The sequence below is a fragment of the Rhodococcus sp. NPDC003382 genome, from assembly GCF_053589135.1.
Genome location: NZ_JBSFRH010000001.1, coordinates 56,334 through 113,849 on the forward strand (window position 1 = coordinate 56,334; position 57,516 = coordinate 113,849).

The following is a 57,516-nucleotide window of genomic DNA, read 5'->3' on the forward strand; positions in this document are numbered from 1 at the left end:
AAGTCCCGGTAGGCGGCGTGTCCGGGGTAGCCGGACTTCGGCGACCACACCCGGTAGGAGACCTGCAGGTCGCGGCCGAACGCCACGACGTCGGAGTCCCACACGGTGCGGCCCAGGGAGGTGTCGCCGCGCAGGGCGGGTCCGTCGACCATGAAGTGCTCGACGCCGGCGGCGGCGTAGCCGGTCTCCATCCCGGGGGTGAAGGCGCACTCGGGTCCCCAGATCCCGCGGGGGGTGTGCTGCCAGCGGGCCTGCGCGTCGTACAGACCTTCCGACAGCGAGAACGCGCGCAGTCGTGGGTCGAGCAGCGGCTGGAAGGGGTGGGCCAGCGGACCGCCGAGCAGTTCGATCGCGTCGGCGTCGATCAGTCCGCGGATGACCGCGGAACCGCCGTGGCGCCAACGGGTTTCGAACTGGTCGAGCGCCTCGCCGGCGAGGCGGTGCTCGCGGGCGCCGAGGTCGCGGTACGACTGCTCGGCCATTCCGGCCGCTTCGTGGGCGCGCAACTGCCAGTTGCCGATCCAGTGGTGCATGCCGGTCAGGCAGTGCGGATCGTCCAGCTGGGCGGCGAGCACGGGCGTCACCCCGAGGGTGAGCAGCCGGGTGCGGCCTTCGGCGGCGAGCCGATGCAGGACGTCGGTGACCGGCAGATACGTTGCGGCCCAGGACTGGTAGAGCCATTCCTCGCCGACGGGCCAGCGCCCGTGGTTGGCGAGCCACGGCAGGTGCGAGTGCAGGACGAGGGCGAACATGCCCGGTTCGCGGATGGTCACCGCGCGGGGTCCTTCACCGCGATCGCGACCAGATCCAGGCTGGCGTCGATGTTTTCGGGATCGAGGACGAAGTCGTCCACGGCGACGCCCGCGACGTCGGCGGTCAGGTCGGCGGGCCACGGCTCGCCTGCCAGGGCGCGTTCGATCTGCGCGTCGATGAACGAGCCGCCGTGCTTGGCGTCGAGGGCGCGCAGCGCCGGGCCGTGGTGCACCCCGGTCATCAGTTCGACGCGGAAACCGGCCTCGACGAGCAGTTCGGTCAGTTCGGCGGCGTTCAGTTCGCGGGTGTGGAACGGGTTGAGCGGGGTGTCGCGGCCGGGGGAGAAGGTGATCCGGTTCGGGGTGCTCACCAGCAGTTCGCCGCCGGGGACGAGGACGCGGTGGCACTCGCGCAGGAATTGCGCCTGGTCCCAGAGGTGCTCGATCACCTGGAAGTTGACGACGACGTCGACGGATTCGTCGTCGAGCGGGAGGTCGGCGAGGTTGCCCTGACGGATGTCCACGCGCGGGTAGCGGGCGCGCACGTGGGCGACGGCGCTCTCGTCGTAGTCGAGTCCGATGACGCGCCGGGCGACGTCGGCGATCATGTCGGCGCCGTATCCCTCGCCGCAGCCGGCTTCGAGGACGGTTCGCCCGGTGCACCGCGCGAGCAGATCGCGGTAGACCACCTCGTGGCGACGGAACCAGTAGTTCTCCTCGGCGATGCCGGGGACGGTTCGCTCGCCGGTGAGGGGCAGTTGCTGCGCTTCGTCTGCGCGGACGGTGGAGTCGCTCACCGCCCAGAGACTAGACGCATCGGTGTTCTCCCTGTTCGGGGTGGTCCACATCACAGGCCTCTCGTTCGCTTCGGTGGTTATGGTGAACCGGATCTTCCACCAAGTTACCGACGGGTAACTTAGCGTGAGGTAATCTAACGCACACCCCGTGCGAAACACGAGTGCTCGGTCCAGGCAGCGCCTCGCCGATCCGTAAAAGCAGCGATACAACAGGAGGTCGACGTAGACCCATGACGAACATCGTCGTTTTGATCAAGCAGGTCCCCGACACGTGGTCCGAGCGCAAGCTCACCGACGGCGACTACACCCTCGACCGCGAGGCCGCGGACGCCGTGCTCGACGAGATCAACGAGCGGGCCGTCGAAGAGGCCCTGCTCATCAAGGAGCGCGACGGGGGCGAGGTCACCGTGCTCACCGCCGGTCCCGACCGGGCGACCGACGCGATCCGTAAGGCGCTGTCCATGGGCGCCGACAAGGCCATCCACCTCAACGACCCGGCCCTCCACGGCTCCGACGCCATCCAGACGGCGTACGCCCTGGCTGCCGCGCTCGGTCAGATCGAGGGTGTCGAGCTCGTCATCGCCGGTAACGAGGCCACCGACGGCCGCGTCGGCGCCGTCCCGGCGATCATCGCCGAGTACCTCGGTCTTCCCCACCTGACGCACCTGCGCAAGCTCACCATCGCCGACGGCAAGGCCACCGGCGAGCGCGAGACCGACGAGGGCGTCTTCGGCCTCGAGGCATCCCTCCCGGCCATCGTCTCGGTCACCGAGAAGATCAACGAGCCGCGCTTCCCGTCCTTCAAGGGCATCATGGCCGCGAAGAAGAAGGAAGTTCAGACCCTCACGCTCGCCGACATCGGTCTCGACCCCGAGATCTTCGGCGTCGCCAACGCCGGCTCCACCGTCACCGGTGTCACCCCCAAGCCCGCGCGTACCGCTGGTGAGCGCGTCACCGACGAGGGTGACGGCGGCAGCAAGATCGCTGCGTACCTCGTCGCCCAGAAGATCATCTGATCCGCGCCCACGCGAAACAGCAGACTTACCAAGGGAGAAAGAAGCAATGGCAGAAGTACTCGTGCTCGTCGAGCACGCCGAGGGCGCGCTGAAGAAGGTCAGCATCGAGCTCATCACCGCAGCGCGTGCGCTCGGTGAGCCCGCCGCCGTCGTCACCGGCCCCGCCGGCACCGCCGACAAGCTGCAGGACGCGCTCGCCGCGGCCGGCGCCGCCAAGGTCTACGCCGCCGAGTCCGACGACATCGACGGCTACCTGGTGACCCCGAAGGTCGACGTCCTGGCCTCGCTCGTCGAGTCCGCCGGCCCGGCCGCCGTGCTCACCGCCGCGAGCGTCGAGGGCAAGGAGGTGTCGGGCCGCCTCGCCGCGCGCATCGGCTCCGGCCTCCTCGTCGACGTCATCGACGTCAAGTCCGACGGCTCCGCCGTCCACTCCATCTTCGGTGGCGCGTTCACCGTCGACGCCAAGGCCAACGGTGAGGTCCCGGTCATCTCCGTCCGCCCGGGTGCCGTCGAGGCGCAGCCGCAGGCCGGTGCCGCCGAGCGCGTCGCCGTCGAGGTTCCGGCTCAGGAAGAGTCCGCCGTCAAGATCACCTCGCGTGAGCCCGTCGTCGGCGGCGACCGCCCCGAGCTCACCGAGGCGTCGATCGTCGTCTCCGGTGGTCGCGGTGTCGGTTCGGCCGAGAAGTTCTCGGTCGTCGAGGAGCTCGCCGACTCGCTCGGTGCCGCCGTCGGTGCCTCGCGTGCCGCCGTCGACTCCGGCTACTACCCGGGCCAGTTCCAGGTCGGCCAGACCGGTAAGACGGTCTCGCCGCAGCTGTACGTCGCGCTCGGCATCTCCGGTGCCATCCAGCACCGCGCCGGCATGCAGACCTCGAAGACCATCGTCGCGGTCAACAAGGACGAAGAGGCCCCGATCTTCGAGATCGCGGACTACGGCGTCGTCGGCGACCTGTTCAACGTCGCGCCGCAGCTGACCGAGGAGATCAAGAAGCACAAGGGCTGATCCTTGTAGCTCCTCGTAGCTCGCTCGCAGCCCCGCCCCGGAATTCCGGAGCGGGGCTGCGCGCTGTTCGGGGTCGCGCTGTTCGGGGCCGCCGGAAGGTGTTCACCGCCGGTGCATCCCGGAGTCATCGCGGTGCTGCCGGGTAGCCGCCCCGGCCCGATACACCTGCACCATGACCACAACGTCGGTGCTCGCCCGTCCCCGTCTCCACCCCGCGCCGGTGCTGTCCGGACCGCGCTACTCACTGATCGTCTCCACGGAACCCGAACACCGCGAGGCCGCGCAACGCCTGCGTTCGCGCGTGTTCGCCGCCGAACCCGGATTCCGGCTGCCGGACGGGTCCGGTGATCTGGACGAGGACCGGTTCGACGCGTTCTGCGACCACCTGCTCGTCCACGACCGCCACACCGACTCCGTGGTCGGCTGCTACCGCATGCTGCCGCCCGACGCCGCACGCGCCGCCGGGGGCTACTACACCTCCGGCGAGTTCGACCTGACCGTGCTCGACCCGCACGGGCTCGGCGCGGTCGAGATGGGCCGCGCGTGCGTCGACCCGGCGCACCGCTCCGGGACGGTGCTCACGCTGATGTGGGCGGGCATCCTGCGATACCTGGAACTGACCGGCCACACCTGGGTCTTCGGGTGCGTGTCGGTTCCGATGCGTGCCCACCCCGGCGAGGTTCACGGCGCCAACGTCCTCGCGGTTCGCGACGTCCTTCTCACCCGCCACGCCGCGACGCCCGGGCACCGGGTGCGGCCGCTGCGTCCGGTGCCGGCGACCGACCGGGCCGCCCGCGCCGTGCTGCCCCCGCTGCTGCGCGGATATCTGCGGCTGGGGGCCCGGATCTGCGGCGAACCCGCCCACGACCCGGCCTTCGGGGTCGCCGACTTCGTGGCGCTGCTGAACCTCCACGACGCGGACGCACGCTACCTGGCGAGGCTGCGCAGCGCCGCGGAGCAGGCCGATCGCGTCGCGGCGGTCCCGGCGTGAGCGTCCGGACCCACCCCTGGATGCCCTCCAGTCCGTGCGACACGAGTTGCCTTCCGCGCGACCCGGATCGTGTGAGTCTTCTCACATGCGCGGGGCGGTGGCTGGTCGTGCTCGTCGTCCTGGCCGCGGTGCCGGTCCTCGCCGCAGGTCGCCTGCTGCCCGCCGCCGCTCGCGTCGCGTTGGTGCGGGGCTGTGCGCGGGCGTTGCTGCGCTGCGCGGGCGTGCGGCCGACGCTCACCGACCTGCGCGACGACGCCGAGACCGGACGCGGGTCGGGCGTGCTCGTCGTCGCTCCGCACGTGTCCTGGATCGACGTTCTGGTGCTCACCGCGATCGCGCCGTCCGGATTCGTCGCCCGCGCCGACCTACTCGGCTGGGGTGTGCTCGGGACGCTCGCGCGGCGTATGCGGGTCATCCCCATCGAGCGCGAGAACCTGCGCGAGCTGCCGGAGGTCGTCGCCGGGATCCGCACCCGCCTGCAGCTCGGTGACCGTGTCACGGTGTTCCCGGAGGGCACCACGTGGTGTGGGCGGGCGCACGGCCGCTTCCGGGCTGCGCTGTTCCAGGCCGCCGTCGACGCCGGATGTCCCGTCCAGCCGGTGCGATTGCGCTATCTCGGCCGCGCCGGCGCGGTCGCGACCGCGCCCGCGTTCGTCGGCGACGACACGATCGGTGAGGCGATCCGCCGGATGCTGTGGCACCGGGGCACCGTGGCCGACGTCGTGCTCGCACCCCTCGAGCCGCCCGGCACCGACCGTCGCGCGCTGGCGGCGCGCTGCGAACGTGCGGTACGAGGCGAGCCGGGTGAGATGCCGGTCACGGTTGCGGCTGCGGCCGCGGGCTAGCGAGCGGTCGGGGACCGACCCGGCACCCGCTATCCTGGACCGGTCATGACCTCGCCCACCGCCGGCGCATCCGGCTCACCGAAGACCGTCTACCTCGACCACGCCGCGACCACCCCGATGCTGCCTGCGGCGATCGAGGCGATGACGCAGGTCTTCGCGACGGTCGGCAACGCCTCGTCGCTGCACGGTTCCGGCCGCGCCGCGCGCCGCCGCATCGAGGAGGCCCGCGAGTCCATCGCCGCCGATCTCGGGGCCCGTCCGTCCGAGGTGCTGTTCGTCTCCGGCGGCACCGAGGGCGACAACCTCGCGGTCAAGGGCATCTTCTGGGGCCGCCGGGCGCAGGACCCGCGCCGGAACCGGGTGATCGCGAGCGCGGTCGAACACCATGCCGTGCTCGACGCGGTCGAGTGGCTCGTCGAACACGAGAATGCCGAGGTGACGTGGCTGCCCGTCGACGCGGACGGGCGCGTCGATCCCCAGACGCTGCGGGCCGCACTGTCCGAGCACGCCGACGAGACCGCGCTGGTGACGATCATGTGGGCCAACAACGAGGTCGGCACCGTGATGCCGATCCCCGAACTCGCCGCGGTCGCCGCCGAGTTCGACGTGCCGATGCACAGCGACGCGGTGCAGGCCGTGGCGCATCTGCCCGTCGATTTCGCGGCGAGCGGCCTGTCCGCCATGACGGTCGCGGCGCACAAGTTCGGGGGCCCGCAGGGTGTCGGTGCGCTGCTGCTGGGCCGCCAGGTGCCGTGCGTGCCGCTGGCCCACGGCGGCGGGCACGAACGCGACATCCGCTCGGGCACGCAGGACACCGCCTCGATCGTCGGCATGGCCGCGGCGCTGCACGCGGCGGTCACCGAACTCGACGCGACCACTGCCCGACTCGCTGCGCTGCGTGATGCGCTCGTCGCCGGCATCGAGGACGTGATCCCCGAAGCGATCCTCAACGGACCGCGCGGCGCGAACCGTCTGCCCGGCAATGTGCACTTCACTTTCCCCGGCTGCGAAGGGGATTCGCTGTTGATGCTGCTCGATGCGGCGGGAATCGAGTGCTCGACCGGTTCGGCCTGCACGGCCGGTGTCGCCCGGGCCAGCCACGTGCTGATCGCGATGGGAGCCGATCCGCGCATCGCACGCGGTTCGTTGCGATTCTCGTTGGGGCACACCTCGACTCGTGCCGACGTGGACGCGGTGATCGCGGCTCTGCCGCAGGTGGTGGAACGGGCGCGCGCCGCCGGATTGGCGAGCGCTGCCGGTCGTGGAGGTGACGGACGATGAGGATTCTCGCGGCGATGAGCGGCGGTGTGGACTCGGCGGTGGCCGCGGCCCGCGCCGTCGATGCCGGACACGAGGTCGTCGGTGTGCATCTGGCGCTGTCGACGGCGCCGGGCACGCTGCGCACGGGTTCGCGCGGCTGCTGCTCGAAGGAGGACGCCGGTGACGCCCGGCGTGCCGCCGACGTGCTCGGAATCCCCTTCTACGTCTGGGATTTCGCCGATCGCTTCAAGGAAGACGTGATCGACGACTTCGTCGCGTCGTATGCGGCGGGACAGACCCCGAACCCGTGCCTGCGGTGCAACGAGAAGATCAAGTTCTCGGCGCTCGCGGACAGGGCGGTCGCACTCGGCTTCGACGCCGTCGCCACCGGCCACTACGCCCAGCTGAACGACGGGGTGCTGCGCCGTGCCGTCGACGCCGACAAGGACCAGTCGTACGTGCTCGCGGTGCTCACCGCCGAGCAGCTCTCGCGCGCGATGTTCCCGGTCGGGGACACCCCCAAGGAGCTGATCCGTGCCGAGGCCGCCGAGCGTGGGCTGGCCGTCGCGAACAAGCCGGACAGCCACGACATCTGCTTCATCCCGTCGGGTGACACCCGCGCGTTCCTCGGTGCCCGCATCGGCGTGCGGCCCGGCAAGGTCGTCGACGCGGACTCCGGAGCGGTGCTCGCCGAACACGAAGGCGTGCACGGATTCACGATCGGCCAGCGCAAGGGGCTCGGCATCGCCGGACCCGGACCGGACGGCCGTCCCCGCTACGTGACCGAGATCGACCCGGACAGCGGCACCGTGAAGGTGGGATCGGCCGAACAGTTGCAGGTGCGCTCGATCACCGCCGAACGTGCGGTGTGGACCTCGGGTGTTGCCCCGGAGGGACCGATCGAGTGCGTCGTGCAGGTCCGCGCCCACGGAGGGATCGCCCCCGCGGTCGCCGAGGCGGTCGGCACCGGCATCGAGATCTCGCTGCGCGAGCCGCTCACGGGTGTCGCCGCAGGTCAGGCCGCCGTGCTCTACCGGCCGGATCCGGCCGGGGACATCGTCGTGGGCAGCGGCACCATCGCCGCCGCCGACGGCCGGTGACCGCGGCCCCGGAAGGTCCCGGAAGCTGGGCGGGCATCGGGACCGGAATCGGATCGTGGCCCGGCGTCGACGCGCGTGAATCCGCGGCGGTGATCCTCGGTGAGCTCGCCGCGCTCCCGCACCTGGTCGAACTGCCCGCCCGCGGACTCGGGGCGGACATGATCGGGCGGGCGAGCGCGCTGCTGGTGGATCTGCACCTCGACGGCACCACCACCGGCTACCGGCTCACCGGTCGTCGCGGCACGATCGCCGCCCGCGCCGAGGATCTGCTGAACCAGGATCTCGACGCGTTCGAAGAGGCCTGGGAGAACGCGGGTCTCGGCCCCGGCCACACGGTGAAGGTGCAGTCGGCCGGTCCGCTGACACTCGCCGCGCACACCGAACTGGCCACCGGCCGCCGCGTCCTCACCGATCCCGGTGCGGTACGCGACCTTTCCGAATCGCTGGGGGAGGGCCTGTCCCGGCACGCCGCCGAGGTCACCCGGCGGACCGGAGCCACGGTCGTCGTCCAGCTCGACGAACCGGCCCTGCCGGACGTACTCGCCGGAACCCTCACGGGCAGAACGATTCTCGAATCCGTCGCGGCGATGCCCGAACCGGAGACCCAGCACGTGCTGGACACGACGATCGAGGCGACGCGCCGGTCGGTCGCCGTGCACTGCTGCGGCGGGACCGTGCCGACCGGGCTGCTGCGGGCGAGCGCCGCGGACGCGGTCGCGCTGGATGTCGCCCGGGTGTCGGCCGCCGACCTCGACGGCATCGGCGAGCTCCTCGACTCCGGCACCACCCTGCTGCTCGGCCTGATCCCCACGACCGCGCCCGCCACACCGCCGACGTGGCGGCAGGTCGCGGCACCGGCGGTGACCTTGATCGACCGGCTCGGCTTCCCCCGAGCGGCCCTGCGCTCGGTCGCGGTGACCCCCGCCTGCGGGCTGGCCGGGGCCGACCCGGAGTGGGCGCGCACCGCGCTGCGCCTGACCCGTGACGTGGCCGCGGCGTTCACCGAGGACCCGGAATCCCTCTGATCACCCGGGCAGAGCGACCGGGAACTGTCGGCGACCTCGACTAGGCTTGCGGGCTGTGAGTGAATCGACGGACGCTGTGGGTGAAGCGACGAGCGCAGAGGGTGAATCGACGAGCGCAGCCGTCACCGCACCTCCCGAGGCCCGCGAGCGCTGGCAACAGCTCGCCGAGGAAGTGCGCGAGCATCAGTTCCGCTACTACGTGCGCGACGCCCCGATCATCTCCGACGGCGCGTTCGACCAGCTGCTCGGCGAACTGAACGCGCTCGAGGAGCAGTATTCGGAGCTGCGCACGCCGGATTCCCCGACCCAGCTCGTCGGCGGCGGCTTCGCGACCGACTTCACCGCCGTCGACCACCTCGAGCGGATGCTCAGCCTCGACAACGTCTTCACCGAGGACGAACTGCGCGGCTGGCTCGCCCGTGTCGAGTCCGAGGCCGGCAGCAACCTGCACTACCTCTGCGAGGTCAAGATCGACGGCGTCGCCCTGAACCTCGTGTACGAGAACGGCAAACTCGTGCGCGCGGCGACCCGCGGCGACGGCCGCACCGGGGAAGAGGTCACGCTCAACGCGCTGACCATCGACGACATCCCGGAACGGATCACAGGCACCGACGATTTCCCGGTCCCGAGCGTGCTCGAGGTGCGCGGCGAGGTGTTCTTCCGCCTCGAGGACTTCCAGGCACTCAACGCGAGCCTCGTCGCGGAAGGCAAGGCGCCGTTCGCGAATCCGCGCAACTCCGCCGCGGGCTCGCTGCGGCAGAAGAACCCCGCGGTCACCGCCAAGCGGCGGCTCGGGATGATCTGCCACGGTTTCGGGCGCCTCGAAGGCTTCGAACCGACCACCCAGTCCGAGGCGTACACCGCGCTCGCGGCGTGGGGTCTGCCGGTCTCCCCGCACACCCTCCGCGTGCAGGGCGCCGACGCGGTCGTCGAGCGGATGAAGTACTGGGGCGAGCACCGGCACGATGTCGAGCACGAGATCGACGGTCTCGTCGTCAAGGTCGACGAGATGTCGCTGCAACGGCGCCTCGGCGCGACCTCCCGCGCGCCCCGCTGGGCGATCGCCTACAAGTACCCGCCCGAAGAGGTCACCACCAAACTCCTCGACATCCGCGTCAGCGTCGGCCGCACCGGCCGCGTCACCCCCTTCGCGTACATGGAACCGGTGACGGTCGCGGGATCGACGGTGTCGCTGGCGACGCTGCACAACGCGTCCGAGGTGGCCCGCAAGGGCGTGCTCATCGGTGACACCGTGGTGCTGCGCAAGGCGGGTGACGTGATTCCGGAGGTGCTCGGTCCGGTCGTCGACCTGCGCGACGGCACCGAGCGCGAATTCGTGATGCCCACCGAATGTCCCGAGTGCGGAACGCCTCTCGCGCCGGCGAAGGAATCCGACGTCGACCTGCGGTGCCCGAATCAGCAGTTCTGTCCGGCGCAGCTGCGCGAACGCGTCTTCCATGTGGCCGGGCGCGGCGCGTTCGACATCGAGGCGCTCGGCTACGAGGCGTCGACGGCTCTGATCAACTCCGGTGCGATCGGCAACGAGGGCGATCTGTTCGCGCTCACCGCCGAGGACCTGATGACCACATCGATCTTCCGAACCACCAAGGGCGCACTGTCGAAGAACGGCGAGCGGCTGCTCGAGAATCTCGAACGCGCGAAGGACAAGCCGCTGTGGCGCGTGCTCGTCGCACTGTCCATCCGGCACGTCGGACCCACCGCGGCGCGGGCGCTGGCCACCGAATTCGGCAGCCTCGAACGGATCCGGAACGCGTCGGTGGAAGAACTCGCTGCCGTCGAGGGGGTCGGACCGACCATCGCCGCGTCGGTCGACGAGTGGTTCAAGGTGGACTGGCACCGCGAGATCGTCGACAAGTGGGCGGCCGCCGGTGTCCGCATGGAGGACGAACGCGACCATTCGATCGAGCGGACTCTCGAGGGACTGTCGATCGTCGTCACCGGCAGCCTCGAAGGGTTCTCCCGTGACCAGGCGAAGGAGGCCATCCTGTTGCGGGGCGGGAAGGCCGCCGGCTCGGTGTCGAAGAAGACCGCCTTCGTCGTGATCGGCGACGCCCCCGGATCGAAGGCCGACAAGGCTGCCGAGCTGGGCGTTCCGATCCTCGACGAGGCCGGGTTCCGGAAACTGCTCGAGTTCGGTCCGGACGCGGTGACGGGCACGGGCGAGGACACCGGCGACGGCCGAGTGTGGTGAGGATCGCGTTCCGGTGTTTTGGGCGGCCGCGGGATCGGCTGTCATAGTGCACAAATGATCGAAATCAGGCGTGTGAGCCCGGACGAGTACGAGACCGTCGGCGACCTCACCGTCGACGTGTACGTCGGCGGCGGCTTCGTCGAACCCGACGATCCGTATGTGACGCGGCTGCGCGACACGGCCACCCGCGACGCTCAGGGCGAGGTCGTCGTCGCGGTCGCGGACGGCGAGATCGTCGGATCGCTGACCCTGGCCGAACCGAAGTCGCGCCTCGCGGACATCGCGGAAGAGGACGAACTCGAACTGCGGATGCTCGCGGTCGCACCGGCCGCGCGCCGCCGCGGAGTCGGATCGGCCCTCGTCCGGCACGCCCTCGACACCGCGTACGAGCGCGGGGACCGCGCCGTGGTGATCTCGACCGAACCGGCCATGGTCGACGCCCGCCGCATCTACGACCGCAACGGATTCGTCCCGGTCGCCGAGCGCAACTGGGTGCCGGTGCCCGGTGTCGAGCTGACCGCGATGGTGCGCGAACTGGTCTGACCCCGTTCGCCCGGCGTCACCCCAGAACGGTGCCGATGATGCCGGCGAGGTAGCCGAGCCGGGCCACCTCGGACGGCCGGAACTCCGGTCCACCCGGCCGTCCGAGCATGAGTACCCGGGTGGGGGAGCCGAGCGGTGCGGCGGCGAGTGTCGTGTCCATCTGCCGCCACACCGCGGGAACCCACGCGGCTTCGTGGTCGAGCAGCTGCGGCTTCTCGAGCGGCATCCAGGGCAGGTTCAGTGCGTGGGTCTCCGGGGCGCCGGGACTGCCCGCGACCCGGTAGGGGCCCTTCGGGCCGACGGCGATCACCGTGGCCCAGCCGACGCGCAGCACGCGCGGCGCACCGTCGGCGAGGATCTGGAGCCGGCCGTCGCGCGCGGTGGCGACCTGGTCGATCAGTTCGAGTTCGCGGTGGGTGTCGAGCATGCCCGCGTACGGCCGGATGGAGTCGACGGTGACGCCGTCGAGCGCTTCGGCGGCGGTGATCAGCGTGTCGGGAAGTTTGCCGGGCTCGACGTCGACGACGAGATCGTCGATGGCGAAGTCGGCGCCGCGTTCGACGACATCGAGCGACAGGATGTCCGCGCCGACCGATCCGAGGGCTACGGCGAGCGCGCCGAGGCTACCGGGTCGATCGGGTAGCTGGACACGCAGCAGGTACGACACGTGCGTCCTTTCACCTATGGGCCGATTCGAGGGCACGCCGATGGCCGGCGCGCTGCATGGTGAGGCCGCACAGGCGACCCCCGACTGCGACCATCCTGTCACCTTCGAGGCCTGTTCGGTGCGCAGATTCCGGACGAAACGGGCGGCGTCATTGCAAATCCGCCGGTCGCGGGCGGGCGTGAAACACGATTGATACGCGCGTTTCGCGTCCCCGAAACGAATCGGCCCCGTCCCGGGGTCGCACAGGAGGCCGAACCGGGCACGCACTACGCTGGATGCGACGTTCGTTCTCCCATGAAAGGGGTCACCGAAGGTGCCTGCCATCTCCCGTGACGAGGTCGCACACCTCGCCCGGTTGTCCCGGCTCGCGCTGTCCGACGCCGAACTCGACGAGTTCGCCGGCCAGCTGGATTCGATCCTCAGCCACGTCAAGGCGGTGTCGGAAGTGGCCGCGGACGACGTGGCGCCGATGGCCAACCCGAACGCGGTGACCAACGTGACCCGACCCGACGTCGTGGTGCCGGGCCTCAGCCCGGAGGAAGCGCTCTCGGGTGCACCGGTCGTCGAGGAGGGCCGTTTCTCGGTTCCCCAGATCCTGGGAGAGGGCGAATGAGCAGCGAACTGACCCGCCTGTCCGCCGCCGACCTGGCGTCGCGGATCCACGCCGGCGAGGTGTCCTCCGTCGAGGTCACCCAGGCCCACCTCGACCGCATCGGCGAGGTCGACGGCGAGTACCACGCGTTCCTGCACGTCGCCGGTGAGCAGGCGCTCGCCGCGGCCGCCGAGGTCGACCGCGCGGTCGCCGCCGGCGAGGCTCCGGCCTCCCCGCTCGCGGGTGTGCCGCTCGCCCTCAAGGACGTGTTCACCACCACCGACATGCCCACGACGTGCGCGTCGAAGATCCTCGAGGGCTGGATCGCGCCCTACGACGCGACGTTGACCACCAAGCTGCGGCAGGCCGGGATCCCGATCCTCGGCAAGACCAACATGGACGAGTTCGCGATGGGCTCGTCCACCGAGAACTCCGCGTACGGCCCGACCCGCAATCCGTGGGACACCACCCGCATCCCGGGCGGATCCGGCGGTGGCTCGGCCGCGGCGCTCGCGTCGTACCAGGCCCCGCTCGCGATCGGCACCGACACCGGCGGCTCGATCCGTCAGCCCGCCGCCGTCACCGCGACCGTCGGCACCAAGCCCACCTACGGCACCGTGTCCCGCTACGGGCTGGTCGCGTGCGCGTCGTCGCTGGACCAGGGCGGCCCGTGCGGCCGTACCGTCCTCGACACCGCGCTGCTGCACGAGGTCATCGCCGGGCACGATCCGCGCGATTCCACTTCCGTCGACGCACCGGTCCGCCCGGTCGTGGAGGCCGCCCGCCAGGGCGCTGCCGGCGACCTGAAGGGCCTGCGCGTCGGTGTGGTCAAGGAACTGCACTCGGAGAGCTACCAGCCCGGCGTCATCGCCTCGTTCGACGCTGCGGTCGAGACCCTGACCAAGCTCGGCGCCGAGGTCGTGGAGGTGTCCTGCCCGCACTTCGAGTACGCGCTGGCGTCCTACTACCTGATCCTGCCCTCCGAGGTCTCCTCGAACCTCGCGCGTTTCGACGCGATGCGGTACGGCCTGCGTGTCGACGACGGCACCATGAGCGCCGAGCAGGTCATGGCCGCCACCCGCGCCGCCGGTTTCGGCAAGGAAGTCAAGCGGCGCATCATGATCGGCACCTACGCGCTGTCGTCGGGCTACTACGACGCCTACTACGGCCAGGCCCTCAAGGTCCGCACGCTCATCGCACAGGACTTCGACAAGGCCTACGAGCAGGTCGACGTCCTGGTGTCGCCGACGAGCCCGTTCACGCCGTGGAAGATCGGCGAGAAGGTCGACGATCCGCTGGCGATGTACCTGTCCGACCTGTGCACGCTGCCGACCAACCTGGCCGGCCACTGCGCGATGTCGGTGCCGTCCGGCCTGTCCGCCGACGACGGTCTGCCCGTCGGCCTGCAGATCATGGCTCCGGCACTCGCCGACGAGCGTCTCTACCGCGTCGGCGCGGCCTTCGAGGCTGCGCGCGGCCCGGTCCTCGTCTGACCCGAACCAGCCACAGCGGGCCCGGAACCGTACGGTTCCGGGCCCGTCGTGGTTCCGCCTGCGTGACCGCGTCCCGTCTGCCACTATGGGATGCATTGTCCGCGAAGGGGGATCGCGTGAACCAGGTGGAGCTTTCGGCGGGGACCATCGAATACGAGGACACCGGTGGCGACGGCCCGGTGCTGGTGTTCATCCACGGGCTGCTCATGGACGGGTCCGGATGGCGGCACGTCGTCGAGGAATTGCGGGGAAGATACCGGTGCATCGTGCCGACCTGGCCGCTCGGTTCGCACCGGACACCGATGCACCCGGACGCGGACCTGACGCTCATCGGAATGGGCCACCTGATCGGGGAATTCCTCGACACCCTCGACCTGCACGAGGTGACGCTGGTCCAGAACGACTGGGGCGGCGCCCAGATCTTCCTCGCCGTCGGCAATCCCGAGCGCGTGTCCCGGCTCGTGCTCACCGCCTGCGAGGCGTTCGACAACTATCCACCCGGACCCGTCAAGCTGCTGCTCCCGCTGGTTCGTCTGCCCGGCGGATTCCGCGTGCTGATGACGGTGCTGGGCACCAAGCTGGGACGGCGCGGTCCCGGCACGTGGGGATGGATGAGCAAACGACCTGTGCCCGACGAGATCTACGACGCCTGGTTCGGGCCGGCCGCGGTCGATCGCGACGTGCGGCGCGATCTCGCGAAATACGCGTTGTCCGCGCCGCCGAAGCGAGAACTGCTCGACCTCGCCGCGAAGTCGGCGGAGTTCGCCGGGCCGGTGCTGATCGTGTGGGCGACCGAGGACCGGATGATGCCCCGCGACCACGGACGTCGTCTCGCCGGGCTCTTCCCGGACTCCCGCCTCGTCGAGATCGACGACAGTTACACATTGCTGGCCGAGGACCAGCCGGAGAAGCTCACCGAGGCGATCGGGGACTTCCTGGCGGCGACCGGCACCTAGGGAGCGCATCGGGCCTGGTCCGGCCCGTAGCGGTGCCCGTGACCCGGTGCCGCATCCAGCGCGAACAGCAGGTCCACCGTCGTCTGCAGGAAGCCGATCACCGGCAGCCAGGCGGGCAGCGGGGCGTCGACGCGGGCGCGGGACAGGTCCGGCGGGGACCACAGCAGCGACGGCCGCCACCGGATCACCGGGTCCGAGGAGTTCGCCAGCACGGTCCCGCCGTCCGGTCGCACCGAGCCCGCGGGCGGACCGGTCCACAAGGCCTCGCAGGGTCCCGGCGCGGCGGGCCCGTCGAACGCGGCACCGGCACCGACCGCTCCGAGGCTCTGCCCGTACACGTGCAGCTGCGGCCGATCCACCGGATCGAGTGTGTCCAGATGCGAACGGACCGCGTCCACCAGCGCCGTGGCCGCGTCGATCGCGGCGTCGCGGTCGAGCACGAACGTCACCCAGCTCGGTGCCGACGAGTACTGCATCGCGACGAACGCCACGTCGTCGCCGTAGGCGGATTCGAAGCCGGCCAGCGCGTTCGCGTCGATCCACCCGGAACCGGTCGGCACCGCCACCACCAGGTGCCCGCGATCGAATCCGCCGGCCCGGTCGAGTTCCCGCACCGCGAGCGCGGCCCGTGCCGGCGGATCCGGGGCCGAATCCACACCGACGTAGGTGCGAATCGCCTGGCCGGCGTTGTCGAGAGCGACGAAGCGGCGGCCCTGCTCGCCGAGGGTGTCCCACGGCACCAGCGACTGCGGTGCGCCCGACACTCCGGCCGGGAGCCGCGACGGCGGGAGGGAGGCTGCGGCCGTCGGTGCGAATCCGGTTGCGGCGGTGTATCCGGCGAGGGCGATGATGCCGGCCGCCGCCAGTGCCCGCGCCGGCCCGATGCGACGAATCCGTGCGGTGACACCGAGAGCGAGAGCCACGATCAGCGCGGCGGTGGTCACGACGACCGCCCAGTGTGAGGCGCCGACGGGAGGGACGCCCATCGTGTCCCGCAGCCCGTTCTGCCAGCGGTCCGCGGCGAGGGTCGCCGCGCCGCACAGCGCGGCCGCCACACCGACCGCACCCCACCTGGCCGGGACCGACGCGACGGGCGGCGCGATCCGGAATCTCTCGCGAATCGTCCGGCCCATCGCGAGCAGTGCGAGGCCGCACAGCACGGACACGGCGGTGACGGCGGCCTGGACGACCGCGGGCCTCGGCAGCAGCGACGGGGCCAGCGAGATGCAGACTGCGACGGTCGTCGCCGTCGTCGTCGCGACGCGCGGGCAGATCGCTGTCGATGCGTACGTCGAAAGATGATGGGGCCGTGGGATTTCGAGAACCGCTGCGCTCATGACCGCACCCGCAGTCCTGCGGCTCCGGCCGCAGCGGCCGTGCCCAGCCCGAGCAGGATCGGCAGCGGCGATTCCGGACTCGGTGCCCGATACTGCTGCCGCCACGAATTGATCCGCACCGCAACGGATGCGACCTCCGCGGCGATCACGCAGCCCGGTGCGGCGTCGGGCTCCGTCGCGCAGGCCTCGCGCAGGTCCCGCGTCAAGTTTTGGTCCAGCGCGCGGCGCGCATCCGGCCCGAGTTCGCCGCCGGCGTCGCGGGCGAACCGCAGCAGGTCGTACCCGAGATCGTGAGTGCGACAGGCCGGTTCGAACACCCCCGGCAAGGGCACCGGTGACGAGCACGAACCCTGTGGATCGCTGAGTCGCTCGCCCGAGACTCCGGGTTCGCGAACCGGGCTGTAGCGCATCGCCGCCTCGAAGTCCGGCGGGAACGCGGCGCTCGCGGTGTCGGTGTCACCCGATCCGAGCGCGACCACGGCGGCCGCAGCGGCGGGATGCTCGGCGGTGGACCGGTCCTGCGCTCCCGGCGACCCGGCGGCACCCACCCAGACGTATGCGGCGAGAACACCGACGGCCGTGGCGGCTCGGGCTCTCGCGGATCCGATGATCATGAACGCCGACGCTAGGAACGCGGTACCGATGTCCGGATCACACGACGGACCGGTTCGCCGCGGACCACCCGATACCGGGGTAGCAGCGAGATCTCACTCCACGGTATGAGGACAGACGAGGCTGCGGTACCTAGCGTGGGAACCGTGAATTCGTTGGTGCGTGAAGGTGTACATCACGGCGTGGACCTGTCGGTCCGGTACGGTCGCGGACGCTGGTGGAACATCGCGATCGTCGTGACCACCGTGATCCTCTACGCGATCGCGTGGCCGACGCTCCAGCTCACGCACGACGTTCCGGCGCCGCTCATGCCGATCATCTCCGGGCTGGCGGTGTTCCCGTTCCTGCTGATCCGGGCGCAGCCGGCGCTGGGGTGGGCGATCTCCGCGGTCGCGGCGATGATCGTTCCGTGGGCGTTCGACCGGGTCCCGAACTACGGCTATCCCTGGCAGGTAGTCCACATTCTGGTGCTCCTCGCCCTGCTCGTCGCGGTGTGCCTGCGCGAGGAGATCCGGATCGTGCTCGTCGTCTGGCTCGCGACCGTCCTGTTGTTCTTCGTCTACCTGCCGGGCAACGACGGATGGGGCTGGGCGATCGGGCTCGCCGCGATCGCGGCGTTCGCGCTGCTCGTGCGCTGGCTGGTGCTGTCCCGGCGGCAACTGGCCCGTGAGGAGGAGATCAGCGAACTCGAACGTGCCCGTCGCGCGGCGCTCGAGGAGAAGGCGCGCATCGCCCGCGACCTGCACGACATCGTCGCCCACCACATGTCCCTAGTCGTGGTGCAGGCGCAGAGCGCCCCGTACCGGCTGCCGGACGTCTCCGACGAGGTCCGCGCCGAATTCGAATCGATCGGCGTTCACGCGCGGGAGGCGCTCAACGAGGTCCGCGGCATGCTCGGTGTGTTGCGAAGCGACGGCATGCTGCCCGAGAACGCTCCGCAGCCCGGGCTGAGCCGGGTCGACGAACTGTTCGACGCGTCCCGCCGCGCCGGGGTGCACCTCACCGCACGGATCGACGGGGACACCGGGTCGGTGTCCGACAGCGCGGGACTCGCGGTGTACCGGATCCTGCAGGAGTCGCTCGCCAACGCGGCCCGGCACGCGCCGGGCTCGGAGGTGTCCGTGCAGGTGGTGTGCGGTCCGGACCAGGTGGACCTGACCGTCCGCAACGGCGCCTCGGAGGCCGGTCGCGGGGACCGTCCCGTGGACCGGCCGGACCGCGGAGGCGGCAACGGTATCCGCGGCATGGCCGATCGGGCGGCGTCGGTCGGGGGACGGTTGTACGCGCACCCGCGACCCGACGGAGGATTCGAGGTGTCGGCGGTGCTGCCCCGCGTCCCCGCCGCCTAGGGTGGGGGTGATGACCGAGCCGCACGCACCCATCACCGTGTTCATCGCCGACGATCAGGCCATGGTCCGCCAGGGCTTCGGCGCGCTGCTCGCCGCGCAACCCGACATCAGTGTCGTCGGGGACGCCCCGGACGGGAAGGTCGCGGTGAGCGAGGTCGCGAGGTTGCGGCCCGACGTCGTGCTCATGGACGTGCGCATGCCGGAGATGAACGGCCTCGACGCTGCTCGGCACATCCTCGCCGACCGGCGCGAGCCGCGCTCGAAAGTGTTGATGCTCACCACATTCGACCTCGACGACTATGTGTACGAGGCGCTGGGGATGGGTGCGAGCGGGTTTCTGCTCAAGGACGCGCCGGCGGACGAACTCGTCCGGGCCGTACGGGTCGTCGCCGACGGGCAGGCGTTGCTGGCGCCGACGGTCACCCGCCGGCTCATCGCCGACGTGACCCGCCGGCGCGCGCCCCGTCGCAGCACCGCGCTCGACGTGCTGACCCCGCGCGAGACGGAAGTGCTCGAGCTGATCGCGCACGGCCTGTCGAACCAGGAGATCGCGCAACGGTTGTTCGTCGCCGAACAGACGGTCAAGACGCACGTCGGCAAGGTGCTCGGCAAGTTGCATCTGCGGGACCGCGCGCAGGCGGTTGTGGTGGCCTACGAGTCGGGGCTCGTCGTGCCCGGGTGACGGTCGGATCGGAACCGCGAAGGGGCCGGGCGTCCCGACCACGCCCGGCCCCTTCGTTCTCCGCGGAAGTGTTCGCGATCAGACCGTTTCGGTCTCCCGCTCCGGCGCGGGCGCGATCTCGACGGTGGCCCGCTTGGGCTGGGTGCGGACGTGGGTCGTGTAGATGGCCAGGCCGACGAAGACCAGTCCGCCCACGAGATTGCCGAGCACCGTCGGGATCTCGTTCCACACGAGGTAGTCGACGAGGGTGAAGTCGGCGCCGAGGAGCAGGCCGGACGGGAACAGGAACATGTTGACCACGGAGTGCTCGAATCCCATGTAGAAGAACAGCATGATCGGCAGCCACATGCCGAGCACCTTGCCGGTCACGTTCTTCGACATCATCGCGGCGACCACACCGGTCGAGACCATCCAGTTGCACAGCACGCCGCGCAGGAACAGCGTCGCCATGCCCGCGGCGCCGTGTTCGGCATAGCCGACGGTGCGTGACTCGCCGATGGTCATCAGCTTCTCGGCCACCTCGTTCGGCGGAATCGAATATCCGTAGGTGAGCACGAACGTGATGATCACGGCGACCATGAACGCCCCGGCGAAGTTGCCGACGAACACCAGTCCCCAGTTGCGCAGGACGCCGCCGATCGTCACGCCCGGACGGCGGTCCAGGTATGCGACCGGCGCGAGCGTGAACACCCCGGTGAGCAGGTCGAAACCGAGCAGGTAGAGCAGGCAGAAACCGACCGGGAACAGGGCCGCGCCGAGCAGGGCGTTACCCGTCTGGACGGTCACGGTGACCGCGAACGCCGCCGCGAGGGTGAGCAGCGCACCACCCATGAACGCGCGGATCAGCGTGTCGCGGGTGGACGTGAGGACTTTGCTATGGCCGGCGTCGACCATTGCGCGGGCCAGCTCGGCCGGTGGGACATAGGACACGGCAACCTCCTGTGGGATCGGAGAAAGTGTCGTGGGCCGCGGTGACCGGTGTGTTGCCTCGCCGTAAGTGCGCGTTGCGTTCCGCTCAGCGCGATCGCGGGTTCTCTGTGAGACTTTGCAGCGGGCAACGTTGCCGATCGAGATGACGCTCACGCCGCTTGCGGGCAGGATGACAGGAGCGACACGGATCCTCTGCAACGGAGGCGTACATGACGAAGGTCGGAATTCTCACCAGCGGCGGCGACTGCCCGGGACTCAATGCGGTGATCCGCGGCGCGGTCCTGAAAGGGGAGACCGTGTACGGCCAGGAGTTCGTCGGCTTCCTCGACGGATGGCGCGGACTCGTCGAGGGCGATGCGATGCCGCTCGACCGCAGTTCGGTGCGGGGCCTGTCGAACCAGGGCGGCACGATCCTCGGCACCAGCCGATTCGGGCCGTATCAGGGACCGCAGGGCGGCGCGCAGAACATCGCCCGCACCCTCGAGAAACTCGGTGTCGACGCGGTGGTGGCGATCGGCGGAGAAGGCACCGCGGCGGCGTCGAAACGACTGTTCGAGGAAGGAATCCCGATCGTCGGGGTTCCCAAGACGATCGACAACGACCTCGGCCGCACCGACTACACGTTCGGATTCGACACGGCCGTCGAGATCGCCACCGTCGCCATCGACCGCTTGCGCACCACCGGTAACTCGCACAAACGCTGCATGGTGCTCGAAGTGATGGGGCGGCACGCCGGGTGGATCGCCCTGCACTCGGGTACAGCGGGGGGCGCGCACGCGATCCTCATTCCCGAGCACCCGGAGAGCATCGACCAGATCTGCGCGTGGACGACGAGTGTGCGCGACCGCGGTCGCGCCCCGATGGTCGTCGTCGCCGAGGGCTTCACGCTGCCGGACATGACCGAGGCCCACTCGCACAAGGGTCTCGACGGATTCGATCGTCCGCGCCTCGGTGGTATCGCCGAGATCCTGGCCCCGATGATCGAGGAACGCACCGGCATCGAGACCCGTGCGACGGTGCTCGGTCACATCCAGCGCGGGGGAGTGCCCACCGCGTTCGATCGGGTCCTGGCGACCCGGCTCGGTATGGCCGTCACCGATCTCGTCGCCGACGAGGACTGGGGTCACATGGTGGCGCTGCACGGCACCCGCATCGTCCGCGTCGGGTTCGACGAGGCGCTCGCGCACCACAAGCTGGTGCCGGAGGAGCGATACCAGGAGATGCGGGTTCTGTTCGGCTGAGTGGTGGTGAGTGGGCCGGGTGGCGGCGTCTAAAATCGACCGCATGACTGCCGCCATGTCCGATGATCTGCTCGCCTACGACGACGTGCTCGCGAAGTTCGAGCCCGTGATGGGCATGGAGGTGCACGTCGAACTGCACACCGCCACCAAGATGTTCTGCGGCTGCCCGACCACGTTCGGTGCCGAGCCCAACACGCAGGTGTGCCCGGTGTGCCTGGGCCTGCCCGGATCGCTGCCCGTCGTCAACCAGGCTGCCGTCGAATCCGCCATCCGCATCGGCCTGGCGCTGAACTGCGAGATCACCCCGTGGGGCCGGTTCGCGCGCAAGAACTACTTCTACCCGGATCAGCCGAAGAACTACCAGATCTCGCAGTACGACGAGCCGATCGCGACGAACGGCTACCTCGACGTCGTGCTCGACGACGGCACCACGTGGCGGGTCGAGATCGAACGCGCCCACATGGAGGAGGACACCGGCAAGTCGCTGCACGTCGGCGGCGCGACCGGACGCATCCACGGGGCGAGCCACTCGCTGCTGGACTACAACCGTGCCGGTGTGCCGCTCGTCGAGATCGTCACCAAGCCGATCGTCGGTGCCGGTGAGCGTGCCCCCGAGGTCGCCCGCGCCTACGTCACCGCACTGCGCGATCTGCTGAAGGCCCTCGACGTGTCGGACGTGCGCATGGACCAGGGCTCGATGCGCTGCGACGCCAACCTCTCGCTCAACCCGATCGGCGCGGACGAGTTCGGTACCCGCACGGAGACCAAGAACGTGAACTCGCTCAAGTCCGTCGAGGTCGCGGTCCGCTACGAGATGCGCCGCCAGGCGGCGGTGCTCGTGGCCGGTGGCACGGTGGTCCAGGAGACCCGCCACTTCCAGGAGGCCGACGGCACGACCTCGCCCGGTCGCCGCAAGGAAACCGCAGAGGACTACCGCTACTTCCCGGAGCCGGATCTCGAGCCGGTCGCTCCGAGCGCCGAGTGGATCGAGGAACTGCGCGGCACCCTGCCGGAGCTGCCGTGGCTGCGCCGCGCCCGCATCCAGAAGGAATGGGGTGTCTCCGACGAGGAGATGCGCGACCTGGTCAACGCCGGTGCTCTCGACCTGGTGATCGCGACGACCGAGGCCGGGGCGCCCGCGTCCGAGGCCCGGTCCTGGTGGGTCGCCTACCTGACGCAGCAGGCCAACGCCCGCGAGGTGGAACTCGCGGATCTGCCGATCACCCCGGAGCAGGTCGCGAAGGTCATCGCGCTGGTCGCCGACGGCAAGCTCACCAACAAGCTCGCGCGGCAGGTCGTCGACGGTGTGCTCGCCGGCGAGGGCGAACCGGAGGAGGTCGTGGCCGCGCGCGGACTCGAGGTCGTGCGGGACGACTCGGCGCTGCAGGCCGCGGTCGACGAGGCGCTGGCCGCGAACCCCGACATCGCCGACAAGATCCGCTCCGGCAAGGTCCAGGCGGCCGGCAAGATCGTCGGCGACGTCATGAAGGCCACCCGCGGCCAGGCCGACCCGGCGCGCGTCAAGGAACTCGTCATCGCCGCGTGCAGTTGATCTTGGGCCGCTAACGTAGCGGTACATGGATGCCGCAGTCGCCCTTTCGCTGTTCTGGATCGTCGTGGCGGCTGTGGTCGCGCCGCTCGTCGCGGGAGCGGTGCCGCGTCGCCTCGTGCCGGAAGTGGTGCTGCTGCTCGTCGCGGGGGTCGTCATCGGTCCCAACGCGCTCGGCTTCGCCGAGGTCGACGGCGGGATCGAGATGCTCCGCGAACTCGGTCTGGGGCTGCTGTTCCTGCTCGCCGGCTACGAGATCGATCCCGCGGAGCTGCGCGGTCGCGGTGGTCGCCGCGCCCTGATCACGTGGTGCGTGTGCATGACACTGGCCCTGGCGACCGTCGCGGCGCTCGGCGCGGCCGGTCTCGTGAATGCCGAGGTCGCCGTCGCGATCGCGTTGACGTCGACCGCGCTGGGCACTCTGCTGCCGATCCTCGCGGACCGCGGGCTCGTCGACACCCCGCTCGGGCGGTCGGTGCTCAACCACGGAGCGGTCGGCGAGCTACTGCCCGTGATCGCGATGGCGACGCTGCTGGGCGCGCGCGGTGCGCTCGGATCCCTGCTGGTCCTCGCGGCGTTCGCGGTGGTCGCCGTGATCGTGGCACTGCTGCCGCCGCGGATCCTGCGGGAAGGATCGCAGTTCCTGGCATTCGTGCGACGCACCTCGATGACCACCGCCCAGACGTCGGTCCGGTTGACGATGCTGCTGCTCGTCGGGCTCATCACCCTCGCGGTCGTGTTCGACCTGGACGTGATCCTCGGCGCGTTCGCCGCGGGATTCATCCTGCGCCGGGCGATTCCGTCCGGCGACGTGCTGCTCGAGACGAAACTCGACGGACTTGCCTACGGGTTCCTCATCCCGATCTTCTTCGTCACCTCCGGGATGGCGATCGACGTGGGTGCCGTCGTCGAGAAACCCGGTGTGCTGATAGCGTTCCTGCTGTTGCTGATTCTGGTCCGGGGTGTGCCGGTGTTCGTGTCCGCACGCCTCGACCGCGACTCCCGCTTCGACACCGCGGAACAACTGCAGATCGCGCTGTACTCGACGACCGGGCTTCCGCTCATCGTCGCCGTCACCGGGGTCGCGGTCTCGGCGGGGGAGATGACGAACGGCAGTGCGTCGATTCTCGTTGCGGCCGGGGCGATCACGGTGCTGGTCCTTCCGATGGTCGCGGGGCTGCTCCAGCGATCCGATCGGCCGCAGTCGGTGAGTTCGCCGGACGCCGGTCGCTGAGGCTGCGAATAATCCCGAATTCACGACGTGTTTCGGAATTCGCCCACGCTGTAGCGTGAGCGAATTCGCACCCACCGCGTCGATTGTCGCCGAGAGTGGTTCTCCGGGACGCGAGACGGCGACGTCCGACGGTCTTTCCGGCTCAGTCGAATCCGCCACCGCCTGCCGGGAACTGGATGCGCACGACCCGATCGTCGTTCGGCCCCGGCTGGCCGCCGTCCTTGTTGACGGTCGAGACCCACAGCAACCCGTCGGCGCCGGCCGACGCGCCGCCCAGCCGCCCGTACCTGTCCTGCGCTGCGAGCACCGGGGCCGCGGTGACCGCGCCGGTACCCGGGTCGGTGGCGACCACCGACACCGCCTTGCCGTCGGTCAATGAGATCGCCACCGCATCGGGGCCGGCCGCGCATCCGGCGAGGCCGGGACGGTCCGGCCACGTCCACACCGGCGCGCCCGCGACGGAACCGTCCGACCCCACCCGCTGCAACCGGTCCTCGAGCGGCGTGCGGTCGGTGACCCACAGATTGCCGATCGGGTCACGGCACACGTCGCCGGCCGTTCCGATGCCGGACAGCACCACCGTCGGTGCGGGGGCAGGACCGCCCGGGGCGGGCAGCGGCACGCGCAGCAGCTTCCCGGCAAGCGACGCGGGATCTGTTGCGGCAGCAGGGTTTCCGACGTCTCCGGTGAGGACGGCCAGCTCGGTGGGGGTGACGAACTCGATGGCGCCGGCGTTACCGTTCGCGCCGCGTGGGATGCCGGTGAACACATCCTTGGGGACGTCGCCGGCGGCGATGCGCACCACCCGGTTGTCGGACGGTGTCGTGATGTACGCGTAGAGCAGCCGGTCCTCGCCGTAGCTGGGGGACAGGGTCAGGTCGAGGAGGCCTCCGTCGCCCGAGCCGTCCACCGGGATCGTTGCGATCTCGACGGGTTCGGTGCCGGGGGCGACCTGCAGGATCCGTCCGGTGCGCCGCTCGGCCACGAACGCGGAACTGCCGTCCGGCACGGTGACGAGCCCACCGGTGGTGTCGAGGCACGTGGCGACGACCGCGGGATCCGGATCCACACACGGGCCGGGAGGCACCGCAGGGACGGACGGTGTCGTCGACGTGGTCGGTGACTGCTCGAGCGGGCCGATGTCGGCACCGCCGTCGAACGACGGCTCCGGTGTGAACGGGGTCGTGGCCGCATCGTCGAACCGGGCACACGACGTGACCGTGGCGAACAGGCCGAGTGCCAGCACCAATGTCGGCAGTCGCCGCGAACCCCTCAACCGCGCACCCCTCGTCATGCCGCAAACGTTACCGGCACGCCGAGCGTCTCCTCGGTTCCCGGGTGCTCCCCGCCGCGCGACCTAGGCTGGACCACGTGAGCGACAAGGCGAAAGACCCAGTCCCGGAGCCGGCGCCGTACGACAATCCGACGCTCGAGCTGAACCGTCCACGTTCGTCGATGCTCGAATCCGACGACGACCTCGACCTGGATCAAAGGTCGTTCGAATCCCGCTCCGCCGGGGCGTTCGACGGCCCCACCGACCCGATCCATCGGCCGGAGATGCCGGTCGCGCCGGGATCGTACGAGGAGCCGGAACCGGTTGCCGCTGTGCCCCCGAAGGTACGGCGCGGCACCCTCGACCTCGGTTTGCTGATCCTGAGGCTGGCCGTCGGCGGCATCATGATCGTGCACGGGCTGCAGAAACTCACCGGATGGTGGGACGGACCCGGACTCGACGGATTCGAAGCGCTCGTCGAGGGCGCCGGCTACCGGTACTCGGAGATCCTCGCGATCGTCGGTGCGATCGGGGAGGTCGCGGCGGGGACCCTGCTGGTCCTGGGCCTGCTGACACCGCTCGCAGCGGCCGCCGTGGTCGCGATCATGATCAACGCGGTGCTGTTCAAACACCACCTCGAACCGGGCCTGCAGTACTTCGCGGCGGAGCAATCCGGTGTGGAGTTCGAGCTACTGCTCGGGGCGGCGGCGGTGGCGATCGTGCTGACCGGTCCCGGCCGGATCGCCGTCGACGGAGCACGTGGCTGGGCGACGCGCCCGTTCATCGGATCGTTCGTGGCACTGCTGCTCGGCGTCGCCGGCGGCGTGTGCCTCTGGCTTTTCGTGCGCTGACGCGCTCGTGCGCGGTTTCGGTAGCCGGAGCTACCGAAACCGCGCACGAGTACGAGCTACGGGAGCTGGCGGACGGCACCCTTGTCGGCGGAGGTCGCGAGCGCCGCGTAGGCGCGCAGGGCCTTCGACACGACACGGTCACGGGCGACCGGCTGCCACGGGTTCTCCGAGGCCTCCATCTTCGCGCGGCGCTCGGCGAGCACCTCGTCGTCGACGAGCACCTCGAGGGTGCGGGTCGCGACGTCGATGCGGATGCGGTCACCGTTCTCGACGAGACCGATCACACCGCCGGACGCGGCCTCGGGGGAGACGTGCCCGATGGACAGGCCCGACGTGCCACCGGAGAAGCGGCCGTCGGTGATCAGCGCGCACACCTTGCCGAGGCCCACGCCCTTGAGGAAGGACGTCGGGTGCAGCATCTCCTGCATGCCGGGACCACCCGCGGGGCCCTCGTAGCGCACGACCACGACATCGCCCGGCTTCACCTTCTTGCCGAGGATGACCGAGACGGCCTCCTCCTGCGACTCGACCACCAGGGCCGGTCCCTCGAAGCTGAACAGGTCCTCGTCGATACCGGCGGTCTTGAGGATCGCGCCGTCGACGGCAAGGTTGCCGCGCAGCACGCACAGGCCACCCTCGACCGTGTAGGCGTGCTCGATGTCACGGATGCAGCCACCGGCGGCGTCGGTGTCCAGCGACGCCCAGCGGTTGTCGGTCGAGAACGGCTCGGTGGTGCGAACCCCGCCGGGGGCGGCGTGGAACAGTTCGAGCGCCTCCTCGGTGGCCTTGCCGGACCGGATGTCCCACTCGTCGAGCCACTGGTCGAAACTCGCCGTGTGCACGGTGTGGACGTCCGTCTCGAGCAGGCCGCCGCGGCGGAGTTCACCGAGCAGCGCGGGGATTCCGCCCGCGCGGTGCACGTCCTCCATGTGGTAGTCGGAGTTCGGTGACACCTTCGACAGGCACGGAACCTTGCGGCTGATCGCGTCGATGGTCTCGAGGTCGAAGTCGACCTCGCCTTCCTGCGCGGCGGCGAGGGTGTGCAGCACGGTGTTCGTCGAACCGCCCATCGCGACGTCGAGTGCCATCGCGTTGCGGAACGCCGCCGGGGTGGCGATGTTGCGGGGCAGCACCGACTCGTCCTCGTCGCGGTAGTAACGCAGCGCCGCCTCGACGATCGTGGTGCCGGCCTTCTCGAACAGCGCGCGGCGGGCGGCGTGGGTGGCGAGGGTCGACCCGTTGCCCGGCAGCGCCAGGCCCAGCGCCTCGGTGAGGCAGTTCATCGAGTTCGCGGTGAACATGCCCGAGCACGAACCGCACGTCGGGCAGGCGCTGCGCTCGACCTCGTCGAGGCCCTCGTCGCTCACCGACTCGCTCGCGGACGCGGAGATCGCGGTGATCAGGTCGGTGGGGGCGTGGGCGACACCGTCGACGACGACCGCCTTGCCCGCTTCCATCGGACCGCCGGAGACGAAGATCGTCGGAATGTTCAGGCGCATGGCCGCATTGAGCATGCCCGGGGTGATCTTGTCGCAGTTGGAGATACACACCAGCGCATCGGCGGTGTGGGCGTTCACCATGTATTCGACCGAGTCGGCGATGATTTCGCGGCTCGGGAGCGAGTACAGCATGCCGCCGTGGCCCATCGCGATGCCGTCGTCGACGGCGATGGTGTGGAACTCGCGGGCGACGCCACCGGCGGCCCGGACCGCGTCGGCGACGATCTCGCCGACGTCCTTGAGGTGGACGTGTCCGGGCACGAACTGCGTGTAGGAGTTGGCGATCGCGACGATCGGCTTGCCGAAATCGGAGTCGGTCAGACCGGTGGCGCGCCACAGGGAGCGGGCACCGGCGGCGTTGCGTCCGACGGTGGTGGTGCGTGACCTCAACGGGGGCATGTGCAGGTTTCCTTCACAGGGCGGGTGGCTGCGCCTTCGGCTGTCGGGCCGGCTGCCGGGCTGCGGCAGGGGCCGGGGTGCAGCGGTGTCGAATTTACCGTTGTGCTATTTCGATGCGTCATCCGACTCGGCGGCCGGGTCTTCCTCGGCTTCACGCTCCGCGGCCTCGGCGCGGGCGGCGTCGGCCGCGGCATACGGATCGGTGATGCGTCCGCCACTGGCCTCGGCGAGCTCGGGGAGCCGGCCGAACGTGACGACGGGAAGCGGAACCTCGGATCCGTCGGTGAGGGTCGCGCGCGCCCAGCCGCGCTTGGGGAAGCGGATTCCCGCGAGTGCGCCCCACCCGATGCGGGTCGTCGAGAACGTGGCGCGGGCAGTGATGCCGTCGGGTCCGACGACGGTGCGTACGCGCAGGATCCACGCGAGCACGAGAAACGGGATCACCAGCATCCAGGAGAACGCCGCGGGCCAGGCCATCGCGGGCGAGGCCACCGCAAGGAGCAGGATGCCGCACGCGAGCAGCGACAATCGGGAAATCCGAATGACGCGCGTCGCCGATTCCGGCGTGTGGGATGATGAACGCGGTGGCACGGGCTGCTGGGAGGATGACACCTCACCATCTTCGCATTGCAGCCGAGGCATCTCACATTCTGGGACAGACGACCGAACCAAGTTGACTGTCTGCTTCGCGCGCGCCTACCGTCTAGCGCGTGAATAAGAATGGGTTGCTCGTAATCGGCCGGCGCGTCGTCGCCTGAGCCGCATACCGCAACTCGCCCACGACGCGCCACCCTCGTACAGCAGATGCTGACGAGGGTTTTTTGTTGCCCGGAGCCAGAATCAGAGGAATTCGCAGTGAGCGCACCAACCGCACGGCCTCAACCCTCGCCGCGAAAGCCGGGGTCCACCCCGACTACCGCAGCCGCCGCAGCGCAGCCCGGAACTCGCCGCCAGGTCGCGCCCGAGCGGGTCACCGGAGCCCAGTCGGTCGTCCGAGCCCTCGAGGAGCTCGAGGTCGACACGGTCTTCGGCATCCCCGGTGGTGCGATCCTTCCCGTCTACGATCCGCTGTTCGATTCCAAGCGGGTCCGTCACGTCCTCGTTCGTCATGAGCAGGGCGGCGGTCACGCCGCAACCGGATATGCGCAGGCCACCGGCAAGGTCGGTGTGTGCATGGCCACCTCCGGCCCCGGCGCCACCAACCTCGTGACCCCGCTCGCCGACGCCCAGATGGACTCCGTCCCGATCGTCGCGATCACGGGCCAGGTCGGCCGCGGTCTCATCGGCACCGACGCCTTCCAGGAAGCGGACATCTCCGGCATCACCATGCCGGTGACCAAGCACAACTTCCTCGTCACCGACGGCGCCGACATCCCGCGCATCCTCGCCGAGGCCTTCTACATCGCCGCGTCCGGCCGCCCCGGCGCCGTCCTCGTCGACATCCCCAAGGACATCCTGCAGGCGCAGACCACCTTCAGCTGGCCGCCGGAGATGCACCTGCCCGGCTACCGCCCGGTGACCAAGCCGCACGGCAAGCAGGTCCGCGAGGCCGCGCGCCTGATCGCCGAGGCGAAGAACCCGGTGCTGTACGTCGGCGGCGGCGTCATCAAGGCCGACGCGTCCGCCGAGCTGCTCGAGCTCGCCGAACTGACCGGCATCCCCGTCGTCACCACCCTGATGGCGCGCGGCGCATTCCCGGACACCCACCGCCTCAACTGCGGCATGCCCGGTATGCACGGCACCGTCGCGGCGGTCGCGGCTCTGCAGAAGAGCGACCTGCTCGTCACGCTCGGCGCCCGCTTCGACGACCGCGTGACCGGTCAGCTCGACTCGTTCGCGCCGGACGCGAAGGTCATCCACGCCGACATCGACCCCGCCGAGATCGGCAAGAACCGGCACGCGGACGTCCCGATCGTCGGCGACTGCCGCGAGGTCCTCGTCGAACTCGTCGAGGCGATCCGTGCGGATCTGGCCACCGGCACCAAGCTCGACTACGCGCAGTGGTGGGAATACCTCGACGACATCCGTCGCACCTACCCGCTGAGCTACGACCGTCCCGCCGACGGTTCCCTGTCGCCGCAGTACGTCATCCAGGCCGTCGGCAAGCTCGCCGGTCCGGACGCCATCTACTGCGCCGGCGTCGGCCAGCACCAGATGTGGGCTGCGCAGTTCGTCGACTACGAGAAGCCGCGCACGTGGCTGAACTCCGGTGGTCTCGGCACCATGGGCTACGCCGTGCCGGCCGCCCTCGGCGCCAAGATGGGCAAGCCCGAGGCCGAGGTGTGGGCGATCGACGGTGACGGCTGCTTCCAGATGACCAACCAGGAACTCGCGACCTGCGCCGTCGAGGGTGTGCCGATCAAGGTCGCGCTCATCAACAACGGCAATCTCGGCATGGTCCGTCAGTGGCAGACGCTGTTCTACGACCAGCGCTACTCGAACACCGAGCTCGGTACCCACGGTGAGGTCCGGATCCCGGACTTCGTCAAGCTCGCCGAGGCCCTCGGCTGCGTCGGCATCCGGGTCGAGCGCGAAGAGGACGTCGAGCCCGCCATCCGCCAGGCCCAGGCCATCAACGACCGCCCGGTCGTCATCGACTTCATCGTCGGTAAGGACGCCCAGGTGTGGCCGATGGTCGCCGCCGGCACCAGCAATGACGAAATCATGGCGGCGCGGGGCATCCGCCCGCTGTTCGACGACGACGAGGCCGCCGCCGAGCCCGCCGTCATCCACGAGGCCATGAACCGCGAGCAGGCCGCCACCGATTCCGCAGCAGGAGAGGATCGTCAGTGAGCACGAGTCACACCCTCAGCGTTCTCGTCGAGGACAAGCCGGGCGTGCTGGCCCGTGTCGCGGCCCTGTTCTCGCGGCGCGGATTCAACATCGAATCCCTCGCCGTCGGGGGAACCGAGGTGCCCGACATCTCCCGCATGACGATCGTCGTGACCGTCGACGAGTTCCCGCTCGAACAGGTCACCAAGCAGCTCAACAAGCTGGTCAACGTCATCAAGATCGTCGAGCAGGAGGGCGAGGCGTCGGTGGCGCGCGAGCTCGTGCTCATCAAGGTCCGTGCGGACGCCAGCGTCCGCACCCAGGTCATCGAGACGGTGAACCTGTTCCGCGCCAAGGTGATCGACGTCTCTCCGGAGTCGCTGACCATCGAGGCCACCGGCACCCGCTCGAAGCTCGACGCGCTTCTGCGGATGCTCGAGCCGTACGGCATCCGCGAGATCGTGCAGTCCGGTGTCGTCGCCGTCGGACGTGGTCCCAAGTCGATCACGGCCACCCGTTAGCCTGAACACACCCCAATTGCTGAAAGAGGTAGGAACTGTGGCAGTCGAGCTTTTCTACGACGACAACGCCGATCTGTCGATCATCCAGGGCCGCAAGGTCGCGGTGATCGGCTACGGCAGCCAGGGGCACGCGCATTCGCTGAGCCTGCGTGACTCGGGCGTCGAGGTGCGCATCGGTCTCAAGGAAGGCTCGAAGTCGCGGGCCAAGGCCGAAGAAGCCGGCCTCACCGTCGGAACCCCCGCCGAGGTTTCGGAGTGGGCCGACGTGATCATGCTGCTCGCCCCCGACACGGCGCAGGCGTCGATCTTCAAGAACGACATCGAGCCGAACCTGAAGGACGGCGACGCGCTGTTCTTCGGCCACGGCCTGAACATCCACTTCGGCCTGATCAAGGCTCCGGAGTTCGTCACCGTCGGCATGGTCGCCCCCAAGGGCCCCGGCCACCTGGTGCGTCGTCAGTTCGTCGACGGCAAGGGCGTGCCCGCGCTCATCGCCATCCACCAGGACCCGAAGGGCGAGGGCGAGGCTCTGGCCCTGTCCTACGCGAAGGGCATCGGCGGCACCCGCGCCGGCGTCATCAAGACCACCTTCAAGGAAGAGACCGAGACCGACCTGTTCGGTGAGCAGGCCGTCCTCTGCGGTGGCACCGAGGAGCTCGTCAAGACCGGCTTCGACGTCCTCGTCGAGGCGGGCTACGCCCCGGAGATGGCGTACTTCGAGTGCCTGCACGAGCTCAAGCTCATCGTCGACCTCATGTACGAGGGTGGCATCGCGCGCATGAACTACTCGGTGTCCGACACCGCCGAGTTCGGTGGCTACCTCTCCGGCCCGCGCGTCATCGACGCCGGCACCAAGGAGCGCATGAAGGACATCCTCAAGGACATCCAGGACGGCACCTTCGTCAAGCGTCTCGTCGCCAACGTCGAGAACGGCAACAAGGAGCTCGAGGGCCTGCGCAAGCAGAACGCCGAGCACGGCATCGAGGTCGTCGGCAAGCAGCTGCGCGACCTGATGAGCTGGGTCGATCGCCCGATCACCGAGACCGCATAAGCAGTTTCGTCCTCTGCCGGCCCGGCACCCGACTTCGGGTGCCGGGCCGGCGGCGTTCGTGGCGGATACGCCGGTGTGTTCGGTGGATAATGTGCCGATGTCCTGGAGCCTGGGCCTCGATCGACTGCCGGGGGTCGTCACGGTCCGCACCTACCGTCGCGAGTGGTTGCGCCCGGACGTCACCGCCGGCCTCGCGCTGATCGGGCTGCTGATCCCGGCGGGCATGGGGTACGCGACCGCGGCGGGGCTGCCCGCGTACACGGGGCTCTACGCGACGATCGTGCCGCTGCTCGCGTACGCGATCGTCGGGCCGTCCCGGGTGCTCGTGCTCGGCCCCGACTCGGCTCTGGCCCCGTTGATCGCGGCGGCCGTGCTCCCGCTCGCCGCTGCCTCCGGTGATCCGCAGCGGGCAGTCGCACTGGCCGGTGTGCTCGCCGTGCTCGTGGGGACCGTCCTGCTCGTCGCGGGGTTCCTGCGTCTGGGTTTCGTCACCGATCTGCTGTCCAAGCCGATCCGGATCGGATACCTCAACGGCATCGCGCTCGTCGTCGTGATCGGACAGTTGCCCACACTGCTCGGCATCGACGTCGATGCGGACGACGTACTCGGCCGGATCGGCACCGTCGCCGGGGAAGCGGTCACCGGAGGCATCGACCTGCTCGCCACCGCCGTGGGCGTCGGCTCGCTGGCCGTCATGGTGACGTGCCGGATGCTGCGGATCCGGATACCCGGGGTGCTCGTTGCGGTTGTCGGCGCGATCGCGCTGTCCGCCGTGCTCGGTCTCGGCGACGACATCGCAATGGTCGGTGCGCTGCCCCGCGGCCTGCCCGCCCCGTCCTTCGGCGGGGTGGGGTGGAACGACGTGGTCACCATGCTCGGTCCCGCCGTCGCGATCGCCCTCATCGCCTTCGCCGACACCGCGGTGCTGTCCCGGACGTTCGCCGCCCGGCGCGGCGCCGACGTGGACGGCAGCGCGGAGATGCGGGCGATGGGCGTGGCCAACATCGCCGGCGGATTGTTCGGCGGATTCCCGATCTCCGCAAGTTCTTCCCGGACACCGGTGGCGGAGCAGAACGGTGCGCGGACCCAGCTCGTGGGCGTCGTCGGCGCCCTCGGTGTGCTCGCGTTCGTGCTGCTCGTGCCCGGTCTGACGGCGTACCTGCCGCAGGCCGCGCTCGCCGCGGTCGTGCTGGTCGCGGCGGCGGCGCTCATCGACGTGCGGGGTCTGGTCACGATGTGGCGGATGAGCCGCGTCGAGGCCGGTCTCGCCGTCGCGGCGTTCCTCGGAGTCGCGCTCGTCGGGGTGCTCGAAGGCATCCTGGTCGCTATCGGGCTGTCCCTGCTGACGGTCGTGGTCCGAGCGTGGCAGCCCTATCGCACGGAACTGGTGGAACTGGACGGGGTTCCGGGCCTCCACGACATCACCCGGCATCCCGAGGGGCATCGGATTCCGGGACTGGTGATCGCGCGGTTCGACGCCCCGCTGTTCTTCGCCAACGGTGATCTCCTCGACCGCCACGTGCGGGAACTGGTGGCGCACGCGCCGACGCCCGTCGAGTGGGTGGTGATCGCCGCCGAACCGATCACCGGCCTCGACACCACCGCCGTCGACGAACTCGTCGACCTGGACCGCTATCTGGCGAGCAAGGGAATCCGGTTGGCGTTCGCGGCGATGAAAGGCCCCATCAAGGACAAACTGGTGCAGTTCGGGGTGGGGGATCGGTTCGACGCGACACACTTTCACCCGACCGTGCGCGCGGCGGTCACCGCGTTCCGGGAACAGCGACGCGCGGCCGGCGAACCGGACAGTACTGATCGGTGAAACATCCAGCGCGAGAACAACACTCGACCGAGAGTTCGCGAATCATGCACCGGGCGAGCGATTTCTCGTGAAATCGGATTCGGGCATACGAGACGAACTCGAGGGCTCCCGCCGACCCGGCGTAATCGAAATCACCTCCGACGTGCGCCGGGGGTCGCATCACACCGATCGAGGCGTGTCGTACCACCTGGTAGGACAACCCCGGGTCGCGCACCCACGCGGAGGTGGGGGGTTCTAAACTCGACGCTGTCACGGCTGTGCCGCGTGCCGAGAAGGGTGTGCGCGCCGTCGACGCCCGCAGACAATCAACTACAGGGAGTTCGCACGTGAGCCAGAATGGCCGTCCCGTTGTCCTGATCGCCGACAAGCTCGCGCAATCGACCGTCGATGCGCTCGGCGACGGTGTCGAGGTGCGCTGGGTCGACGGCCCGGACCGCCCCGCGCTTCTCGCGGCTGTGCCCGACGCCGACGCCCTGCTCGTCCGTTCCGCCACCACCGTCGACGCCGAGGTGCTCGCCGCCGCGACGAAGCTCAAGATCGTCGGCCGCGCCGGTGTCGGCCTGGACAACGTGGACATCCCCGCCGCCACCGAGCGTGGCGTCATGGTCGTGAACGCGCCGACCTCGAACATCCACTCGGCCGCCGAGCACGCCGTCTCGCTGCTGCTGTCGACCGCGCGTCAGATCCCGGCCGCCGACCGCACCCTGCGTGAGAAGACCTGGAAGCGCTCGAGCTTCAACGGCACCGAGATCCTCGGCAAGACCGTCGGTGTCGTCGGCCTGGGCCGCATCGGCCAGCTCTTCGCGCAGCGCCTCGCCGCCTTCGAGACCACGGTCATCGCGTACGACCCCTACCTGCCCGCCGCGCGCGCCGCGCAGCTCGGCATCGAGCTGGTCGACATCGACGAGCTCGTCGAGCGCGCCGACTTCATCTCGGTGCACCTGCCCAAGACGAAAGAAACCGCCGGCCTGATCAACGCCGAGCGTCTGGCCCGGGCCAAGGACGGCGTCATCATCGTCAACGCCGCCCGCGGTGGCCTGATCGACGAGGCCGCGCTCCACGACGCGCTCGTCTCCGGCAAGGTTCGCGGCGCCGGCCTCGACGTGTTCAGCACCGAGCCGTGCACCGACTCGCCGCTGTTCGAGCTGGACAACGTCGTGGTGACCCCGCACCTGGGTGCCTCCACCGCCGAGGCGCAGGACCGCGCCGGCACCGACGTCGCCAAGAGCGTGCTGCTGGCCCTGGCCGGCGAGTTCGTGCCGGACGCCGTCAACGTCTCCGGCGGCCCGGTCGGCGAAGAGGTCGCACCGTGGCTCGAACTCGTCCGCAAGCTCGGCCTGCTCGCCGGCACGCTCTCGCCGGAGGCCGTGCAGAACGTGCAGGTCGTCGTCAGCGGTGAGCTCTCCGCCGAGAACGTCGACATCCTCGGGCTCGCGGCTCTGCGCGGCCTGTTCTCCGCCAGCAGCGACGAGGCCGTGACCTTCGTCAACGCTCCGCAGCTCGCCGAGCAGCGCGGCGTGAGCGTCGAGGTCGACAAGCACAGCGAGGCGCAGACGCACCGCAGCGCCGTCGAGGTGCGTGCCGTGGCCGCCGACGGCTCCGTCACCGCGGTCGCGGGTGCGCTGACCGGCCTGCAGCAGGTCGAGAAGATCGTCAACATCAACGGCCGCAGCTTCGACCTGCGCGCCGAGGGCCACAACATCATCGTGCACTACGAGGACCGTCCGGGCGTGCTCGGCATCCTCGGCACGATCCTCGGCAACGCGTCCATCGACATCCAGGCCGCTGCGCTGAGCCAGGACGTCGAGGGGTCGGGTGCCACCGTCATCCTGCGCGTGGACCGCGTGGTCGGCGACGCCGAGGTCGCCCAGATCGTCGAGAAGCTCGACGCCCGCGTCGCGCAGGTCGATCTGTCCTGATCCATCCCGTGCTTCACCCCCCGGTGGCCGCGACCGTCTGCACGGTCGCGGCCACCGTCGCACAAGGAAGTGAGTAGAGCCCATGAAGCTTGCGGTCATCCCCGGTGACGGCATCGGTATCGAGGTCACGGCCGAAGCACTGAAGGTGCTGCGGAAGCTCGTGCCCGACCTCGAGACCACCGAATACGACCTCGGTGCTCGCCGGTACAACGCCACCGGTGAACTCCTGCCGGAGGCGGACCTCGCCGCCATCCGCGAACACGACGCGATCCTGCTCGGCGCGATCGGCGACCCGTCGGTCACCCCCGGCATCCTGGAGCGTGGACTGCTGCTGAACATGCGGTTCGCTCTCGACCACCACGTGAACCTGCGTCCGTCGCGGCTGTACCCGGGAACGGCGTCGCCGCTCGCCGGTAACCCGGAGATGGATTTCGTCGTGGTTCGCGAAGGCACCGAAGGCCCGTACACCGGCAACGGTGGCGCCATCCGCGTCGGCACCCCGCACGAGATCGCCACCGAGGTGTCGATCAACACGTGGTTCGGCGCCGAGCGCGTCGTGCGCTACGCGTTCGAGCTGGCGCAGAGCCGCCGCAAGCACCTGACGCTCATCCACAAGACGAACGTGCTCTCCAACGCCGGGGCCATCTGGACCCGCGCGGTCGAGACGGTCGGCGCCGAGTACCCGGAGGTCGAGACGGCGTATTGCCACATCGACGCCGCGACGATCTACATGGTCACCGATCCCGGCCGGTTCGACGTCATCGTCACCGACAACCTGTTCGGCGACATCATCACCGACCTGGCCGGTGCGGTCACCGGTGGCATCGGCCTGGCCGCCAGCGGCAACATCGACGCCTCCGGCACCAACCCGTCGATGTTCGAGCCGGTGCACGGCAGCGCCCCGGACATCGCCGGCAAGGGAATCGCAGACCCGACCGCGGCGATCCTGTCGGCGGCCCTGCTGCTGCGTCACCTCGGTCGTGAGGACGACGCGGCCCGCATCGAAGCGGCCGTCGAGGCGGATCTCGCCGCACGCGGCACCGGCCCCATCGTGACCGGCGAGGTCGGCGATCGGATCGCGGCAGCGCTCTGAGACAGCGTTTTCCGGCAGTGCTCCGAGAAAGGGTCCCTCCGGCGGGCGGCCGGCGGAGGGACCCTTGTTCGTTCCGTGGGAACGGCGGCTATTCGTCCCGTGGGACGAGGGGCACGGCCGCGAGCGGTGCGATCGCTGCGATCGCGAAGGCGATCGGGAATCCCACGGCGCCGATCAACGCTCCGAAGGCGGGACCGACAGCCGCGCCGGTGACGAACTGCCCGGTGTTCTGGATGCCCAGTGCACGACCACCCCAGAACGGCCCGCCCAGCTCGGCGACCGCGGTGAACGCCAGTCCGTTCGGTGCAACGGTCGTCACCGACGCCACCAGCAGCATCACGACCGCGGTGGGGGAGGCGAACCAGGCGGTGGCGGCCAGCGCCGCCATCGATACGACGACGGAGATCGAAACGATCCGCAGCGGTCCCATCCGGCTGCCGGTCCGGTCCGACCACACGCCCACGATCACACGACCGATCGCGCCGAGGAATTGGGATGCGGTGATAACCAGTCCGGCGCTCGTCTCGGTCCAGTCCAGGTCGGTGACCAGCCACACGAGTGCAAAGGTCCACACCATCTGCTGGGGGACCACCAGCAGGATCGACGTGCCGTGGATGCGCGCCAGTGTCCGCGAGCCGCGATATGGATTGTCCAGCAAGCCGTTGTCGGCTGCGGTGTCCCGATCCGGCCGCGGCGGGTCGATGATTCCGACCGCGCACGCGATCGCTCCCACGCCGCACATGATCGCGGGAAATGCCAGCGCCCAACCGATTCCGTGATCGCGGGCGAGTGGGGGCATCATCATGGCGGCCAACGCGATTCCGAGCGGAACGGACATCTGCCGGATGCCCATCGCCAGACCCCGCTGTGCCTGCGGGAACCAGCCGACGACGACGCGCCCGCTGGCGGCGTTGGCGCTGGCCGCGCCCGCTCCCGCGGCCGCGAGCAGAACCGCCAGTGCGCCAGGGGCTGTGGTCGTCGCGGCGGCAGCCGTCGCCGCGGAGGCGATGCCGAGACCCGCGGCGAGGGCGTTCCGCTCACCGAAGCGATCGGCGATCGCCCCCCATGCGACGAGTGTGAGTACCCCTCCGAGAATCGGTGCGCCGGCCAGGGTTCCGGCCTGCGCGAGGTCCAGGCCGTGCTCGGTGTGGAGGGTGGGGATGAGGAAGGCCGTGCCGTTGACGACGGTGGCCTGCACGGTCTGTGCCAGCACTCCCAGGGCCAGGATCAGCCACCGTTTCCGGCCGATGTCGGCGACAACTTCCATCATGTCTCACTATCTGGGAACATATCTCGAAGTATGAAACAATGAACAAACGGTACACCCGGATCGACGGGGGCGCCGGGTGAGCGTGGGCGCACCGATAGACTGCGCGTCATGCGCCTTGGTCGAATTGCCAGCCCCGACGGTGTCGCCTTCGTCAGCATCGAAGGCGAATCCGATTCCGCGATCGCGAAAGAGATTGCCGAGCACCCTTTCGGGACGCCCACGTTCACCGGCCGTAGCTGGCCGCTCGCCGACGTCCGCCTGCTCGCGCCGATCCTCGCGAGCAAGGTCGTCGCCGTCGGGCGCAACTATGCCGCGCATGCCGCGGAATTCGGCAACGAGGTGCCCGAGGAGCCGGTGATCTTCCTCAAGCCGAACACCTCGATCATCGGCCCCGGCGCTCCGATCGTCATCCCGCGCAACACCTCGCTCGTGCACCACGAGGCGGAACTCGCCGTCGTCATCGGACGGCCGTGCAAGGACGTGCCCGCCGCGAAGGCGCTCGACGTCGTGCTCGGATACACCATCGCCAACGACGTGTCCGCCCGCGACCATCAGAAGCAGGACGGCCAGTGGGCCCGCGCCAAGGGGCACGACACGTTCTGCCCGCTCGGTCCGTGGATCGAGACGAACCTCGACGCCTCCGACCTCGAGATCTCCGCCGAGGTCGACGGGCAGGAGCGTCAGCGCAGCCGAACCTCGTTGCTGATCCACGACATTCCGAAGCTCATCGAGTGGGTTTCCGCCGTGATGACGCTGCTCCCGGGTGACGTCATCCTCACCGGAACCCCCGAGGGTGTCGGCCCCATCGAGCCGGGCAACACCGTGTCGGTGACGATCGAGAAGATCGGCACCCTCACCAATCCGGTCGTCGCGAAGGGCGCGTGACAACCGCACTTCGCTTCTGCCGCCGCGGCGGGGAGGACTAGCCTGGTAGGGACTTTTCATCCCTCTACCAGAGTGAGCCATGACCAGCAGCGAAGTACGCGTTCGATTCTGCCCGTCCCCGACCGGAACCCCGCACGTGGGTCTGGTGCGCACCGCCCTGTTCAACTGGGCGTTCGCGCGCCACCACGGCGGCACCTTCGTGTTCCGCATCGAAGACACCGACGCAGCCCGCGACACCGAGGAGTCGTACCAGGCGATCCTCGACGCCCTGCGCTGGCTCGGCCTGCAGTGGGACGAGGGACCGGAGGTCGGCGGGCCGTACGAGCCGTACCGGCAGTCCCAGCGACGGGATCTGCACCTCGACATCGTCGCCAAGCTCGTCGAGGCCGGTGAGGCCTACGAGTCGTTCTCGACTCCCGAGGAGGTCGAGGAGCGGCACAAGGCTGCCGGCCGCGACCCCAAGCTCGGCTACGACAACTTCGATCGCGACCTGAGGCCCGAGCAGCGGCAGGCCTACCTCGACGAGGGACGCAAGCCGGTGGTGCGGTTGCGCATGCCGGATCACGACCTCACGTGGAACGACCTCGTGCGCGGTGAAACCACGTTCAAGGCGGGTGTGGTCCCGGACTTCGCGCTGACCCGCGGCAACGGCATCCCGCTGTACACGCTCGTCAACCCCGTCGACGACGCGCTGATGCGCATCACCCACGTGCTGCGCGGCGAGGACCTGCTCTCGTCGACGCCGCGGCAGCTCGCCCTGTACGAGGCGCTGCAGCGGATCGGTGTGGCCGATTTCACGCCGGAGTTCGGGCATCTGCCGTTCGTGATGGGACAGGGCAACAAGAAGCTGTCCAAGCGTGACCCCGAGTCGAACCTGTTCCTGCACCGCGACCGCGGGTTCATCCCCGAGGGTCTGCTGAACTACCTCGCGCTGCTCGGCTGGGGCCTGGCCGAGGACCGCGACGTGTTCTCGCTCGACGAGATGGTCGCCGCGTTCGACATCTCGAAGGTCAACTCGAACCCCGCTCGCTTCGACCAGAAGAAGGCCGACGCGATCAACGCCGAGCACATCCGCCTGCTCGAGCCCGCGGACTTCGCGGCGCGGTTGAAGGCCTTCCTGATCGAGCACGGCTACATCACGGCCGACGTCGACGACGCGCGGTTCTCCGCGGCCGCCGAACTCGTCCAGACCCGCATCGTCGTGTTGTCCGACGCCTGGGACCTGCTGAAGTTCCTGTTCGTCCCGGAGTCGGAGTTCACGGTGGACGAGGCGTCCGCCGCCAAGAATCTCGGTGCCGACGCCGCGCCCGTACTCGACGCGACCATCACCGCGCTCGACGGTGTGGGGGAGTGGACGACCGCCAACCTCGAGGAGGCGCTCAAGGCCGCTCTCATCGAGGAGCTGGGCCTCAAGCCGCGCAAGGCGTTCGCTCCGGTGCGTGTCGCCGTCTCCGGATCGCACATCAGCCCGCCGCTGTACGAGTCGATGGAACTGCTCGGCCGGGACGTGACCCTGGCGCGCCTGAGCTCCGCCCGCGCGGGCATCGCCTGACCATCTCGCCGGTACCGGCTCGGCCCGCCACCCTCCACCCGGAAGGTGGCGGGCCGAGTCGTCTGCGGGGGATCGTTCCACACGGCTTCGAGGGGCAATTCATGCTCTTGACCAGGCGATTTGTAGTTCGTGGTGGGGTTGGTGCTAATCTTTCTCTCGGTTCGGAACGGAGGCCACAGACGCCCGCAGGGCAGGCCGAAGGAACAAACCAATGGGGTATGGTGTAATTGGCAACACAGCTGATTCTGGTTCAGCCATTCTAGGTTCGAGTCCTGGTACCCCAGCTGAGATGCGGTGGTTTGCCCACAGCGTCTCGGCCAGCTAAGCTGGCTGAGCTTCCTCCGGGAAGCAACCAGAGAAGAAGTTCTCAGGCCCCCGTCGTCTAGCGGCCTAGGACGCCGCCCTCTCACGGCGGTAGCGTGGGTTCGAATCCCATCGGGGGTACCATGAACTGCCCATCGATCTCCGGATCGATGGGTGTTCTTCTCTGAAGAAATGAAGATGGTCCAGGCCCCCGTCGTCTAGCGGCCTAGGACGCCGCCCTCTCACGGCGGTAGCGTGGGTTCGAATCCCATCGGGGGTACAGCGAAGGCCCTCCGAGCATTGCTCGGAGGGCCTTCCTCGTTGTCGGTACCGGCTATCCGCTCTTGCGCCGGAATTCGCGGTGATGATCGGCGGTTGCATGCGGACCGTGCGCCTTCGAATCCGCGTCGAGATGGGCGGTGCCCCGGCCCGTGCGGCTGTTCTTGCGCTCGAGCGCCGCCCGGAATTGCTCCTTGATCCGGTCCTTGGACGTGTCGCTCATGACATCTCCCTCCGGTCGGCCGGTCTGGATGCGAACGAATCTATCGCGGCGCGGGAGCCCTGTCGCCCGATTTTCGAGTGCCTACAGGTACCGGGCCGTCGTGCCACCGATGGGCATCGCCGGCATGCCGAGCTTGCGGTGATCCCACGAGCGGACACGGTCCGGCACCACACGCACCGCGACGCGCTTGTGCATCATCCGCTCGACGGCGGGGAGCATCTCGTCGGTGTACGGACCGGTGTAGCGCTCCCAGACGTTGCGGCACACCGCGAAGAGGGTGTCGTGGTCGTCGGTGATCTCGGCGTGGCCTTCGATCGACACGCCCCGCAACTGGTCGTAGGTGTCGCCGGCCTCGACGAGCACGGTGATGCGGTTGTCGCGCCGCAGGTTCACCGTCTTCTGGGACTTGGCCTTGGTTTCGAACCAGATCTCACCGTCGATCAGCGCGTACCACATCGCGATGAGATGCGGTGTGCCCGACGGCCCGAGCGTCGCCATGTTGGCGACACGGCTGCGGTCGAGGAAGTCCTGGACTTCGTCGTCCGTCATGGTGATCTGTGCGCGTTGTTTGATGCCCATGGGACAGCACTGTGTCATGCGTCATGCCCGGCTGTCACCACCGGTGCGGCTGTCGTCTCAGCGATCACAGATCCGGGGGAATCCTTCAGAGCCGCTTGTGGAGTGCTTCCGCGGCGGCGAGGAGATCGGACGCCCAGCGGGCGCCGGGCTTGCGGCCCATGCGGTCGATGGGGCCGGACACGGAGACCGCCGCGACGACCGTCCCGGCCGCGTCGCGCACGGGTGCAGCCACCGAGGCGACGCCCGGTTCGCGTTCGGCGGCGCTCTGCGCCCACCCGCGGCGACGGACCTCCGCGAGGACGCGTTCACCGAACGCCGCGTCCGGCAGGATCGCCCGCTGGGTGGCGGCATCCGCCCATGCGAGCAGAACTTTCGCGCCCGACCCGGCGGTCATCGGCAGCCGAGCGCCGACGAGGACGGTGTCGCGCAGGCCCGTCGGGGGCTCGAGGGCGGCGACGCACACGCGCTGGGTGCCCTCCCTCCGGTACAGCTGCACGCTCTCGCCGGTGATCTCGCGCAACCGGGGCAGGATGAGGGAGGCGGCCTCCACGAGCGGATCGCCGGCGCCGGCGGACAGTTCGGCCAGGCCCGGTCCGGGACGCCACTGGCCGTCGCTGTCCCGGGTGAGCAACCGGTGGATCTCGAGGCCGACGGCCAGCCGGTGCGCGGTCGCGCGCGGCAGGCCCGTGCGGGAGCACAGTTCGTTGAGGTTGCACGGCTGCTCGGCCACCGCGTGCAGCACGGACATCGCTTTGTCCAACACTCCGATGCCGCTATGCTGTCTCATAGGTCGATACCTCCGTCTCGCATACTGGGAAGCATAACCCATGTACCGACGGGCGGGGACGGCACCATACGCGGCCCGGGCACAGCCCCGAGAACCGGCAACCGCGTTCGTCACGTACGACAGGTGGAGAAGATGGCTGGAAAAACTCTGGCGGAGAAGGTGTGGGATCAGCACGTTGTCGTGCGCGGTGAGGGAGAGGGCTCGGCGCGGCAGCCGGATCTGATCTACATCGACCTGCATCTCGTGCACGAGGTCACGAGTCCTCAGGCGTTCGACGGCCTGCGGCTCGCCGGACGCCGGCTGCGGCGTCCCGATCTCACGATCGCGACCGAGGACCACAACGTCCCGACCGTCGACATCGACAAGCCCATCGCCGATCCGGTCTCGCGCACCCAGGTCGAGACGCTGCGCCGCAACTGTGAGGAATTCGGCGTCCGGCTGTACCCGATGGGCGACATCGATCAGGGCATCGTGCACGTCGTCGGCCCGCAGCTCGGTCTGACCCAGCCGGGCATGACGGTGGTGTGTGGCGACAGCCACACCTCCACCCACGGCGCATTCGGTGCCCTGGCAATGGGTATCGGCACGAGCGAGGTCGAGCACGTGATGGCGACGCAGACGCTGTCGCTGCGCCCGTTCAAGACGATGGCGATCACCGTCGACGGCGAACTGCCCGAGGGCGTCACGGGCAAGGACCTGATCCTCGCCGTCATCGCGAAGATCGGCACCGGCGGCGGTCAGGGCTATGTCCTCGAATACCGCGGCGAGGCGATCCGCAAGCTGTCCATGGAAGCGCGGATGACGATCTGCAACATGTCGATCGAGGCGGGCGCCCGCGCCGGAATGATCGCGCCCGACGAGGTCACCTACGAGTACCTGAAGGGCCGTCCGCACGCCCCGCAGGGCACGGACTGGGACGCGGCGGTCGCCGCGTGGGATGCGTTGCGTACCGACGAGGACGCCGTTTTCGACGCCGAGGTCCACATCGACGGTGCGTCGCTGACCCCGTTCGTCACGTGGGGGACCAACCCGGGCCAGGGTGCCCCGCTCGGTGCGAACGTGCCGGTGCCCGAGGAGATCGCCGACGAGACCGAGCGCCTGGCCGCCGAGAAGGCGCTGCGCTACATGGATCTCGAACCCGGCATGCCGCTGCGTGAGATCGCTGTCGACACCGTCTTCGTCGGTTCGTGCACCAACGGCCGCATCGAGGACCTGCGCGCCGTCGCCGATGTTCTCAAGGGACGCAAGGTCGCCGACCGGGTGCGGATGCTCGTCGTGCCCGGTTCGATGCGGGTGCGCGCCCAGGCCGAGGCCGAGGGCCTCGGCGAGATCTTCACTGCGGCGGGCGCCGAATGGCGTCAGGCCGGGTGCTCGATGTGCCTGGGTATGAACCCGGATCAGCTCGCGCCGGGCGAACGTTCGGCGTCGACGTCGAACCGCAACTTCGAAGGACGCCAGGGCAAGGGCGGCCGCACCCACCTCGTGTCGCCGGCGGTCGCGGCGGCGACCGCGGTGCGCGGCAAGCTCTCCGCCCCGGCGGATCTGGACTAGGTCAAGGGACCGAAGGAGAATTCTCGATGGAAGCCTTTACTACTCACAAGGGCATCGGTGTTCCGCTGCGCCGCTCGAACGTCGACACCGACCAGATCATCCCGGCGGTGTACCTGAAGCGCGTCACCCGTAGCGGATTCGAGGACGGCCTGTTCGCCGGCTGGCGCACCGATCCGTCGTTCGTGCTCAACACCCCGCCGTTCGACCGCGGCTCGGTTCTCGTGGCGGGCCCCGACTTCGGCACCGGGTCGTCGCGCGAGCACGCCGTGTGGGCTTTGTCCGATTACGGATTCCGCGTCGTGATCTCGTCGCGCTTCGCCGACATCTTCCGCGGCAACGCCGGAAAGGCGGGCCTGCTCGCCGCTCAGGTCGAGCAGGCCGACGTCGAACTGCTGTGGAAGCTCATCGAACAGCAGCCCGGCCTCGAGCTCGAAGTCGATCTCGAGAAGCGGACCGTGACGGCCGGAACCACTGTGGTGCAGTTCGCTATTGACGACTACACGCGGTGGCGTCTGCTCGAAGGTCTGGACGACATCGGACTGACATTGCGGCAGGTAGACGCGATTTCCGAGTACGAAAACGCAAGGCCGTCTTGGAAACCGACGACCCTCCCGACCCCCTGATCGAGGGTCCTTGCAGCACTGCCCCGGCGGGCCCGGCCGATGTGATCTTCGGCCGGGCCCGCCGTTCTAGTTGCATGAGAATTGGCGTGGCACATAGACTCTTGCCCGTTTGCGGGTCTACCGTGGACTACAAGTCGGTCTGACGGTGGACCGTAATGTGCGGAGGAAATCAATGAACAAGGCAGAGCTGATCGACGTTCTGACCGAGAAGCTCGGTTCGGACAGGCGTACGGCAACGGCAGCCGTCGAGCACATCGTCGATGCGATCGTGCGCGCCGTGCATGCCGGGAACAGCGTCACCATCACCGGTTTCGGTGTCTTCGAGCAGCGTCGCCGCGCCGCTCGTGTCGCTCGTAACCCGCGCACCGGTGAGACCGTCAAGGTCAAGCCGACGTCCGTGCCGGCGTTCCGGCCGGGCGCGCAGTTCAAGGCAGTCATCGCCGGTACCCAGAAGCTTCCCGCGTCCGGTCCCGCCGTCAAGCGCGGTGTGGCTGCTCCGGTGAAGAAGGCTGCCGCGAAGAAGACCGCCGCGAAGAAGACCACCGCCGCCAAGAAGACCACGGCGGCAGCGGCCAAGAAGACCACCGCCGCCAAGAAGACCACGGCGGCAGCGGCGAAGAAGACCACCGCGGCGAAGAAGGCTCCGGCCAAGACCACGGCGGCCAAGAAGACCACCGCGGCGGCGAAGAAGACCACCGCGGCGAAGAAGGCTCCGGCCAAGACCACGGCGGCCAAGAAGACCACCGCGGCCAAGAAGGCTCCGGCCAAGACCACGGCGGCCAAGAAGACCACCGCGGCCAAGAAGACCACGGCGGCCAAGAAGACCACCGCTGCGAAGAAGGCTCCGGCCCGCCGGGGCGCAGCCAAGAAGTAATCGGCACAGCCGAGAACCGATCTGCGGGCGGCCCGATAGGGCCGCATCGCTGAGCACAACCGTTTCGGCGGTCACCGGATCCGTTCCGGTGACCGCCGAAATGCATTCCCGAGACTTCTATCGGGGCAGGGCGGGCAGAGCGCTCTCGATGTGGTCGACCGCGACGACCCGGTCCTCGTGCAGCGACAGCACCCACGTGCTGCCCTTGCGGTTACGGGTCGCGGGCACGGTGACATCGTCCCGTTCCGCCCACCACCGGACGAGGTCCGGAATCACCTTGCCCTGACTGCAGATCACCGGTGAACCGCCGCGCCGGGCGATCTCCAGGGTGCGTTTGCGGCCCAGCTGCGGATCGGCTGCGTAGTCTTCCTCGTTGAGCGACGGTTCGATCGCGATGTCGACGCCCAGCTGTTCGGCGAGGGGCTCCACTGTCTGGATACAGCGGACACGGTCTGCGGCCGTGATGCTGTCCGCCCCGAATGCGCGCAGCTGTGCGACAAGAGCCTCGGCCTGGGCCTTGCCCGTCGAATCGAGCGGCCGCAGCCGGTCGTCACCGCGATGCTGTTTGCGGCTGCCGGCCTTGGCGTGCCGCACGATCAGAACGGTCTTCGTATCCGCCGGCAGGGCCCGGAATCGGCGCAGCACCGTGCGATCCATCGGGTACGAAAGCTGATCGAACGCGGTGTCCGGGTCCTCCCAGCGCAACTCGTCGACCTCGTGGTTCGGGACGAACTCGCCGCCGACCGCACGCGCCGCCCAATAGTCGACCCGTTTGAGTTTGCGGTGTCCCGGAACGGGATACGTGATCTTGCCGAGATGCCGGCCGAGCTGCGCCCGGAATCCGGTCTCCTCCTCGATCTCGCGGACCGCCGCGACGACCGCCGTCTCACCGGGATCGAGCTTGCCCTTCGGGAAGCTCCAGTCGTCGTAGCGGGGACGGTGGACGAGCGCGACCTCGACCCGTCCCGGATCGGCCGGGTTCGGTCGCCAGAGCACGGCACCCGCGGCGAAGATGTTCGCCTTCACGGGCTTGTCGGAATTCACCGGTTTCCGGGGGGAAGTCACAGAAGTCCTTCCGACACTCACGCCCGGCTACGCATGAGCTCGACCTGGTGGTCACGAGCGGCAGTGCCCGGGGCCGGCGATGCCGACCAGGTGCCGTCGCTTTCCAGGGTCCAGCATCGGGTCGCAGGGTCCAGGGCGGAATCGAAGATCGAACCCAGCTGCTTGGTCAGCCGCGAATCCTTCACCTGCACCATCACTTCGACGCGGCGATCGAGATTGCGGTGCATCATGTCCGCGCTGCCGATCCAGAATTCGTCGGCTCCGCGGAAGTGCAGCACCCGCGAATGCTCGAGGAAACGACCCAGAATGGACCGCACGGTGATGTTCTCGCTCAGACCCGGGACGCCCGGTTTGAGCGCGCAGATGCCGCGCACCACGATCTCGACCGGAACCCCGGCGCGGGACGCCCGATACAGCGCGTCGATGACCTGCTCGTCGACCAGAGCATTCGCCTTCAAGCGGATTCCCGTGGCGTTTCCGGCTGCATCTCCCGTCGCTGCGCTCGCCCTGGCGGCGAGCTCGATCTCGCGGTCGATGCGTTCGATGATGCCTGCCCGCACCCCGTGCGGAGCGACCAGCAGATTGCGGTACTTCGCCTTCCGGGAGTATCCCGTGAGTGTGTTGAACAGATCGGTGAGGTCCGAGCCGATCTCGGGATCGGAGGTCAGCAGACCCACGTCCTCGTACAGGCGTGCGGTCTTCGGATTGTAGTTGCCCGTTCCGATGTGGCAGTAGCGGCGGATCGCCGAACCTTCGCGCCGCACCACCAGACACGTCTTGCAGTGCGTCTTGAGACCGACGAGGCCGTACACCACGTGCACCCCGGCCTGTTCGAGCTTGCGTGCCCACTTGATGTTCGCCTGCTCGTCGAACCGCGCCTTGATCTCGACGAGCGCCACCACCTGCTTGCCGGCCTCGGCGGCCGCGATGAGCGCATTGACGATGGGGGAGTCGCCGGAGGTGCGGTAGAGGGTCTGCTTGATGGCGAGAACCTGGCTGTCCGCGGCCGCCTGCTCGATGAAACGCTGCACACTGGTGGAGAACGAATCGTACGGATGGTGCACGAGTACATCGCCTTCCCGGAGCGTGGAGAACACGCTCTTGGGCGTCTCGCGCTCACCGAACGCCGGGTGCGTCGCCGGGACGAAGGGTGCATCCTTCAGGTCCGGCCGGTCGACGGAGTAGACCTGCCACAGGCTCGACAGATCGAGCAGACCCGGCAATTGCACGACGTCGGCAGGGTCGACATCGAGTTCGCGCAACAGCAGGTCGAGCATGTGCTCGGTCATGTCGTCGGAGACCTCGAGCCGCACCGGCGAACCGAAACGGCGTCGTGCCAGTTCGCGTTCGAGGGCCTGCAGCAGATCCTCGTCGCGGTCCTCCTCGACCTCGAAATCGGCGTTGCGGGTGACGCGGAACGCGTGGTGCTCGACGATCTCCATACCGGGGAACAACACGTGCAGGTGCGCGGCGATCAGTTCCTCGAGCGGCAGGAAAGCGGGAATGCCGTCGGAGATTCCGGGGCGGTCGACCCGGACGAACCGGTCGACATTGTCCGGAACCTTCACGCGCGCGAAGTGCTCACCCGCGGACTTCAGATCCTTCACCGTCACGGCGAGATTGAGGCTCAGCCCGCTGATGTAGGGGAACGGGTGCGCGGGATCGACGGCGAGCGGGGTCAGAACCGGGAACACCTGCTCGGCGAAATAGTCGGTCAGACGCACCTTCTCGTCGTCCGACAACTCGGACCACCGGATGATCGAGATGCCTTCGTTTGCGAGATCGGGCTGAACCATGTCGAGGAACACCCGGGAGTGCCGGTTGGCGAGTTCGCGCGTGGACGAGGCGATCAGCGCGAGCTGGGCGCGCGGAGACAGTCCGTCCGCGGACCGTACCGCGAGGCCGGTTTCCGCGCGACGCTTCAGGCCTGCGACACGCACCATGTAGAACTCGTCGAGATTCGACGCGAAGATCGCGAGGAACTTGGCGCGCTCGAGCAGCGGCAGCGACGTGTCCTCGGCGAGGGCGAGAACTCGCGCATTGAAATCGAGCCAGCTCAGTTCGCGGTTGAGATACCGGCCTTCGGGAAGGCCGTCGGCGAGCGCCGGCAGCGCAGCGGCAGCGGGCGGCGCTGCCGGGGCGGAACCGATCCGCGAGGTCGTCGCGGTCGCGACGCTGTTCGACACGGAGCGCTCGGGAGATTCGGGGTCGGGCCGTCGATCTGTGCTGTCACCGTTGTTCACGGATTCATTGTGGCAGGAACCGGTTAACGCAGGGAGCCGAGCGGAAGCCCGATCCGGTCGAGCGTCGTGGTGGTCACGGGGCCGACACCCAGCGCCACGGCCGCCTCGAGATCGGCTCCGGTGTCGACATCGAGCCGCAGTCCGGGCCAATCGCCCTCGAGCGCGCGGGCGCCGGATGCGATGTGGCGGGCGGCGGAATCCGATCCGAACCGCGGCTCGAACGGCCGATCGGGGAAACAGTGGACGAGCGCAGAGGTGCCGGCCCCGGTGTGGTCCACGACCACCGCCCGGCCGACCCGCCGCGCGTGCGCGAGCGCCTCGGCGAGTTCGCTCGGGTGCACGGCCGGGAGATCGGCCTGCAGCGCGACGAGCGTCGCCTCCGGTGCCGACGTCCGGACCTGCCCCGCGGCATACGACAGTGCCGCATTGAGCGGTTCCGTTCCGCTGTCGGGAGGATCCGCCAGGACGTGGGCGCCGCGCGCTCGCGCTGCCCGGGCGACGTCCGGATCGCCGGTGACGACGGTGACCGTGACGTCCTCGAGGTGCAGCGCCGCGTCCAGGGTGTCCTCGAACATCGCCAGCGCCAGGTCGGCGCGCTCGCCGGGGGTGTAGACCCGCGCCAGCCGCGTCTTCGCCAGGCCGAGGGCCTTGACGGGGATCAGCACGTGCGGGGCGGTCATGGCTGCCGATTCTGCCAGCCGGGGGAAACCGGCGCGGTCCGGTGTCCGGTCGTGCGTTCCCGGGCGCGGGTGTTCGCGCAGCTCGCGACGATCGCCTGGGCAATACTGTGACGACGAGCGGTCGGCGATCGGCCGGTGGTGGTGATACGAGCAAAGGGGACTGCGTGAGCAAGGCGACGGTGTTGGGGGCGGGCTCGTGGGGGACGGCGTTCGCGAAGGTGCTGGCCGAGGCCGGAACCGATGTGACGATCTGGTCGCGCCGTGCGGAGGTCGCCGAGTCGATCGAGACGCGGCACGAGAACCCCGGATACCTGCCGGGTGTCACACTGCCCGAATCGCTGCACGCGACATCGGATCACCGGCTCGCCCTCGCGGGTGCGGATTTCGTGGTCCTCGCGGTGCCGTCGCAGTCGTTGCGCGAGAACCTGGAGCACTGGCGGGACGACATCGGCCCGAACGTCACGCTCGTCAGTCTCGCCAAGGGGATCGAGCAGGGCACGCTGCTGCGGATGAGTCAGGTGATCGCTCAGGTGACCGGCGCCGAGGAGAGCCGCATCGCGGTGCTGTCCGGGCCGAATCTCGCCCGCGAGATCGCCGAGGGCCAGCCCGCCGCGACCGTGATCGCCTGCACCGATTCGGGACGCGCCATGCAGATCCAGAAGTCCTGTGCCACAGGGTATTTCCGTCCATACACGAACTCCGACGTGATCGGCTGCGAGGTCGGCGGGGCCTGCAAGAACGTCATTGCGCTGGCGTGCGGGATGGCCGTCGGTGTGGGTCTGGGCGACAACACGATTGCGACGATCATCACCCGCGGCCTCGCCGAGGTCACCCGACTCGGCACGGCAGTGGGCGCCAAGCCGGCGACGCTCGCCGGTCTCGCGGGCGTCGGGGATCTCGTCGCCACGTGCACCTCGCCGCTGTCGCGGAACCGGTCGTTCGGTGAACGTCTCGGCCAGGGGGGGTCGCTCGAGAGTGCCCAGGAGGCCACGCACGGTCAGGTCGCCGAGGGCGTCAAGTCGTGCACGTCGGTGCGCGCGCTCGCGGCCAACTACGACGTCGAGATGCCGCTGACCGACGCGGTGCACCAGGTTTGCTACGAGGGACTGTCGGTGCCCGAGGCGATCGGCCGGTTGCTCGGCCGTCGCACCAAGCCGGAGTGAGTCGGCCGTGGCGCGTGATCCGCGAACGCCGGGGAATTCGACACGCTGCGTGAAAGCTGTTGCGGCAGAACATGAACCGGGTGCGCCGATGCAGCCGGGACCGGTGTTCGCGGCGCCCTATCAACTCGGCCCCGACGAGGATCCGGCGCTCGACAGCTACGCGCGCGCATCGAATCCCGGTTGGCGGGCACTCGAATCGGCGCTCGCGGAACTGGAAGGCGCGGCCGCGGCGCGCGTCGTCGGGTCCGGAATGTCCGCTGTCACCGTCGCGTTGCGGTCGCTGGCGCAACCGGGCGGTACCGTCGTCGTTCCGTCCGACGGCTACTACCAGGTGCGCGCGTACGCCCAGGAGTTCCTGGCGCCGCACGGGGTGACCGTCGTCGAACTGTCCTGCGCGGAGTTCGGCGACGGCACCCTGACCGACGTTCTGGTGACCGCTCCCGACAATTCCGTCGTGCTGGTCGAGACACCGTCGAATCCCGGTCTCGACACCGTGGACCTGCGCGCGATTGCGACCGTGTGCCACATGTGCGACGCACTGCTGCTCGTCGACAACACCACGGCCACCCCGCTCGGCCAGCAGCCGCTGGCGCTCGGCGTGGACGCCGTCGTCGCGAGCGGCACCAAATCGCTCAGCGGCCACAGCGACCTGTTGTTCGGCTACCTCGCCGTCGCCGACTCCGCGTTGCTGCCGCGTATCGACCGGGAGCGGTTGTTCTCCGGCACCGTCCTCGGACCGTTCGAGACGTGGCTGGCGCACCGCAGCCTCGGGACCGCGGGCCTGCGGTTCGAGCGGCAGTGCGCCAACGCCCTCGCGGTCGCGCGGATGCTGCGATCGCATCCCGCCGTCGAGGGGGTGCGCTATCCGGGGCTGCCGGACGATCCCGCCCATCCGATCGCCGCCGCGCAGATGAGCAGGTTCGGTCCGCTGGTGACGTTCCGGCTCGCCGACGAGCACGCCTTCCACCGGTTCGTCGCGGCCTCCGAGCTGGTCGGAGCGGCGACGAGTTTCGGCGGGATCCACACCACGGCCGACCGGCGCGCCCGCTGGGGCGACCGCGTGCCCGCCGGATTCGTCCGGCTCTCGTGCGGCATCGAGGATGCCGAGGATCTCCTCGCGGACATCGACGCGGCTCTCCGGGCGGTGTGACCGGCACGGCATCGTGAACGAACCGGCCCTACTCGGGTATGGCAGCCGGTACCCGTGCCGGTACGGTTTGTACGTGAGCAATCCCCGCACCCGGGTGGCCGTCGTGTTCGGCGGCCGCAGCAACGAACATTCCGTTTCCTGCGTTTCCGCAGGCAGCATCCTGACCAATCTCGATCCCGAACTGTACGAGGTCGTGCCGATCGGGATCACCACCGACGGCGCGTGGGTGCTCGGCGACTCCGATCCCGCCCGGCTGGCGAAGGCCGGGCGCGAACTGCCGACGGTCGCGGCGGACGGGTCGGCCCTCGTGCTCACCGCCGACCCGACTCGCAGCGGCGACATCGTCGCACTCGACGAAGGGGAGTTCGGCAAGGTCCTCGCGTCGGTCGACGTGGTGTTCCCGGTGCTGCACGGCGCCTACGGGGAGGACGGCACGATCCAGGGGCTGCTCGAGCTCGCGGGCATCCCGTACGTCGGTCCGGGTGTGCTCGCCAGTGCCGCGGGCATGGACAAGGAATTCACCAAGAAGCTGCTGGCCGCCGAGGGGCTGCCGGTCGGATTCCAGATCGTGCTGCGCCCGGGAGTCGATTCGCTCACCGAGGAGCAGAAGGAACAGCTGGGTCTGCCGGTGTTCGTCAAGCCCGCCCGCGGCGGCTCGTCCATCGGCATCAGCCGGGTCGCCGACTGGGAGTCGTTCGACGCGGCACTCGAGAAGGCGCGCCTGCACGATCCGAAGGTCATCGTCGAATCCGCGATCGTCGGGCGCGAGGTCGAGTGCGGCGTGCTCGAATTCCCGGACGGCGACGTGCGGGCCAGCGTGGTCGCCGAGATCCGCATGCCGGACAGCTCCGGCAACCACGAGGCGTTCTACGACTTCGACACCAAGTACCTCGACGACGTGTGCGAGTTCGACGTGCCCGCAAAGCTCGACGACGACGTCAGCGAGGAACTGCGGGCGCTCGCGATCCGCGCGTTCCGGGCACTCGATTGCCAGGGGCTGTCGCGCGTCGACTTCTTCGTGACCGACAACGGACCGGTGATCAACGAGATCAATACGATGCCCGGCTTCACGTCGATCTCGATGTACCCGCGGATGTGGGAGGCGGCGGGCATCGGTTACAGCGAGCTCGTCTCGATCCTCGTGCAGACCGCTCTCGCCCGGGGCACCGGGCTGCGCTGAGCGGCTGTTCCGGCGCGGCGACTACTCTGTCAACCATGACTGCCGTGACTCCCGACACCGCCGCATCGGACGCTGCTGCAAAGGACACCGGGGACATTCGCGAGGCCGTGCACGCCGCGGCGCGTCGTGCCCGGGTCGCGTCCCGTCGTCTCGCCCTGCTGACCACCGTCGAAAAGGACGCCGCGCTGCACGCCGCGGCGGACGCGGTTCTCGCCGCGGCCGATGCGGTTCTCGCCGCGAACACCGCGGACGTCGACGCTGCACGCGAAGCCGGGACCGAGGAATCGATCCTGGACCGCCTGCGGCTGACCCAGGCCCGGATCGAGGGCATCGCGTCCGGGCTGCGTCAGGTCGCCGGTCTGCCGGACCCGGTCGGTGAAGTGGTGCGCGGCTCGACGCTGCCGAACGGCCTCGAGATCCGGCAGCTGCGGGTGCCCCTCGGTGTCGTCGGCATGGTGTACGAGGCCCGGCCCAACGTCACCGTCGACGCCTTCGGTCTCGCCCTCAAGTCCGGCAACGCCGCGCTGCTGCGTGGTTCGTCGTCGGCGAAGCGGTCCAACGCGGCACTGGTCGAGGCGCTGCGCGGCGCGCTCGAAGCGCAGGGGCTTCCCGCGGACGCGGTGCAGCTGCTGCCGAGCGAGGACCGCTCCTCGGTCACCCACCTGATCCAGGCCCGCGGCCTGGTCGACGTCGTCGTCCCGCGCGGTGGCGCGGGCCTGATCTCCGCGGTCGTGCGCGACGCGACGGTGCCGACCATCGAGACCGGGGTCGGCAACTGCCACGTGTACGTGCACTCGGCCGCGGACCTCGAGATGGCCGAGAAGATCGTCGTCAACGCCAAGACGCGCCGGCCGAGCGTGTGCAACACCGTCGAGACCATCCTGGTGGACAAGGCGATCGCCGACACCGCGGTGCCGCAGCTGATGCAGGTGATGCAGGCCCACAGCGTCGTCGTGCACGGCGACCTGCCCGGCATGGTCCCGGCGACGGACGCGGACTGGTCCGAGGAGTACCTGACACTCGACGTGGCGATGGCCGTCGTCGACGATCTGGATGCCGCGGTCGAGCACATCGACCGCTACGGCACCGGCCACACCGAGGCGATCGTCACCTCGGATCTGGCTGCGGCCCGGGAGTTCACCGCGCGGGTCGATGCCGCAGCGGTTATGGTCAACGCTTCGACCGCATTCACCGACGGCGAGCAGTTCGGGTTCGGTGCCGAGATCGGCATCTCCACCCAGAAGCTGCACGCCCGCGGCCCGATGGGGTTGCCGGAGCTGACCTCCACCAAGTGGGTGGTGTGGGGCGACGGCCACACCCGCCCGGCCTGATCGAAAGGATCCAGCGTGGATCGTGCGCTGCCGACCACTCCGCCGATCTTCGCCGACGTCGACGATGTGATCACACGTCTCGCGGAGACGGGTTACCTCGCCGACAAGGCAACCGCCACCGCCGTGTTCCTTGCGGACCGGCTGGGCAAGCCGCTGCTCATCGAGGGGCCGGCCGGTGTCGGGAAGACCGAACTCGCGCGTGCCGTCGCGCAGACCTCCGGCGCCGAACTGGTGCGCCTGCAGTGCTACGAGGGCGTCGACGAGTCCCGCGCGTTGTACGAGTGGAATCACGCCAAGCAGATCCTGCGGATCCAGGCGGCGGGTGCGAACGCCGCGAGCGGAACCGGTGAGTCGTGGGATTCGACGAAGCAGGACGTGTTCTCCGAGGAGTTCCTGCTCTCGCGGCCGCTGCTGACGGCGATCCGCCGGGAGGATCCGACGGTGCTGCTCGTCGACGAGGTCGACAAGGCGGACGTGGAGATCGAGGGCCTGCTGCTCGAGGTGCTCAGCGATTTCGCCGTCACCGTCCCCGAACTCGGGACGATCCGCGCCGTGCGCAAGCCGTTCGCGGTGCTCACCTCGAACGCGGCGCGGGAGCTGTCCGAGGCGCTCAAGCGCCGCTGCCTGTTCCTGCACCTGGACTTCCCGGACGCGGAACTCGAGCGCCGGATCCTGGCGAGCCGGGTCCCGGAGCTGCCCGAGGCCGTCGCCGAACAGCTCGTGCGCACCGTGCGGGTGCTGCGCGGCATGCAGCTCAAGAAGCTGCCGTCGGTCGCCGAGACGATCGACTGGGGCCGCACGCTGCTGGCGCTCGGACTCGACACCCTCGACGACGCGGCGGTTCGCACCACGCTCGGGGTCGTGCTCAAACACCAGTCCGATCAGCAGCGTGCTGCTGCCGAGCTGCGGCTGAACTGAGATGGCCGGCGCACGCCCGCCCGGGCAGAACCGAGGGCCCGCCGCTCCGCACGGGTTGCCGGGCCACCTCGTCGGCTTCGTCGAGGCGCTGCGCCGGCGCGGCATCGCGGTCGGGCCGTCGGAGACCGTCGACGCCGGTCAGGTGATGACGGTGCTGGACCTGCTCGACCGTGAGGCGCTGCGGGAGGGGCTCGCGTGCACGCTGCTGCGCCGGCCCACCCACCGCGCCACCTTCGACGCGCTGTTCGACCTGTGGTTCCCCGCCGCGGTCGGGAACCGCGAAGCAGGGGGAATCGACCCGTCGCTGCCGCGCACACCGGATGGGGACATCGACTTCGAGGCGCTGCGCGACCTGATCGCCGAGCTGCTGTCCGACGATTCGCCCGAAGCGCTGGAGCTGACCGAGCTGCTCACCGCCCAGCTCGTCGAGGAACTCGGCCAGTACCAGTCCGGGAACGGTCCCTCGTTCTCCGCGTATCAGGCGCTGCGGGACGTCAAACCGGAAACGCTCGTCACTCGCATCCTCGAGGGGCTGCTGGGCAACGGGTCGTCGGAGGAGCACGAACCGGCCGGCGACTACGAGACCGAGGTCGCGCGCCGCACCTCCGCGCGTCGCGTCGCCGATTTCCGGGCGATGGTCGAGCGCGAGACGCGCCGGCGCACCGCCGAGCAGGTCGGTCGCGACCGCGTCGAGAAGTACGGTGTGCCGAAGCTGGCCGAGGAGGTCGACTTCCTGCGCGCCTCGGACGCGGAGCTGACGGCGTTGCGCCGCAGCGTCACCCCGCTGGCCCGGTTGCTGGCGAGCCGGCTCGCAGCACGCCGGCGCCGGGCCCGCGCCGGGGCCATCGACCTGCGCCGCACCCTGCGCAAGTCGATGTCGACCGGCGGTGTGCCGATCGACCTGGTCAACCGCAAGCCGCGCCCGGCCCGCCCGGAACTGGTGGTGCTCTGCGACGTCTCCGGGTCCGTCGCCGGGTTCTCGCACTTCACGTTGCTGCTGGTGCACGCGCTGCGCGAGCAGTTCACCCGGGTGCGGGTGTTCGCGTTCATCGACACCACCGACGAGGTCACCGACTACTTCTCCGCGGGTTCCGACCTGGGGACGTCGATGGCGCGGATGCTGCGCGAGGCCGATCTCATCGCGTACGACGGGCACTCGGACTACGGCAACGCGATCGGGGTGTTCGCCGAGCAGTATGCGCACAGCCTCACCAGCCGCAGTTCGCTGCTGATCCTCGGCGACGGGCGTACCAACTACCGCAATCCGAACCGTGAGGCGCTCGAGCATCTGGTGACGGTCGCGCGGCACGCGCACTGGCTCAACCCCGAACCGCGGGGGCAGTGGGGTTCCGGCGACTCGGCGGCGAAGGTGTACAGCGAGGTCGTCACCATGCACGAGTGCCGGACCGCGCAGCAGCTCGCGGCGGTCGTGTCGACGCTCCTGCCGGTCTGACGCCCCTGCCGACCCTGCGAA

General features: G+C 69.4%; 51 protein-coding genes and 3 tRNA genes (1 of these 54 cut by a window edge). 38 read left to right on the top strand and 16 right to left on the bottom strand.

From position 1 onward, the window contains the following. On the bottom strand, window positions 1–752 hold the 5' portion of the coding sequence (locus ACWDUD_RS00270; RefSeq protein WP_450108139.1) for a 1,4-alpha-glucan branching protein domain-containing protein. It extends 766 nt beyond the left edge of the window; the window shows 752 of its 1,518 coding nt (coding positions 1–752); it begins with the start codon at window positions 750–752; the stop codon falls past the left edge of the window. Window positions 753–769: 17 nt separating this feature from the next. Next, window positions 770–1,600, bottom strand: a complete 831-nt coding sequence (locus ACWDUD_RS00275; protein WP_450108140.1) for a class I SAM-dependent methyltransferase — start codon at window positions 1,598–1,600, stop codon at window positions 770–772. A 179-nt stretch (window positions 1,601–1,779) separates the two neighbouring features. On the opposite strand from ACWDUD_RS00275, the gene ACWDUD_RS00280 reads away from it, so the two are divergent. The 9 genes from ACWDUD_RS00280 to ACWDUD_RS00320 all read left to right on the top strand — a co-directional run bounded on the left by ACWDUD_RS00280 (window position 1,780) and on the right by ACWDUD_RS00320 (window position 11,544). Next, window positions 1,780–2,565, top strand: a complete 786-nt coding sequence (locus ACWDUD_RS00280) for an electron transfer flavoprotein subunit beta/FixA family protein (RefSeq protein ID WP_197251310.1) — start codon at window positions 1,780–1,782, stop codon at window positions 2,563–2,565. Between the two features lie 46 nt (window positions 2,566–2,611). Beyond that, entirely contained in the window at window positions 2,612–3,568 is a 957-nt protein-coding gene (locus tag ACWDUD_RS00285; protein WP_450108003.1) for an electron transfer flavoprotein subunit alpha/FixB family protein, read from the top strand. 172 nt (window positions 3,569–3,740) lie between these two features. Then, window positions 3,741–4,559, top strand: coding sequence for a GNAT family N-acetyltransferase (locus tag ACWDUD_RS00290; RefSeq protein WP_450108004.1), 819 nt, complete (start codon window positions 3,741–3,743; stop codon window positions 4,557–4,559). A 71-nt stretch (window positions 4,560–4,630) separates the two neighbouring features. Then, window positions 4,631–5,404, top strand: coding sequence for a lysophospholipid acyltransferase family protein (locus ACWDUD_RS00295; protein WP_450108005.1), 774 nt, complete (start codon window positions 4,631–4,633; stop codon window positions 5,402–5,404). 45 nt (window positions 5,405–5,449) lie between these two features. Further along, a complete protein-coding gene (locus tag ACWDUD_RS00300) occupies window positions 5,450–6,685 on the top strand; it encodes a cysteine desulfurase family protein (RefSeq protein ID WP_450108006.1) in 1,236 nt (411 codons plus the stop codon). Then, window positions 6,682–7,764, top strand: a complete 1,083-nt coding sequence (gene mnmA, locus ACWDUD_RS00305; RefSeq protein ID WP_450108007.1) for a tRNA 2-thiouridine(34) synthase MnmA — start codon at window positions 6,682–6,684, stop codon at window positions 7,762–7,764. The genes ACWDUD_RS00300 and mnmA overlap by 4 nt, the downstream gene beginning before the upstream one ends. Continuing rightward, window positions 7,761–8,789 (top strand): methionine synthase, encoded by a 1,029-nt coding sequence (locus ACWDUD_RS00310; protein WP_450108008.1) that lies wholly within the window; start codon window positions 7,761–7,763, stop codon window positions 8,787–8,789. The genes mnmA and ACWDUD_RS00310 overlap by 4 nt, the downstream gene beginning before the upstream one ends. A 76-nt stretch (window positions 8,790–8,865) precedes the next feature. Further along, window positions 8,866–11,001 carry an NAD-dependent DNA ligase LigA gene (ligA, locus tag ACWDUD_RS00315; protein ID WP_450108141.1) on the top strand — a complete coding sequence of 712 codons (2,136 nt, stop codon included), beginning with the start codon at window positions 8,866–8,868 and terminating at the stop codon, window positions 10,999–11,001. 54 nt (window positions 11,002–11,055) lie between these two features. Then, entirely contained in the window at window positions 11,056–11,544 is a 489-nt protein-coding gene (locus ACWDUD_RS00320; RefSeq protein WP_450108009.1) for a GNAT family N-acetyltransferase, read from the top strand. Between the two features lie 16 nt (window positions 11,545–11,560). Here ACWDUD_RS00320 and ACWDUD_RS00325 read toward each other — a convergent pair whose 3' ends face one another. Continuing rightward, a complete protein-coding gene (locus ACWDUD_RS00325) occupies window positions 11,561–12,211 on the bottom strand; it encodes an amino acid-binding protein (RefSeq protein WP_450108010.1) in 651 nt (216 codons plus the stop codon). Window positions 12,212–12,524: 313 nt separating this feature from the next. On the opposite strand from ACWDUD_RS00325, the gene gatC reads away from it, so the two are divergent. From gatC to ACWDUD_RS00340, 3 genes are all read left to right on the top strand, one after another. Beyond that, window positions 12,525–12,824 carry an Asp-tRNA(Asn)/Glu-tRNA(Gln) amidotransferase subunit GatC gene (gene gatC, locus ACWDUD_RS00330; protein WP_450108011.1) on the top strand — a complete coding sequence of 100 codons (300 nt, stop codon included), beginning with the start codon at window positions 12,525–12,527 and terminating at the stop codon, window positions 12,822–12,824. Next, on the top strand, window positions 12,821–14,296 hold the full coding sequence (gene gatA / locus ACWDUD_RS00335; protein ID WP_450108012.1) for an Asp-tRNA(Asn)/Glu-tRNA(Gln) amidotransferase subunit GatA: 1,476 nt from the start codon (window positions 12,821–12,823) through the stop codon (window positions 14,294–14,296). Before gatC ends, gatA begins: the two co-directional genes overlap by 4 nt. Before the next feature lie 116 nt (window positions 14,297–14,412). After that, on the top strand, window positions 14,413–15,252 hold the full coding sequence (locus tag ACWDUD_RS00340; RefSeq protein WP_450108013.1) for an alpha/beta fold hydrolase: 840 nt from the start codon (window positions 14,413–14,415) through the stop codon (window positions 15,250–15,252). Here ACWDUD_RS00340 and ACWDUD_RS00345 read toward each other — a convergent pair. After that, complete coding sequence (locus ACWDUD_RS00345) at window positions 15,249–16,589, bottom strand: alpha/beta-hydrolase family protein (RefSeq protein WP_450108014.1); 1,341 nt, start codon at window positions 16,587–16,589, stop codon at window positions 15,249–15,251. The genes ACWDUD_RS00340 and ACWDUD_RS00345 overlap by 4 nt on opposite strands. Beyond that, window positions 16,586–17,203, bottom strand: a complete 618-nt coding sequence (locus tag ACWDUD_RS00350) for a hypothetical protein (protein WP_450108015.1) — start codon at window positions 17,201–17,203, stop codon at window positions 16,586–16,588. The genes ACWDUD_RS00345 and ACWDUD_RS00350 overlap by 4 nt, the downstream gene beginning before the upstream one ends. Before the next feature lie 135 nt (window positions 17,204–17,338). On the opposite strand from ACWDUD_RS00350, the gene ACWDUD_RS00355 reads away from it, so the two are divergent. Both ACWDUD_RS00355 and ACWDUD_RS00360 read left to right on the top strand, forming a co-directional pair. After that, window positions 17,339–18,550 (top strand): sensor histidine kinase, encoded by a 1,212-nt coding sequence (locus ACWDUD_RS00355; RefSeq protein WP_450108016.1) that lies wholly within the window; start codon window positions 17,339–17,341, stop codon window positions 18,548–18,550. Window positions 18,551–18,560: 10 nt separating this feature from the next. Next, window positions 18,561–19,232 (top strand): response regulator, encoded by a 672-nt coding sequence (locus tag ACWDUD_RS00360; protein WP_248673337.1) that lies wholly within the window; start codon window positions 18,561–18,563, stop codon window positions 19,230–19,232. A gap of 78 nt (window positions 19,233–19,310) precedes the next feature. Here the strand turns inward: ACWDUD_RS00360 and ACWDUD_RS00365 are convergent, their stop codons facing one another. Then, entirely contained in the window at window positions 19,311–20,162 is an 852-nt protein-coding gene (locus ACWDUD_RS00365) for a formate/nitrite transporter family protein (RefSeq protein ID WP_197257360.1), read from the bottom strand. A gap of 209 nt (window positions 20,163–20,371) precedes the next feature. On the opposite strand from ACWDUD_RS00365, the gene ACWDUD_RS00370 reads away from it, so the two are divergent. The 3 genes from ACWDUD_RS00370 to ACWDUD_RS00380 are packed head-to-tail and all read left to right on the top strand — an operon-like array spanning window position 20,372 to window position 24,186. After that, window positions 20,372–21,403, top strand: coding sequence for a 6-phosphofructokinase (locus ACWDUD_RS00370; RefSeq protein ID WP_197257358.1), 1,032 nt, complete (start codon window positions 20,372–20,374; stop codon window positions 21,401–21,403). 43 nt (window positions 21,404–21,446) lie between these two features. Further along, window positions 21,447–22,955, top strand: a complete 1,509-nt coding sequence (gene gatB / locus ACWDUD_RS00375) for an Asp-tRNA(Asn)/Glu-tRNA(Gln) amidotransferase subunit GatB (protein ID WP_450108017.1) — start codon at window positions 21,447–21,449, stop codon at window positions 22,953–22,955. Between the two features lie 25 nt (window positions 22,956–22,980). Then, entirely contained in the window at window positions 22,981–24,186 is a 1,206-nt protein-coding gene (locus tag ACWDUD_RS00380) for a cation:proton antiporter (protein WP_450108018.1), read from the top strand. Window positions 24,187–24,328: 142 nt separating this feature from the next. On the opposite strand, the gene ACWDUD_RS00385 is transcribed toward ACWDUD_RS00380, so the two are convergent. Beyond that, window positions 24,329–25,480 carry a PQQ-dependent sugar dehydrogenase gene (locus ACWDUD_RS00385; protein ID WP_450108019.1) on the bottom strand — a complete coding sequence of 384 codons (1,152 nt, stop codon included), beginning with the start codon at window positions 25,478–25,480 and terminating at the stop codon, window positions 24,329–24,331. A gap of 77 nt (window positions 25,481–25,557) precedes the next feature. Between ACWDUD_RS00385 and ACWDUD_RS00390 the strand changes: the two genes are divergently transcribed. Beyond that, on the top strand, window positions 25,558–26,310 hold the full coding sequence (locus tag ACWDUD_RS00390; RefSeq protein ID WP_450108020.1) for a DoxX family protein: 753 nt from the start codon (window positions 25,558–25,560) through the stop codon (window positions 26,308–26,310). Window positions 26,311–26,366: 56 nt separating this feature from the next. Here the strand turns inward: ACWDUD_RS00390 and ilvD are convergent, their stop codons facing one another. Next, complete coding sequence (gene ilvD, locus ACWDUD_RS00395; protein WP_450108021.1) at window positions 26,367–28,208, bottom strand: dihydroxy-acid dehydratase; 1,842 nt, start codon at window positions 28,206–28,208, stop codon at window positions 26,367–26,369. Between the two features lie 105 nt (window positions 28,209–28,313). Next, window positions 28,314–28,799: a PH domain-containing protein gene (locus tag ACWDUD_RS00400; RefSeq protein WP_450108142.1), complete on the bottom strand. Its 486-nt coding sequence runs from the start codon at window positions 28,797–28,799 to the stop codon at window positions 28,314–28,316. Window positions 28,800–29,063: 264 nt separating this feature from the next. Between ACWDUD_RS00400 and ACWDUD_RS00405 the strand changes: the two genes are divergently transcribed. From ACWDUD_RS00405 to ACWDUD_RS00430, 6 genes are all read left to right on the top strand, one after another. Further along, window positions 29,064–31,001 carry an acetolactate synthase large subunit gene (locus tag ACWDUD_RS00405; RefSeq protein WP_197257350.1) on the top strand — a complete coding sequence of 646 codons (1,938 nt, stop codon included), beginning with the start codon at window positions 29,064–29,066 and terminating at the stop codon, window positions 30,999–31,001. Continuing rightward, window positions 30,998–31,501: an acetolactate synthase small subunit gene (ilvN, locus tag ACWDUD_RS00410; protein WP_197257348.1), complete on the top strand. Its 504-nt coding sequence runs from the start codon at window positions 30,998–31,000 to the stop codon at window positions 31,499–31,501. The genes ACWDUD_RS00405 and ilvN overlap by 4 nt, the downstream gene beginning before the upstream one ends. A gap of 37 nt (window positions 31,502–31,538) precedes the next feature. After that, window positions 31,539–32,552 (top strand): ketol-acid reductoisomerase, encoded by a 1,014-nt coding sequence (gene ilvC / locus ACWDUD_RS00415; protein WP_197257346.1) that lies wholly within the window; start codon window positions 31,539–31,541, stop codon window positions 32,550–32,552. A 97-nt stretch (window positions 32,553–32,649) separates the two neighbouring features. After that, the gene (locus tag ACWDUD_RS00420) at window positions 32,650–34,374 is read left to right on the top strand and encodes a SulP family inorganic anion transporter (protein ID WP_450108022.1); all 1,725 of its coding nucleotides are present in this window, start codon (window positions 32,650–32,652) and stop codon (window positions 34,372–34,374) included. Window positions 34,375–34,700: 326 nt separating this feature from the next. Further along, window positions 34,701–36,293 carry a phosphoglycerate dehydrogenase gene (serA, locus tag ACWDUD_RS00425; RefSeq protein ID WP_197257345.1) on the top strand — a complete coding sequence of 531 codons (1,593 nt, stop codon included), beginning with the start codon at window positions 34,701–34,703 and terminating at the stop codon, window positions 36,291–36,293. A gap of 82 nt (window positions 36,294–36,375) precedes the next feature. Beyond that, window positions 36,376–37,386 carry a 3-isopropylmalate dehydrogenase gene (locus tag ACWDUD_RS00430; RefSeq protein WP_197257344.1) on the top strand — a complete coding sequence of 337 codons (1,011 nt, stop codon included), beginning with the start codon at window positions 36,376–36,378 and terminating at the stop codon, window positions 37,384–37,386. Between the two features lie 88 nt (window positions 37,387–37,474). Here the strand turns inward: ACWDUD_RS00430 and ACWDUD_RS00435 are convergent, their stop codons facing one another. Then, window positions 37,475–38,656 carry an MFS transporter gene (locus ACWDUD_RS00435; protein ID WP_450108023.1) on the bottom strand — a complete coding sequence of 394 codons (1,182 nt, stop codon included), beginning with the start codon at window positions 38,654–38,656 and terminating at the stop codon, window positions 37,475–37,477. 108 nt (window positions 38,657–38,764) lie between these two features. Here ACWDUD_RS00435 and ACWDUD_RS00440 point away from each other — a divergent pair, with 108 nt between their 5' ends. The 5 genes from ACWDUD_RS00440 (at window position 38,765) to ACWDUD_RS00460 (ending at window position 41,676) form a co-directional block, all read left to right on the top strand. Further along, a complete protein-coding gene (locus tag ACWDUD_RS00440; protein ID WP_450108024.1) occupies window positions 38,765–39,541 on the top strand; it encodes a fumarylacetoacetate hydrolase family protein in 777 nt (258 codons plus the stop codon). Between the two features lie 79 nt (window positions 39,542–39,620). Then, window positions 39,621–41,093, top strand: a complete 1,473-nt coding sequence (gene gltX / locus ACWDUD_RS00445) for a glutamate--tRNA ligase (RefSeq protein ID WP_450108025.1) — start codon at window positions 39,621–39,623, stop codon at window positions 41,091–41,093. Window positions 41,094–41,305: 212 nt separating this feature from the next. Then, window positions 41,306–41,377 (top strand) — tRNA-Gln (locus tag ACWDUD_RS00450). 87 nt (window positions 41,378–41,464) lie between these two features. Further along, a tRNA-Glu gene (locus tag ACWDUD_RS00455) sits at window positions 41,465–41,540 on the top strand. A gap of 63 nt (window positions 41,541–41,603) precedes the next feature. Continuing rightward, window positions 41,604–41,676: transfer RNA gene (locus ACWDUD_RS00460), tRNA-Glu, on the top strand. Window positions 41,677–41,730: 54 nt separating this feature from the next. On the opposite strand, the gene ACWDUD_RS00465 is transcribed toward ACWDUD_RS00460, so the two are convergent. The 3 genes from ACWDUD_RS00465 to ACWDUD_RS00475 form a co-directional block, all read right to left on the bottom strand. Continuing rightward, on the bottom strand, window positions 41,731–41,898 hold the full coding sequence (locus ACWDUD_RS00465) for a DUF5302 domain-containing protein (protein WP_450108026.1): 168 nt from the start codon (window positions 41,896–41,898) through the stop codon (window positions 41,731–41,733). Between the two features lie 81 nt (window positions 41,899–41,979). Continuing rightward, complete coding sequence (locus ACWDUD_RS00470) at window positions 41,980–42,477, bottom strand: pyridoxamine 5'-phosphate oxidase family protein (RefSeq protein ID WP_450108027.1); 498 nt, start codon at window positions 42,475–42,477, stop codon at window positions 41,980–41,982. Window positions 42,478–42,562: 85 nt separating this feature from the next. Continuing rightward, entirely contained in the window at window positions 42,563–43,264 is a 702-nt protein-coding gene (locus ACWDUD_RS00475) for an IclR family transcriptional regulator (protein ID WP_420751584.1), read from the bottom strand. A gap of 132 nt (window positions 43,265–43,396) precedes the next feature. On the opposite strand from ACWDUD_RS00475, the gene leuC reads away from it, so the two are divergent. The 3 genes from leuC (at window position 43,397) to ACWDUD_RS00490 (ending at window position 46,312) form a co-directional block, all read left to right on the top strand. Next, window positions 43,397–44,815, top strand: coding sequence for a 3-isopropylmalate dehydratase large subunit (leuC, locus tag ACWDUD_RS00480; protein ID WP_197257337.1), 1,419 nt, complete (start codon window positions 43,397–43,399; stop codon window positions 44,813–44,815). A gap of 26 nt (window positions 44,816–44,841) precedes the next feature. Further along, window positions 44,842–45,438: a 3-isopropylmalate dehydratase small subunit gene (gene leuD, locus ACWDUD_RS00485; protein ID WP_248673331.1), complete on the top strand. Its 597-nt coding sequence runs from the start codon at window positions 44,842–44,844 to the stop codon at window positions 45,436–45,438. A gap of 172 nt (window positions 45,439–45,610) precedes the next feature. Beyond that, complete coding sequence (locus ACWDUD_RS00490; RefSeq protein ID WP_248673330.1) at window positions 45,611–46,312, top strand: HU family DNA-binding protein; 702 nt, start codon at window positions 45,611–45,613, stop codon at window positions 46,310–46,312. Window positions 46,313–46,429: 117 nt separating this feature from the next. On the opposite strand, the gene ACWDUD_RS00495 is transcribed toward ACWDUD_RS00490, so the two are convergent. The 3 genes from ACWDUD_RS00495 to cofC form a co-directional block, all read right to left on the bottom strand. Continuing rightward, window positions 46,430–47,356: an NUDIX hydrolase gene (locus ACWDUD_RS00495; protein WP_450108028.1), complete on the bottom strand. Its 927-nt coding sequence runs from the start codon at window positions 47,354–47,356 to the stop codon at window positions 46,430–46,432. A gap of 38 nt (window positions 47,357–47,394) precedes the next feature. Beyond that, window positions 47,395–49,563 carry an RNA degradosome polyphosphate kinase gene (locus ACWDUD_RS00500; protein WP_450108143.1) on the bottom strand — a complete coding sequence of 723 codons (2,169 nt, stop codon included), beginning with the start codon at window positions 49,561–49,563 and terminating at the stop codon, window positions 47,395–47,397. Window positions 49,564–49,643: 80 nt separating this feature from the next. After that, on the bottom strand, window positions 49,644–50,300 hold the full coding sequence (cofC, locus tag ACWDUD_RS00505; RefSeq protein WP_450108029.1) for a 2-phospho-L-lactate guanylyltransferase: 657 nt from the start codon (window positions 50,298–50,300) through the stop codon (window positions 49,644–49,646). A gap of 164 nt (window positions 50,301–50,464) precedes the next feature. On the opposite strand from cofC, the gene ACWDUD_RS00510 reads away from it, so the two are divergent. The 6 genes from ACWDUD_RS00510 to ACWDUD_RS00535 all read left to right on the top strand — a co-directional run bounded on the left by ACWDUD_RS00510 (window position 50,465) and on the right by ACWDUD_RS00535 (window position 57,495). Next, complete coding sequence (locus ACWDUD_RS00510; RefSeq protein WP_197252213.1) at window positions 50,465–51,463, top strand: NAD(P)H-dependent glycerol-3-phosphate dehydrogenase; 999 nt, start codon at window positions 50,465–50,467, stop codon at window positions 51,461–51,463. Window positions 51,464–51,512: 49 nt separating this feature from the next. Continuing rightward, window positions 51,513–52,613 (top strand): cystathionine gamma-lyase, encoded by a 1,101-nt coding sequence (locus ACWDUD_RS00515; protein WP_248673327.1) that lies wholly within the window; start codon window positions 51,513–51,515, stop codon window positions 52,611–52,613. Between the two features lie 73 nt (window positions 52,614–52,686). Then, complete coding sequence (locus tag ACWDUD_RS00520; RefSeq protein WP_248673326.1) at window positions 52,687–53,793, top strand: D-alanine--D-alanine ligase family protein; 1,107 nt, start codon at window positions 52,687–52,689, stop codon at window positions 53,791–53,793. 35 nt (window positions 53,794–53,828) lie between these two features. Beyond that, window positions 53,829–55,124 (top strand): glutamate-5-semialdehyde dehydrogenase, encoded by a 1,296-nt coding sequence (locus ACWDUD_RS00525; RefSeq protein WP_450108030.1) that lies wholly within the window; start codon window positions 53,829–53,831, stop codon window positions 55,122–55,124. Between the two features lie 15 nt (window positions 55,125–55,139). Then, window positions 55,140–56,042 (top strand): AAA family ATPase, encoded by a 903-nt coding sequence (locus tag ACWDUD_RS00530; protein WP_197252210.1) that lies wholly within the window; start codon window positions 55,140–55,142, stop codon window positions 56,040–56,042. Between the two features lies 1 nt (window position 56,043). Next, window positions 56,044–57,495 carry a vWA domain-containing protein gene (locus ACWDUD_RS00535; RefSeq protein ID WP_450108031.1) on the top strand — a complete coding sequence of 484 codons (1,452 nt, stop codon included), beginning with the start codon at window positions 56,044–56,046 and terminating at the stop codon, window positions 57,493–57,495. The last annotated feature ends 21 nt before the right edge of the window (window positions 57,496–57,516 follow it).

Bases quoted from the DNA above. Each gene is read 5' to 3' on its own strand.
- ACWDUD_RS00275 (WP_450108140.1), bottom strand. From the start codon at position 1,600: ATGTGGACCACCCCGAACAGGGAGAACACCGATGCGTCTAGTCTCTGG.
- ACWDUD_RS00280 (WP_197251310.1), top strand. From the start codon at position 1,780: ATGACGAACATCGTCGTTTTGATCAAGCAGGTCCCCGACACGTGGTCC.
- ACWDUD_RS00285 (WP_450108003.1), top strand. From the start codon at position 2,612: ATGGCAGAAGTACTCGTGCTCGTCGAGCACGCCGAGGGCGCGCTGAAG.
- ACWDUD_RS00290 (WP_450108004.1), top strand. From the start codon at position 3,741: ATGACCACAACGTCGGTGCTCGCCCGTCCCCGTCTCCACCCCGCGCCG.
- ACWDUD_RS00300 (WP_450108006.1), top strand. From the start codon at position 5,450: ATGACCTCGCCCACCGCCGGCGCATCCGGCTCACCGAAGACCGTCTAC.
- mnmA (WP_450108007.1), top strand. From the start codon at position 6,682: ATGAGGATTCTCGCGGCGATGAGCGGCGGTGTGGACTCGGCGGTGGCC.
- ACWDUD_RS00320 (WP_450108009.1), top strand. From the start codon at position 11,056: ATGATCGAAATCAGGCGTGTGAGCCCGGACGAGTACGAGACCGTCGGC.
- gatA (WP_450108012.1), top strand. From the start codon at position 12,821: ATGAGCAGCGAACTGACCCGCCTGTCCGCCGCCGACCTGGCGTCGCGG.
- ACWDUD_RS00345 (WP_450108014.1), bottom strand. From the start codon at position 16,589: ATGAGCGCAGCGGTTCTCGAAATCCCACGGCCCCATCATCTTTCGACG.
- ACWDUD_RS00350 (WP_450108015.1), bottom strand. From the start codon at position 17,203: ATGATCATCGGATCCGCGAGAGCCCGAGCCGCCACGGCCGTCGGTGTT.
- ACWDUD_RS00360 (WP_248673337.1), top strand. From the start codon at position 18,561: ATGACCGAGCCGCACGCACCCATCACCGTGTTCATCGCCGACGATCAG.
- ACWDUD_RS00370 (WP_197257358.1), top strand. From the start codon at position 20,372: ATGACGAAGGTCGGAATTCTCACCAGCGGCGGCGACTGCCCGGGACTC.
- gatB (WP_450108017.1), top strand. From the start codon at position 21,447: ATGACTGCCGCCATGTCCGATGATCTGCTCGCCTACGACGACGTGCTC.
- ACWDUD_RS00380 (WP_450108018.1), top strand. From the start codon at position 22,981: ATGGATGCCGCAGTCGCCCTTTCGCTGTTCTGGATCGTCGTGGCGGCT.
- ACWDUD_RS00385 (WP_450108019.1), bottom strand. From the start codon at position 25,480: ATGACGAGGGGTGCGCGGTTGAGGGGTTCGCGGCGACTGCCGACATTG.
- ilvD (WP_450108021.1), bottom strand. From the start codon at position 28,208: ATGCCCCCGTTGAGGTCACGCACCACCACCGTCGGACGCAACGCCGCC.
- ACWDUD_RS00420 (WP_450108022.1), top strand. From the start codon at position 32,650: ATGTCCTGGAGCCTGGGCCTCGATCGACTGCCGGGGGTCGTCACGGTC.
- ACWDUD_RS00430 (WP_197257344.1), top strand. From the start codon at position 36,376: ATGAAGCTTGCGGTCATCCCCGGTGACGGCATCGGTATCGAGGTCACG.
- ACWDUD_RS00435 (WP_450108023.1), bottom strand. From the start codon at position 38,656: ATGATGGAAGTTGTCGCCGACATCGGCCGGAAACGGTGGCTGATCCTG.
- ACWDUD_RS00440 (WP_450108024.1), top strand. From the start codon at position 38,765: ATGCGCCTTGGTCGAATTGCCAGCCCCGACGGTGTCGCCTTCGTCAGC.
- gltX (WP_450108025.1), top strand. From the start codon at position 39,621: ATGACCAGCAGCGAAGTACGCGTTCGATTCTGCCCGTCCCCGACCGGA.
- ACWDUD_RS00465 (WP_450108026.1), bottom strand. From the start codon at position 41,898: ATGAGCGACACGTCCAAGGACCGGATCAAGGAGCAATTCCGGGCGGCG.
- ACWDUD_RS00470 (WP_450108027.1), bottom strand. From the start codon at position 42,477: ATGGGCATCAAACAACGCGCACAGATCACCATGACGGACGACGAAGTC.
- ACWDUD_RS00475 (WP_420751584.1), bottom strand. From the start codon at position 43,264: ATGAGACAGCATAGCGGCATCGGAGTGTTGGACAAAGCGATGTCCGTG.
- leuC (WP_197257337.1), top strand. From the start codon at position 43,397: ATGGCTGGAAAAACTCTGGCGGAGAAGGTGTGGGATCAGCACGTTGTC.
- leuD (WP_248673331.1), top strand. From the start codon at position 44,842: ATGGAAGCCTTTACTACTCACAAGGGCATCGGTGTTCCGCTGCGCCGC.
- ACWDUD_RS00490 (WP_248673330.1), top strand. From the start codon at position 45,611: ATGAACAAGGCAGAGCTGATCGACGTTCTGACCGAGAAGCTCGGTTCG.
- cofC (WP_450108029.1), bottom strand. From the start codon at position 50,300: ATGACCGCCCCGCACGTGCTGATCCCCGTCAAGGCCCTCGGCCTGGCG.
- ACWDUD_RS00525 (WP_450108030.1), top strand. From the start codon at position 53,829: ATGACTGCCGTGACTCCCGACACCGCCGCATCGGACGCTGCTGCAAAG.
- ACWDUD_RS00535 (WP_450108031.1), top strand. From the start codon at position 56,044: ATGGCCGGCGCACGCCCGCCCGGGCAGAACCGAGGGCCCGCCGCTCCG.